Genomic DNA, 44,274 nt, shown 5'->3' with positions numbered 1-44,274 from the left:
CACTCGCGCGTCTTGCCCATCTCGGCGACGCCGATCTCCTCGATCCAGCTGCGCGGGCCGGCGACCTGCGCCGTCCAATCCCCGCCGTCGCCGGAGTACTGCGAACCCTCGATACGGCCAGACCAGACGTCCGGCACGCCGAGCGCCGTGGCGTCGACCTCGATGAACACGCCCGTGCCGCCTGGCGCGCTGCGGGAGCGATGGACGAAGGCGGCCGTGCGCGGCACAACCACGCGGGCGGTCTCAGGGCCGTACCCCTCGAACGCGATCTCGACCGTCTCGGCCTCATCCCACGTCTCCAGGAACTCGGCCGACTCGCCGTGATAGGCGCGCACGATGACCTCGCCCTGGCCGTTGGGCGCGAGGCTGGCGGGCGGGCCCGGCAGAGCCGGGAACCACACCCCCTGCAGGCCGAGGACGTCAAAGCCGCCGGCCATCAGGCGGTGTCCAGCGCGGTGACGTTCTCGGCCGTCGGGTCGGTTGTCATCGCCTGCTGCCCGGCCACGGTCGTGTCGTCCTCCTCGTAGATCGTGAGGACGCCGACGATGGTCGCCAGCTTGTTCACCAGCTTGCGCATCGCCCCCAGCGGCGAGCGGAACGTCACCGCGTCCCCATCGCTGCTGGCCGCGATGTTGGCCAGCGTGCGGCGCCACACGTGGTCGGCCTGCTTGTTCGCCGCCGCGCTTGTCATGCCGGCCCAGATGTCGGCGATCAGCGTGCCATAGCTGGTCAGCGTGCGCGTCCCGACCGCCCACACGTCGGCGGCGGCCAGCGTGGCGCGACTCGACACGGCGGCGTCCAGGTTGGCCAGCCGCGCGTCGCCGATCGCGGTCAGGCCGGCGCCGTCCACACCGATCTGCAGCTGGAGGTCTTGGGTGTCGGCCTCGACCGCGGCGACCTGCGCCCCTGTGGCCGCGCCGTAGGCAGCCAGGGCAGCAGCGGCGGCAGCCTGAGCGCCGCCACTGGACAGGTTGTTGAGAGCCGCGATGGCGGCCAGGACCGACGACTCGTCGGCCGGGTCAGACGGCAGGTTGTCCGTCTTCGCCTTGATGGCCGCAAGCTCGTCGGCCACCAGGTCGCCGCCGGCTCCGGCGCCGACCGCCTGAATGCCGTCACCGCTCGTCGTCGCCTCAGCGTGCAGCCCGTCGCCGCTGGTCGCGCCGCCGACGACGTGCAGGCCGTGACCGGTGGCGCCGCCCGTTGCCTTGAACCCGGCGTTCGCCCCGCCGCCCTCGGCCTCGATGCCGGGCGCCGCCGTCGCGTTGGCGCGCAAGCCCGCGTTGCCGGTCCCAACCGCAACGACGTGCAGGCCGTTTCCATCCGACTGCGCCTCGGCGTGCATGCCATCGCCGCTCGTTCCACCGCCGGTCCCCCGGATGCCGTCGCCCGTCGTGCCGCCCGTGAAGTGCGCGCCGTGCCCGGAGCCGTGGCCCGTCACGGCCGCACCGTGCCCGTTGCTCCCGGTCGACTGCGCCACCAGCGCGTCGCCCGCGTTGTTCACGATGTTCAGCTTCTTCAGGTTCAACGTTGCGTTGTTGCCGCTCGTCGCCTGCCCGTCGATCTGCGTCAGGTCCACCTGCAAGGTGTCGCTCCCAGCCACCAGCGCGTCATAGACGACGGCCGGCACCACCAGGAACTCGCGCCACACCGGCAGGAACGTGGCCGAGTCGTCGGACTTGACGACCATCGGCCCCAGCGTGTTCGTGTCAGTCGTGTCCAGCGGCACGCTGAACCAGCCGTTGCTGTCGTGTGTGATGGCCGACGCGCTGTTGCGCGCCGCGAACGCGCCGTGATTTTTCGACACCTCGACGCTCGGAGACGCGCCCGTCTCCTCGGTCACGCCGTCCGCCTTGTCCAGGAACGGCCCCAGCCGGATCGTCACGGCTGTCGACTGCTTCAACCACATGGTCGGCCTCCTACGCTACTCGGCGCCGTCGATAGGTCGCCATGAACACGGGGATCGGCGTCGCTGGCGCCGCTTCGATCAGCGCCACAAAGACGTTGGCGTGGTCGGCGCTGAACAGCGTGGGGTCGCTGGTGCTGCTCGATGACGTGAGGATCCGGAACTCGCCGCGCGCCCCGATGCTCGTGCTGCTCGTGCCCGTGTTAGCGACCGTCCGGCCCAGCGACGTGTACGACCCGCTCGTCGTGATAGTGGCCGTGTTGTTCGACTCAGAGGCGATCCCTCGGACGAACAAGTACTCGACGACCGGCAGGCTGCTCAGGGTCATAGAGCCGGGGTCGGCCGCGTCGTTCGACAGCGAGGTGCTGCCAGCGACTTGGATAACGTTGCCAGCGCCGATCGTGAACTCGTGGACGATCATGGCGCTGGCCGTTGGCGAGCCGCTGAAGTTGGCCGTCACCGTCCCGACCGTGCTCGTCAGCTGGTTCGTCAGGATGCTGTACCACAGCGATACCGTCGCGCCCGCGCCGGCCGACCCGTTGGCGTTCGTCCACTCGGCCAGCTTTGTGTACACGTTGACACCGCTGCTGTCGACGACGCTCGTCACCTCGGAGTTGTCGCCGTCCGAGCTGCCCAGGTTGTCGAGCGCCACGACCACCAGCGCGACGTTCCCGGCCTCGATCGTGGCCGTGACCGTGCCCGTGATCGACGTCCCGGCGGACGTGTCTTGGAACAACCCGGCGCCGCCAACGGCCCCAAATGCCATCGCCTGCGCCCCTAGTTCCAGCAGTCGCGGTGGCTGACCGCGATCTGCACGCCGGTGGCGCCGGGCTCGTTGTAGGTGAGGGCGGTCGGCCCGGCCGTCGGGTAGATGTCGGTGCGCGGCGGCAGGGATGGGAACCGCCCGCCAACAAGGTGGGTGGCAGGCTCTCCGGCCACCGTCACCTCTCGTCCCTCCACGTCGATCACCAGGTCGGCGTCGAGCGGGCACACGATGCCGTACAGGTACAGCGTGTCGCCGTCGGCGTTCTGGATGCTGGCCGGCGCCGTCGGGCGGCCGAACTGGTAGACGTCCTCTTGTCCGCCGCGGATCGAGACGACCTGCTGCTCGGTGATGAACTCGACCACCATCGACGACACGGTGAAGCCGAGGCCGTCGGCCGGCTCAAGCGCGATGATGTTGGCCGCGCCGTCCGTCTTGGGGTCGTACGGCTCGATGCGGAACGAGACTCCCAGCGCGGGCGCCGTCAGCGCGATCGTCTCGGCCGCATGCGTCCCCACGTCGTACCGCCCGGCCACGATCTCGTTGCCGTCCTCGTCGTACACGTACACGACGACGCGGGCCTCCAGGTCCGCCGTGTGGCTGACCGTCACCTCCAGGTCGAACGTGAACGAGTCGAACGCCACGCCGCTGATCCAGTCCCAGCGGTCCATGAGCGGCCGGCCCGCCACGGGTCCGTCCTCGTTGTAGACCAGCCCCATCGTCGTCGCCGGGTCGCCACCGTCGAGCGGCACGTAGCGCAGGTACTGGTCGCCGTCGCCGGTCTTCTTCTCGCGGTCGCACTTGGCGAGCGCACGGCTGAACCACGTCGCCGTGCGGGCCTTGCGCCGCTGGGTGTCCCCAGCGATGCCCGTCTCGTAGAACTCGGCCCACACCCACTTGGAGTTGGAGCTCGAACCGTCCGCGTCGAGGATGCACGGCTTCTCGTCGTCGGACTGGCTTGGCGTAGGCGCGCCCAGCCAGCCGCCGATCAGGTCGACGCACCCCTCCCGCGGCACCCAGTACAGCAGGTCGCCCGCGGACCATGCCGCGCCGGTCGTGCCGCGCTGGTCGCGCACGATCGTGAGCACGCCCGTGAGCGGATCGACCGCGGTCACCAGCGCCACGTCCTGAGCGGCGACCGTCACGCGCGCCACGAGGAACGGCAGCGGCGCAGGCAGGTTGGCCAGGTCGCGCAGCTCCCGCACCCGCACCTCGGTGTCACTGCCGAGGATGGCCTCGGCGACCGTCCACCGGCGCCGCGGCGGGAGGGTCAGGTTGACCACGACGCCGGTGTCCACCTCGTCCCACGTGCGGTCCGTCGGGAACGCCCACCGCGGGATCTGCCGCTTGTTCGACAGCGCCTCGATGTCGTCGCCAGACGCCAGCGAGTCGCCGCCCGTTACCAGCCCGCCGTGGTCCAGCCCGGTCGAGAGCGCCGCCCCCAGCAGCTGGTCAGTCACCTCCACCGGATGTGCCACCAGCGGGCGCGGCGTCGTGTTGACGACCGTGTAGGGGATGCGCCACTGCTGCCCGTCAGCCGTGTCCTTGAGGGCGGTGGGCGTCAGCGTGATGGTGACGCGCTCGGTGTGAACGGTGCCGGCCACTTCGACGGCCACAACGGTCGTGTCGCCCGCCGTCTCCACAGCCTCAGTGTCCGTGGCGTCGGCCGCGTGGTAGTGCTGATCGTAGAGCACCCACGTGCCCGTGTAGATGCCCAGGTCGGCGCACGCACCCGCCCTGTTGTCGCCGTGCGCCTCAAGGTCGCGCGGCGTCACGAAGGCGGTCTTGTCGATGCCCTCTTCCTCGAACGTGAGCAGCAGCGCCCCGTAGCGCTGGCTGTAGACGAGCCCCTCCAGCAGCTGGAGGTTCGCCTCCAGCGCCGATGCGGCGACCGTGTGCGTGACCGTGAACTCGCGCTCGGCGCGCGTGGAACCGCTGAACACCGGCCAGCGGCCAGCGCGTCCCAGGCTGACCGGGTTCTTGCCGGACACGCGCCCGCGCAGCGTGTTCAGCTCGGCCGTCGTCGTGAACTCGCCGCCGGCCGGGTTGAGGTCGATGTCGACCACGCCGTCTTCGGATCGAAGCGTCTTCAGGGTGATCATATGACGATCCTCGCAGCATCAAGCAGGCCGATCTCGGCGGCCAGGTCGCGGTCGATGTAGACGGGTCCGTTGAACGTGACGCCGCGGTCGATCGTCACCGGCCCGCCCCCGGCGCCGACGCCGCCGGTGATGGCCGCGATGTCGGACAGCGTGTCGCGCAGCATCTCGGCATTCCCGATCAGGCGCACCATGCCGGCGTCGAGCGGCGAGAAGAAGTGGTCATCGACCGTGGCGCCAACCTTGGGGGCCTCTACCGCCAGCTGGCGCATACCCGCCAGGAACGGCTCCAGCGGCCCGCCGCCTGGATCGCGCCGCACGTTGCCGCCGATGGGCATGCCGCCGGTCAGGCCAGCGCCGAGCGCCCCGCCGCCCAGCGACTCGCGCGTGAAGCTCGTGTCCGAGCCAACGAGCATGTCACGCGCCGCTTCCTCGGCCTGGCGCCGCAGGTACCGCTGGCGCGCGCCGAAGTGATGGCGGATGTCCCCGTACTTGTTGTCGCCCCAGAACGCCTCGTCGTCAGCGCCGTGGGGAGCCGGCTTCTTCTTCGGACCGGCCGCCTTGTCAACAGCATCGGCGAACAGGTTGAGGCCAGCGGTGAAGGCCCGCCCCGTCGGCGACGTGATCGCCGCCACCAAGGCGGTCGCGCCGGTGGCGAACAGCTCGCCCGCCGTGACGATGCGGCCGTCGAGCGCCGGGCTCGGCTGCCCCGTCGAAACGCGCAAGCCCGCGCCACCCTGGCCGCCCGTGCCGACGCGAAGGCCGGGGCGGTCCAGCAGGCTGCCGCCAGCCGGCGGGCCGGACGAACCGATCAGCCGATCGAGGATCTGGGTGTAGATGTCAGCGATCGCCTTGGCGCGCTGGAACGCCACCTCCGGATCCTCGCCCAGGTTCTCGACCAGCCCCTGCGCCAGCAGCGTCGCGCGCAGCTCGTTCTCGATCTGCCGCAGCTTGCCCGCGTGCCGCTCGTCCTCGGCCCGCTTGGCCTGATCGACGCGCCGCTGGTAGGCATCCCATGCATCCTGCTCAGCCTCGCGCCGCATCGAGAGGTTGTCCATCTCCAGCTCGTGCCGGGCGTTCTCGCCGTCGACCTCGCTCTTGAGCCGCTTCTCGACTCCCTCCAGCCGCCGCTTCTCCAGCGCGATGAGGTATTCCTGCTGGCCGATCTGCTTCTTGATGGCGTCGACCTCATCGACCCGCGTGTCGGCCGTGTGCTCCAGCGCCGCTTCCATCTCGACCAGAAGCTCGCGCAGCTGCGACAGGCCGAGCGACGCGCCGCCCTGCAGCAGCAGCAGCCGGCGCCGCGCCGAGGCCGACAGCTTGTCGGTGGCCAGCGCCGCGGCGATGGAGTCCTTCGACAGCCCGATGCCGGCGGCGGTCATGCTGTCGACGTCGCCGGGGCGCGTGCGCTTGTCGTCCTTGGGCAGGCGGCTGATGGCCTTCTGCAGATCGGCCAGCACGCGCTTCGCCTCGTCCAGCCCGCCCTGCGCCAGCTCGACGGCCTGGGCGCGCAGCTTCATGTCGGACAGCTGGTCCTCCAGCAGTCCGAGGTTCTCGCGCTCGCGCTTGCCCCGCTCCTCAATGTCGCGCAGGGCGGCGTCGTGGCGGTCGTCCTCGGCGTCCTTCAGCTCGTCGAGGGCATCGAGTCGTGCGTCGTGGCGGTCCTTCTCGGCGTCCTTCTGCTCGGCCAGGTGGTCGAGGATGAGCTTGTGGGCGGCCTTCTCGTCCGACTCCCGGCTCTTGGCCTGGTCCTTCAACTCTTTTTCGAGCGCCTTCTCGGCGGCGATCCGCGCCTTTTCAAGCTCGGCAGTGCGCTTGGCGACGAGGTCGGCTAGCTCCTTGTTGGCACGGATCTGTTCAGCGTTGTGCGTCTTCCAGTTGTCGAACTGGCGCGCGGTCATGTTGCCGATCTGCTCAAGGGCAGCGACGGCTTCCTCGTGTCGCGCGCGCTCCAGTTCGGCAGCCTCAGACGACAGCCGCTTGGTCTCCTCCTGGAGGTACTTCAGGGCCTCGGCCAGCTCCTCGCTCGACTTGATCCCATCGCGAGCGCCAAGCGTGAACGCCTCGTAGAAGTCCTCCAGGGCCGTGCTGCCGACAAAGCCGAGCGCATCCAGTAGATCCTTAGTGGCCAGCGTTGCCGCGTCGATCTCGGGGTCAAGGGCAATCTCCTTCGCCTGATTGCCACTCTTCTTGGCCTTTTCCTCTTCCTTCTGGCGCAGCTCTTCGATGCGGCGAATGCGGGCCTGGATGAGGCTCTCGTCCTCTTCATCCTCTTTCTTGCGATCTGTCATCCATGCGTCGTGTCGCCCGGCCTCTGCCGCCTTCATGTCATCGAACATGCGCTTCCACAGGTCCATCTGCTCGTCAGGCTTCAGGGACTGGAAGTGCGCAATCAACTCCTCTAGCGTGTCGATGCCTTCCGGCAGCGCCAGCCCGGCAATGAACGCGGGCAGTTCGTCCTGATTGATCAGGCGTAGCTGCGCGATCACGGCCTGCCACGAGCCGGATAGCTGCTGCGCCCAGTAGTCAGCAAGCGCGGTTACCTCATTCAGCCTGGCCTGAGTGTCGGCAATGTCACTGTCGAACTGCGCTTTGATCCGCTCGTACTCCGACATGTCGATTTCGGCGCTGATCGTGACGACGTAGTCCTTGGCCGTCAGCTCGTCGAGTGCCGTCTTCCACGACAGCCCCCCGTCGCTGTCGGTGTCCGTGAGCAGCCCGTTGGACTGATCGCTCACCTGGCTGTTCACGGCCACATCGCCCGAGTCGGCAGCGGCGTACAGGTCGTACAGCCAGTGCTCCATCGCAAAGCTGCCGCCCTCGCTGGTGGCGCGGTCCTGCGGATTATGTCGCGTCGTCACCGCGATGCTGACGGACTTCAGCTTCTGCAGGTCGGCCAGCAGACGGCCGATGGTGCGGATGCTCTCCTCCGCGCCCGGCACCGACACCTCGACCTTGACCTCGTCGGGCAGGTTGTCCAGCGCTGTGGCCGCCTCGTCGGTCCGCTCGGCCACGTGGTCCATCGACGAGCCGACGTCCTGCATCGAGTCGTCGATGGCCGAGGCGGCGTCGCGCCCGGCATCCTGGCCAGCGATGAGGGCCTCGACCTGGCCAGCCGACATGCGGTTGGCCTCTTGGGCGGTCTCGGCCATCTTGCCCTTGACGTCGTCGAGAGCCCTCCCGACGCCCTGGACGCCCGAGGCAGCCTTGTCGCCCATGCCCGAGAGGCTCCGGTCGACCTCTGTGCCGACGTTGCGGGCCGCACCGGCGGTAGCCGACAGCTCGCCGCGCACCTGCCCCAGCTTGTCGCTGGTGCCGCTCGCAGCCGCGCCCGCGGCCTTGACCTGCTTCTGCCCCGACGCCTCGGCATCCTCGGCCAGCTGCGCATGGCTGCGCGCGGTCTCCAGGTGGGCCGCCGTCATCTGCTCAGACCGCGAGGTCGTCTCGTCTGCAGCAGCGCCCGTCGCGGCCACGACAGCAGCGCTGCCGGAGGCCGCCTGGTCGCCGATTCCCTCCCACGTCTGCTGGGCGATGCCCAGCGACTCGCGGTTCTTGTTGTCAGCGTCCACCATCGTCTGCTCGACGGTGTTGATCGCCGTGACGATGGCAGACGGGTCGCCCCCCTGCATGGCCTCGCCGACGGCAGCGCTGAAGTTCAGCGTGGCCTCGGTGACGGGGTTGATGGCCTCGACGCCGGGGTATGCCTCAGACAGCGCGCCATAGATGCCGCGCGCCGTCTCTGCCGAGACATCGCCCATCATGACCATGGCGTTCAGGTGGTCGATGACCGTCTGCGCCAGCGACTCGCGGATGGTGGCCCGCTCGGTGTCGTACTGCTCCTGCACCTTAGCGGTGTTGGCCTGCACGCCGCCGGACGCCACGGCCAGGATGCCGCTCCAGCGCTTCTGCTCCTCGGCAATGGCCGCCTGAGCCTTCGCGCCCGCCTCGCCGCCCTGGGCGGCCTTGGCCTGCAGCTCAGCCATCTTGGCGTTGTGCTCGGCCTCGCCCTGCTGCACCTGCTGGCGGGCAGCTGCCTGCGCCTGGGCATCTTGCGCACGCGCCTCTGCGAACTTCTCCTCGAACGACTTCCGCGTATCCCACAGCTGCTGCAGGCTCTGGCTCACGCCCTGGTGCAGGTTGTCGTTGATCTCGACGAGCTTTTCGGCGCGCTCCTGCTCGCCCAGCAGCAGCCCGTCGCCCGCCTTCAGGATCAGGGCGGTGTTGGCCCCAAACTCCTCAGCGTAGTTGGACATGACGGCCGCGGCCTGATCTTCCGGCCCGCCGCCTGCCATCGCCTGCGAGGCCGTCGACAGGCTGGTCGCGTACTCGGTGATCCGCCGCTTGGCCTCTTCGGCCGTGATGTTCCCCTTGGCGAACTCAGCCGAGATGCCGGCGAGCTGCTCCTGGAAGGGGGCGGCCTGCTGCGCGGCCAGGTCGATGCCGCCTGCGTACGCCGCCGTCTGGGCGAGCACCTTGGCAAAGCCATCGGCCTGTTCCTGCTGGGCCGCCGTCAGGACGTGCCCTTCGCCCGCCGCACGGCTGGCCGTGTCCGCGGCCTCCAGCAGTCCGAGCTGGTACTGATCGATGGTGATCTTGCCGTCGTGGTACTGCCGGTTGAGGCGGTTCAGCGCCTCCTTCATCGAGTCGCTGGCCAGGACCGCGTCCGACACCCCGGCGTTGTGCTTGAGGTACGCCTCGGCGTTGCGCGTCACGCTCGCCGTGGCGGGCTCCAGCGCGTCGCGTGCCGACGCCACCAGGCCGGCGAGCAGGCCGCTCTTCTTGGCGCCGTTGTCGACGGCCTCGCCGTACTGCTGCATGCTGAGGTTCAGCGGCCCCAGCAGTTCCTGGTGCTCAGCGGTCTCGCGGCGCAGCGCGCCAATGCCCAGCGTCAGGCCGGCGACGGCGCCGACGACCAGCGTCACGGGCGCGGCCAGAGCCGCGAAGGTGCCGCCCACGGTGCCGGCGATGATGGCCACGTTCTGCCAGCCGTCGACCAGCTGCGCGCCCGCGTTCACCAAATCCCACAGACCCGCGACAGCTGCACCCGCGATGCTGATGATCGACCCGACGCCCGACGCCATGTCGCCCAGCAGCGGCCCAGCCTGCGACACCACGCCCAGCAGGCCGTTGAGCCCGGCGTGCATCCCGGTCAGCACGGGGTGCAGAGCCTTCGCCCCGGCCGTCAGGGCGGGCAGCAGGGCCAGTCCGAGGTCACGCAGCATGCCCGACAGCTCGCCGGCCAGCAGCTGCTTCTGGCGGCTGAAGCCCTCGTTGACCTCGGCCAGAGCGCGCTCGGTGCTGCCCGACGAGTCGGCCACGGCAGCGAGCTTTTCGGTGAAGCCCTGGGCGTTCGCGCCCGTCAGGTCGAGCGCGGCGGCGCCAGCCTCGACCGAGCCGAACATCGTGTTGATGGCCTGCCCGTTCTTGGACGCCTCAGCCTCCAGGGCATTGAGCGTCCCCTGCAGGCCGAGGGCCTCGACAGCCGCGGCGCCGCTCGCGTACCCCAGCTCATTCAGGACCAGCGCCGAGCGCGACGTCGGGGTCATCAGCTCGGAGATGATCCCCTTGAGCTGTGTGCTGGCGACCGAGGTGGTCTTACCCTTGGTGGTGATCTGCGCCAGGGCGGCCGACGTCTCATCGAAGGTCACGTTGGCAGCAGCAGCGATGCCGGCCACGTTACCCATGTTGGCCGCGAGTTCTGGCATGGTGGTCACGCCGACGTTCACCGCGGCGAACAGCTTGTCGGTGATGTCGGTGGCGCCGCCGGCCGCATCGCCCCAGCTGTTCATGACCACCGTCATGGCCGAGCCGACGTCCGACAGATTGGCGGCGCCGGCCACAGCGGCCTTGCCGGCGGCCTCCAGGAACGCGATCGAGTTCTCCGGCGGCACGCCCGATGACACGGCGTCGTAGAGGGCGTTGGCCGCGTCCACGCCGTCAACGCCGAGCGTGGTCGCCAGCGACGACACGTCGGCCTGCACCTGCTCGATCGGCTTGCCGAAGTCGGCGCCCAGGGTGGCGACCTGGCGGAAGGTCGCCTCGAACCCTTCTGCGGCGCTGACGGCCGCGGCCCCGACGCCCAGCAGCGCCGTTGCCGCCAGCCCCACGCCGGCCGCCATGGCAAGCGTCGCTGGGTTGAGGGCGGTGACCTTGGACAGCATGCCGCCGAGGGCGCCGCCAGCCCCCGTGGCCCCTTCGCCGGCCAGCCCGAGCTTACCGGCCAGGTCGCCAGCGTTGACGCCGAACACCTTGGTGTCGGAGGCGTTCTCTTGGACCCGCTTGCCGAACAGCCCCAGCACGTCGTTGAGGGCAGACGTCTTCCCGCGAGCGCCATCGACTCCGGCCCCCGCTTCAGCGCCAGCGTCACCAACGCCGGCCAGCCCCTTGGCCGCGTCGTCGGCCGCAGAGGCGATGTCCAGCAGTCCTGCGCTCGTCTCGGCCCCGGTCTCACCGGCGGCCTGCAGGGCGGTGTTGACCTCGGTGGCGCTGGCGGCGACCTTGGCCAACCCTGCGCCAGCGCTGGCCGTAGCGGCGCCGACGCCGGCCAAGCCCGATGTAGCACCGCCCGTCCCCTGCGCGATGCTGGAGACGCCGGTGTTGAGCTTGCGGATGTCGCTCTCGGCGGCCTTCAGGCCCGCGCCGTCGTAGTCGACGCCTACGCCGATGCGGATGTCGTCGTTACTCGCCATCAGGTCGCTTCCAAATCAAACGCCCGTCCGCCCCAAATCGCCTGACCAACTGCCCGTTCTCATCGAACACGGACCGCTCGCCCTTGTAAGGCGAACCGTCGACCATCGCGTCGCCCGTGAAGGGCTTCTCGACGCGCCACCTCACCCGCTTGACTGGCGCTCCCGGTGCAACCGCGGCTGCCTCCCGCCGAGCACTCGTCGCGGCCCTCTTGCGGGACGACTTCCCCCGCGGGCCAAGCGCGTCGCGTACAGCGGCCAGAGGGTCAGGTCCACCATCAACGAAGAGCACCACCTTGCCGAACACGATCCGGCCGAGCGTGGTCTGCCACAGTTCGTCCGACTCCTCATCGGTGATCTTTTCATGGCGGCGGTGACTGCCCCGCTTGCCGCTCGTTGCCACCTCCGGATTCTTCCGCTTGCCCAGGTCCTCCAGCGCCTTGCGGTACGCCCCCTGCACGTGATGGCCCAGGTAGCTCACCGCGTTGTCGAGGTCGAGCGCAACCCACTGGTAGCCGATCCTAAGCTGCTTCGACGGCGGCACCGGCGGGTTGGACGTCTGCCACGTTGTCCAGAGCTTCCACAGCGTTGGCAGCCTTGCGAAACGTCGCGCCCAGCGCGCCCGGCCCCAGCCGGTGGGCCTCGGCGAAGATGTGCGCCAGGTCCTTGGGGTGCATCCGCCCGTGCGCCAGCTCGGCCGCCTCGTCGTACCCCTCGGCCTCCTGCTCGGCCGGCGTGATCCAGTCGAGCACAACCTGGTCCTCGTCGGGCTCTTCGCCCGGCGCCACGAAGAGCGGCTTGCAGGTGCGCGGGTCGATGTCGCCCGCGGCAATCTCGCCGCTCAGGTACTCGGCTGGCGGCACCACGATGCAGGCCATCGCCACCGCGGCGCTGGCATCGAGCGTGCCCATGATGTGCTCAGCGTCCAGGGCGTTGTACAGCACGTTGCCGGCGCGGTCCGTCAGCGACAGCCCGCCATGCTGGATGATCCCGATGACGGCCGCGGTGATCGGCTCGCTGTAGCGCCCGGTGCGGGTCAGCTGCAGCAGGTCGACACGCTTCATGAGGACCGGGCAGTCCCACACCGGCAGGTGGATCTCCACCACCTTCGGCCCCTGGCTGCGCAGGAAGACGTCGCGCGAGAGCGTGCCCTTGCGGGCCTCTACCTTCGCGGCCCGCTCCTTCGCGGCAGCTGCCGCCACCTTGGACGTTCGACTGGTTGCCATCTGTGATTCTCCTCCGAATCAGATGCGCGGTGCGCTGAGTCAGTCGCCTCGCCGCCGTGAGGGGAATCGGCCAGCCGCAGCCGACGATCCCCCTCACGCGCGACGCGATTAGTAGTCGTCCGTGCCAGGGAACACGGTCGGGATGTCGACGAGGGCGTCGTGCTCCAGGATGTCGAACCAGTCGCAGCATCCCTCGTACAGCGACCGGTCCGCCTTGCCCTCGAACGTCGACTCGTAGAACGCCTCGTTGGCCAGCGAGCCGCCCGGCCCGTTGAGCACCTCGGCGTTCCAGATGACGATGTGCATGTCCTCGGTCATGTCGTGGTTGATCGACTGCGCGATGATCGCGCCGCGCGGGCGCGGATCGGTGCACGTCACCTTGGTGCGCGTGCCGTTCACGTCGCCCACGGTGAAGTCGGTCTGCGTGGCCCCCTGCAGGGTGGCGATCAGCGCCGGGTCGAGACCGCCATGCTTGATCGAGAACGTGATCGCCTTGGGCCGGCTCACGCGCGCGCACGTGCCGTCGTCGCCGTTCAGCTCGGCCTCGACCAGCTCGCGGTCCCAGGTGAGCTCCTGCACACAGCCGATGTCGACGCCATCGTCGTACACCGGATCCTCGACGCCACCGGCGCACCGGTCGCCCGCGCTGATGAGCGGATAGAACTTCGCATCCGCGATGCCAAACACCTTCATGCCCAACCTCCAAATCCAAATGGCTTACGTTCAGGATGGCGCCGGGTCAACCCCTACGCCGCGGACGACATGACACCATGCGGCGAGTTCATCCTATCCGTCGCGCCCTCCCCTCCCGCCGTGGCCGAACTGCGGGCGGTCCCCGCCGGCCGGGCGCTCACGGCTCGACTGGCCGCCCTGCTCGGTCTTGCCCCCGCCCGCCGCGGCGCCGCCAGTGGCAGCGGCCGGCTGCTCGGCCGCGGGCGGCTTGCCCGCCGACGCCTCGTCGGCCGCCTCGCCCGCGGCGCCCGCCGGCTTCTGGCCAGCGCTCGCGCCCGCCGCAGCGCCGCCAGTGGCGGCAGGCGGAAGGGCGCGGAACACGCCGTGCGCCGGCTTCATGGCCACCAGCAGCGCGCCGTCGGCGTCCGGCACCTCGGCGGCCTCCAGCGGCTGGAACCGGTAGGTCCGCGACAGCCCGCCGCCAGACACGCTGATGGCGCGCGGCGGCGTGCGGCCAACGGCCTTCCCTTCGTAAACGACTCGCATCTTGTCACCCTCCTCCACAACAGCTCGTGCGAACGGTGACCACGATCTGCGCCGTCACCGTGGTGGCTGGCCCGTCCTCGTTGAACCGCGCCAGCCCGTAGCCGACGGCGGGATCGACACGTTCGACCACGCCGAGGGTCTCCCCTTCCCACTCCAACTTCACACCGCGCCAGCGCTGGCCGTAAATGTCGCCCAGCCTGCCGGCTATGGACTCCTCTCCACACGGCCCGATCAGCCGGTCGAGGATGTCGTACGCGGTCGTGAGGCGACTCGCGTCCGTGCAGATGTCGATGTACGGGGCGACGACGAACTGGGCCCGGCACACGCAGTCGCCGTCGGGCGTCGTCAGCCCCTGCCGCGGCTTGATCGTGATCGTGTCGCGGCACTCCAGCCCCGTCTCGACCGCATCCACGCCGAGACCGTCGTGCAGGTTGGCGAGCCGCGCGCCGATCGCACGGCGCGTCTTGCCAATCCACCCCAGCTCCACGGCCTCAGCCACGCAGTCCCTCCACCAAGTCCTGCCGCAGGCGCTGCCCCAGCGGCACGAGCCGCGTCTGCCAGCGGGCGAGAGCGCGCTCCCGCCAGCCCTTCGTCTCCGATCCGGCGCGGCTCGTGCCGACGTACTTGAAGCTGCGCTTCTGGCCGTCACGGGCGATCGAGCGCGCGATCATGAAGGCGAACTGCCGCCGCGACGGCGCGCGCTTCTGGTTGCCCCGCTTGTCCGCCTGGATGCCCTTGCGGGCCAGCCACCGCTCGATCGCCTTGACCGGCGGCACGCCGCCCGCCCCGCGCCGCTTGTCGGCGTTGAGCGCGCCGAGGTACGGCACGCCGCCGCGGTTGGCCGCCGTCCCCACGATGATCCGGCGCGGGATGCGGTCGCCCTCGACGCGGGTCGTGCCAGCTCCCGGCTGGGCCAGGTTGGCGGCCATGCCGGTGTCGCGCGGCATCTCGTCCACGAACGCCGTCACGCCCTCCACCATCGCCGCCTGGGCGAAGCGCTGGAGAGCCGGCGCCATGCGCGCGTCGTCCAGCCGCGGCAGACGGCGTGTCATGGTCACATGCACCTTCAGCACGGATGCACCCCGATCGAGGCGAGGGCGGAGCGCGCCGCGCGGGGCCGGAGGAGACAGACCCCCAGCGCGCTCCGCCCTACGACCTCCCATGCTCGGCTGCCCATCAGATGCCGCCCCCGCGGTAGCGAAAGACGGAGTGCGGCAGGAAGGACAGCTCGGCGAAGTCGAACTCAGGAACGTCGATCTGCGTCTCGCCCGTCTCGCGGTTGGAGACCACCACCCCGCGAGCGCGCGCGCCCTCGATCGTCTTGGCGACCAGCAGGATCGTCGCCAGCTTCACGCCAGCGGGAATCGGCCAGACGTCGCCCCAGATTCCCCACACCCGCACCCGGCCGCCGCACCACGCGCCGGGCGTGCAGCTACGCAGCGTCGTCCACGGCGGGTCGTGGCGAGGGCCCACCATGAGGTCGCACACGTCCAGGGCTCGCCACTCGGCGTCGCACCGGTGGCACGCGCACGAGTCGGCCACCTCGACGCGGTCGAGGCGCAGCAGGCCGTCGAGGTTGACGGTGTCGCAGTGGACGTCGAACACCCGCGGCCCGTAGCACGGCGCGAGAGCGTCGAGCCCGTAGTGGTCCGCGATCTTGCCGGCCACCGCCGCCACGGTCGCCGCCACGAACGCCGGGTCGGCGTCCGCCACGGCGCAGCTCGCCTTGGGGTGTGTGGCCAGATCGGCGTCCGTAACCAGGGGCAGCGTGCAGCTGACCCCATACCCGCAGGCCGCAGCGTCGAGCGCGGCGAACGGCGACTCGGCCCGCAGGCCGTAGGCCGTCATGGGCGCGTCGCACGGCGGGCACGCTGCTGGGCCAACGGCCGGCAGGCCCTGCCCGCTTGCGCCGTCGTCAACGGGCGTGGGGCGGGCGACCGTCAGCGTGCCGAACTCGTCGGCCATCAGGCCACCGTCCGGACGTGCGGATCGGTGAAGGTCACGCCGGCCTTGTAGCGGAAGATGTAGTACGTGCCGGGGTCGAGCATGAACGAGACGTTGCCGTCCTCGTCCGTCACACCCACGGCCACGCGGTCGACGCGCTCGGCGTCGGTGTACACCTCGACCGTGACGCCTTCGAGCGGCGCTCCGGTGACCGGCGTCTTGAGGCAGTAGTCGACGCTGAGCGAGCCGGTGCCAAGCACGCACGGCGAGTTCTCGGCGCAGCACGGATCGTCGGTCGCGTTGATCGGCTGCACGTCGAGCGTCGTGGGCGCGTCGTTGTTGTCGTAGATGCGGACGGCGCCCTGGTGAAGGTTGGGGATGTCCGCCACCACCACGATGAAGTAGCCGTCGCCCAGGTCCACGAAGTCCCCGACGTCGGCCACCACCTCGTCACCCGCAGCGTCCAGCAAGATGGCGCGAAGATCCGCGGCGTCGGGCGCCGGCTCTGCGGAGCTGTGGAACCTCACCACCCTGCTGTACGACACGTCACACTCCTACCAACTGACCCTTCGCGCCGGAGGCACCGCACCGCGCCCGTCGGCGCGAAGGGCCACTCAAACCAAACCCGTCACCGGGGGTGCGCCCGGTCGGCCGCTACTCCTGCCCGCCGTCGTCCTGCCGCCGACGCGACCGCCCGCGGCGCCGCACGGGCGGCGGGTCCTCCCCCTCGTCGGCGGGCGGCTCGTCCGCCACGTCGGCCACGTCGGCCTGAGCGGCCGACGGCGGCTCATCGGCCGGCGGCTCGTCGGCGACCTGCACGGCCTCCGCGGCCGGCGCCTCGATGACCGCCTCCGACGCTGGGGCCGGAGGCGCGCCGTAGCCCGCGGGCCGCCGCCCCTCCTCGATCACGCCCTGACGCGCCAGCATGTCCACCCACGCGGCCGGCACGTCGACGATGTCGCCGGCCCAGCAGCGCAGCACGGCGTCGTCCACGTTCTTCAGCGCGATGTATCCGTTCCTCACCACATGCGGCTTGGCCGCCATGCTCCCCTCCTGTGGAGGCACACCGTAGGGGGCGGGGCAGGTTGTCCCCGCCCCCTACCGCGCCCTGCCCAGCTGAGTGTCAGTCGATCAGCCCCTTGCCCTACGCCTCGGGCTCGGCGAAGCTGATGCCGTAGATCGAGGCCACGGCCTCGATGCCACCGGCGTTGCCCGTCGAGCTGTGGCGCGCGAACAAGAGGCGCCAGCTGAAGTTGATCTCGATGAGGTCACAGTCGTCGTTGACCGTCGTCGTCATCTTCAGCTCGCGCGCCCAGCCGACCTTGAACCCCTGCTTGTTCACCAGGTGCAGCTGGCCGTGGACGTTGTTCTCCGGCGCGTCCATGTCGATGTTGCCATCCTCGTCGGTCAGCGCGAGCGCCGCCGTCGGGATGATCGGGATGCCCCAGATGCTGGCCAGCTGGCCGGTCTGGAGCGTCGGGCTGTCGCAGTTCTTGTCGCAGAACTTCACGTCGTCGAGCTGCGTCAGCGCCGCGTAGGTGGCGTAGTCGCAGACGATGACCAGGTCGCTCGAATCGGCGCAGAACCCCCAGTGGGTCTTCAGCGCCGCGTCCTCCATGAGGAGCCGGAGCTTCTGGATGTGGTTCGCCGTGATCTGCGAGCCCGGCGTCCACCAGTCGGTGTTGGCCGCGTTGTTGTTCACGTTGTCGACGAGCGTCGCGTGGGCCAGGCCGTCGAACGCCGTGAAGTCCGGCGCGAAGCCGCTGGCCGGAATGGTCAGCACCTCGCCCAGGCTGTTGATGTTCGCCTCGCCGGCCAGCGTCGCATCGCCGCGCAGGATCGCCGTCTCGTTGGCCAGGCGGATCGCGCGCTCGGCGACGGCGGTGTACTCCGACACCACGTCGAGGAACGCGTCCTCCTCCAGCTCGGTCGGCATGCACAGCTTGAGCTTGATCTTGCTCGCCTCGACCTCGATGAGCTGCGTGCCCACGGCCGTCGACGGCGTGCACTTCAGCCCCTCGCAGTCGGTCGCCTTCTGCGCCGCGTAGGCGGTCGGCAGCGCGCTGACGGTGACAATCTTCGCCCGACCGCCCTTCACCGGCGTGGTCGGGAACAGGCCGAGGATGTCGCTGTCGCACGTCGCCGCGTTCCACAGCTGGTCGAGCGGACACGTCTCGACCAGCTCGGCACCAGCGCCCTCCTCGTCGGGCGTGTTGAACCGCACGTGCCGGCCGGCCACGGCCGACGCCGCGCGCTTGAGCGGCTCGCTCGCGCCGCCGAACACGCGCCCGTTCTTCTTGCCGACGTCGCGCTTGAGGCTGTCGAGCACCGCCGCCGCCAGCTGCAGCGTCGCCGGGCGGTAGCCCGCGAGACGATCCTCCACGTCGGGCGAAGCGGCAACGCCCGGCGTGAAGTAGCGGCGCAGGCGGTCGCCGTCCCCGGCCGCGCGGCTGGCGGCCTTGAGGGCGGCCAGCTCGGCGCGCAGCGTGTCGTGCTCCTGGCGCAGCTCGGCGTTGGTGTCGGCGAGCGCCACGATCTTGTTCATCTGGTCCGCGGTCAGCGCCACCGGCGCCGGAGCCGTCGCAGTCGTCATCTCCAAACCTCCAAGTTCAAACTCAAGTGCGGTCAAACCAAATGCGAACCGCTCGGCCTAGACGGGCAGTGCCGCCAGCCGAGTCGTGAGAGCGTCGAACGCCTGTGCGAACTCCGGATCCTCGGGCGACCCGGCCCCCGGATCGGCCACCGGCGTGGTGCCTGCCTCCGGCTCCTCGTCGTACGTGCAGCCGTCAGCCGTCGCCGCGTCGATGAGCAGCTGAGCGTCGGCCCCCCACGTGTCGGCCAGCGCCTGCAGCACCTCGTGCTCAGGGCACTCGCCCTCACCGTTCAGCCACGCCAGCACCAGGTCGGGCTCGATGCCGAGCGCACCGCTGGCATCCACCACTGCCTGGTTCTGGGCGAGCTCGTCGGGGCCGGCCACCATCTCCAGCACGCTGTAGAGCGCATCCGCCAGCGCCGCCCCCCGCTGCCCGCGCTCGCCCGCGGTGGCTGGCGCGTCGCCCGCGTCCTCGCCCGTCACCAGCTGCACCCGCACGCCCTCCGGCAGTAGCGCGGCGATGGCGTCGAGCGTCGCCGTATCGAGCGCCGCAGCCCGCGCCTTGCCGCCGGTCGGCCGCGGTCCGCTCGACGGGCGCGGCTTGCTCGTGGGCTTGGGCCGCCCGCCGCCGCACCCGCAGCCGCGCGCGCTGCCGCCGTCGCCCGGCTGGTCGTCGATGGCCTCGTCGCCGTCGGCGGCGCTGTCGGCCACTTCGTAGCCCAGCGCCTGCAGCAGCGACGCCACGACCTCGGCACCCGGCTGAGTGCGGTCCAGCACGATCGAGCGCGTGCCCGCGGTGGCTGCTGCGCCCGTCGCCGAGCGCTCCTCCCCACCGGCATCCAGCTCGTCGAGCATGGCGCCCAGGTCGTCGGCGTGCTTGGCGATGTCCTTCACTGCCGCCTTGATCCCGTCGGCCGCGCCGCGGATCCGCTGGCGCCGCGCCGCGCTGATCGGCGTGCCCTTGCGGGCATGCGCGCCCGCCACCGTACCCACGATCTGCATGTCGGCCTCTCCCTCCAGAAGCAGGCTGCGGCGCGCCTCGATCGAGAGCGGCCGAAGCCAGGCCGCCGGAACGAACTTCGGCGGCACCTTGCCCGCGCGCCGGTAGTCCGGCAGCAGGCTCGTGTAGACGGTCTTGCGCTCGCGGTCGTCGGCCTCGTCGGGCACGTCCACGAACAGCGCGCGCATCACTTGCGCGGCCGCCCGCCAACGGTCCTCGGCACTCGTGTCGTCGGCGCCGTCGGCCGTGCGGCCGTACAGCACCTCGACGGCTCCCGCATCGGCAGCCGGTTGTCCCATCCCCATCTCGCCCGCGGTCCCGACCGGCATGTCGGGCCACGGCGCGTCGGCCGCCGGCTCGGCGACGAGTCCGGCCGTCGCGTCGGCAACCGCCGCCTGGGCAAGCTGCTGCACGACCGCCGGCGGCAACGCCACGGTCAGCGTCACCTCGGCGGCCTGCATGCCGGGCACCTGCCCGCTCTTGGCCTTGCTCTTGTTCACGCTGATCGCCGTCCCGCCGGCCGGCGCCGCCAGCCCGGCGGTCACGGACTCGACGATCGCCTGCATCACCTCCGGCGGCAGCTGCGCAACGCCTGCGGCGCTGCCCTCCTCGGCCGGGCTGCCAACCGTCTGGGTGACGGCGACGCCTGTCACGTCCCGCTTTCCGTCCATGATCCCTCCAGCCATGACGGCGCACGCCGCGCCATCGCACAGTTGCAGCCGGCGCAGCACCGCGGCGACGCGCTCGCGGCGGTCGCCTCCAGGCAGCGCCGCCGCCACGTCCGCAAGGAAGTCCCGCCACGCCTCGCGGTCGTCGGTCGTCACGCCCTGGCGGGCGAGCCACCGGCGGTACCGCGACTCGATGCTCAGCCGCTGCCCGCGCCGGCTGACGCCACGCTCGGCGAGCGCGCTCCAGTCGCCCGGCACCGCGACGATCGAGAACTCGATGACGTCGTGCGCGGCGACCTGCTGGCGCGTCGAGCGCACCGGCACGCCGCTGTGGTCGATGTCCTGCCACGACAGGCTGACGGCATGCATGAACAGCTGGCGGTACTTACGGTCGGCGATCGCCCCGACCGGATCCTCCAGGTCGAACCACGCCACGCTGCGCAGCACTTCGGCGCCCCGGCCGACAGCCGTCGCCGTGATCTCGCCGCGCCCGCACGGGAAGCTGTGGTCGTCGTGGAACGGCAGCACCACCGGGTTGTCGCGGTAGCGGTCGAGATAGAACGGCCGCCCGGCCAGGTCGAGCCCGTCGCGCTTGACGCCTGGCGTGGCGAGCACGAACGGGATCGGCGACCCCGCCGGCTCGGACGCGATGTCACGACGCGCAGCCGCCAGCCCTCGCGCGTCGAGTCGGGCGCGGCCGTAGGTGGGCAGCAACACGCCGCCGGCCGTGAAGCCCGCGTCGTCTGGTAGCCCGCCCATGTCGCCCCCTGCCGACATATCGCCCCCGCGTTCCCGTCGCCGTGAACAGCGAACGCCCGCCCCTGGACGATGGCCGAGGGCGGGCGTCTGATCTGCGGCGGCAGGGGCGCCACTCTTGTGCTTGGCGTCCCCTGCCGAACCTTATGTGGCTGGCCGTTCCAGCCCTGTTGCCGCCCGGCGAAGGCGGCCGCGGTGAGAGTATAGGCGGCTTCGTTGCTGCTGTCAAGTCCTACGCGCCGCATCCGCTCGCACCTACGGCGGGGCGGTGGAGCTGAGCCCACCGCCCCGCCGAGCGCATGCCGCCTACGCGGCGCCCTTGACCCGCTCGCGCTGGCCGTCGAGCCGCCGCGCGATGACCGCCAGCGCGTGCTTGCAGCCAACGCCAGGCCGACCGCTCGGCCCTTGCGGCCGGCCCCACGGGCAGTTGCAGATGTAGCGGGCGACGTCGAGCCGATCGACGGGCGCGGACGCCGGCCCGGTGACGATGTAGCCGTGGCCGGGGTTCGCCCCCGACGGCACGGCCCACGTCGGCGCGTCGCCCGCCGACAGTTGCACGGCCCGCGGCGCCAGCACGTCGGCCGCGTCGAGCAACGGCGCCCAGTTGACCGGCCAGCGCGGCGACAGCTCGCCGACCCGCCCCACGCCGAGCGCCGCCACAAGCTCGCGCGCGGGCGCCCAGTCGGCGCCGTCGAGGTCGCCGTCGCTGTCCAGCGCCGAAGCGTCGGGCGCGATCGTCGCCGCGGCCAAGTAGACCGCCGTGACCGCCAGGTCGTAGGGGCGCACCTGGCAGAACCCGGTCTTGGTCCACCCCGGACCGGTCGCCATGCGCGTCACGACGCACGACTCGTAAGCCCCATCGACGGCCGAGCTGCCGTTGAACGCGATCTCGAAGGGTCCGACGATCGGCTCCCCGTCGCCGTCCGGCCCGGCGATACTGATCCCGCGCGCCTCGCAGGCGGCGAGGATGCCGACGGCCGCCGCCTGCAGCGCGATCCACTGTTCGTCGGTCAGGTCAACGCGGCGGTCCAGGTAGTGGCTGTAGCCCATTGCAGTCGTCCTCTCGTGTTCACCCGACGGATCGGGCATGGCGTGATTGCTTGCCAGTATTATACCGCTCTCGCCCGCCAAGTCAAGAGGCGCGCCGATTCTCTCATCTTCGCGCCGCGCCTCATGGACTGTGGATAACTCGACCCCATAGGGACCGCAAGGCACTTGCAATCTGTGCCGATATAGGTATAATGGTCATCAGCAATCGCGACCGCCGCCCGCAAAGGCACACACGAAAGGGCAACGATCAGATGACTTTCCTCCGCACCGAGTTCGACCTGCTGAGCAAGACCGCTCGCGCTCTGCAGATCCGCTGCCAGGACAAGACGGTCTGGCTCCCGCTCTCGCAGGTCACGCTGGGCGAGGCGACGGGCTCGCTGTTCATCCCCGACTGGCTCTGCCGGGCCCGCGGGCTGTACGCCCCCTACGTCACCCGCCCCACGGCTCGCCAGCGGCACGCCGCGGAGGCCGCGGCGGATGCGAAGCGGTGGGCCGAGTGGAGCGGCATGGGCGACGCCGCGGCGAACGCCTACGCCGGCCGGGTGTACGCGGGCGAGCTCGACTGACAGCCGAAGGGGGCCGGGAGACCGGCCCCCTCACCCCTTGGAGGTGACGAACGATGAGCACGAAGACCTACCCCTTCCGCGCCGCACCTGGCCATTGGACCAGCCTGGTCCACCGCGTCGGCTGGGACGCCGGCGACCGCTCGTGCCGCGACGCTGGGCGCACGAAGTGGGCGCAGGAGGACTACGACGCGGCGGTCGAGCAGATGAACCGGCTGATGGACGCGTGGGCGGCGGGCGAGGATCCCGAGATCGAGGAGGTGGCGGCATGAACGGTTCGCCCGCGACGACGGCCCGCGTCCATGTGGACGCAGACGCGCTGAGCGACCTGATCCAGTACGTCACGCGCATCGGCGACGAGCACGACCGGCCCGGCCGTGCCCGTGTGCGGATGATGCTGCGGGCGCTGGATCAGACGCCGCTCCCGCAGCCCGACAGCCGCTCCGATGCCGAACGGCGCGGCCTGGCGGCGACCATGGTGGCGGTGGACGCGCGGGCGCTCGCCGAGCTGGACGCGGCCCGGATGAGCGCCGCGGACCACCGCGTCCGCATGGCTGCCGCCGCGGTGGTGGCAACCGCGCGCCCGCTCCCGGCGGTGCTACCGCGCAAGGGCGACGAGGTGGCGGCATGAAGCCGCCCGCCCCGCTGCCCGTCGCCGACTGGCCCGCCGTCCGCGCCGCCCTCGTCGCGCGGATCGACCGCATCGAGGGCCGCATGACCGCGGCCAGCGAGCGCGCCTCGGCCGTCGCGTACGCGGCCAACCCCGAGCTGGACGTCGGCGGCATTCGCTCCCGCTCGGCCCGGCAGCGGGCGCGCGAGACGGCCACGTACGACCGCGCCGGCCGCATCGTCGTTGAGGGGGTGCGCGAGGTGCGCGAGCTGCGCTCGCTCGTGAAGGCGCTCGACGAGGCGGTGCGGCTTGGCGACGCGATGGTGGCCAAGCTGGCGTCGGGCGAGATGCACGGCCGGCCCATGACGGCCGAGGAGCGCAGCGCGGCGCGCAGCCTCGTCATCAGCTACGGGCGGACGATGCGGCGTGCGAAGCGCGAGGCGCGGCGATGAGCGCGGTGCAGCTACCGCTCGCCGCGGCGCCGGCGGCGCCGACTGCGGACGCCGCAGACCTGGCGACCGCCGCCAGGCGGTGGGGCGCCGCCGTGTGCGCCCGCATGGCCGCGGAGGGCTACGGCGACAACCCGGCGGCGTGGTCCGACGCAGCGATCGACGCCGGCCTCAGCGGGTGCGTCGGCGGCCGGTGGCTCCCGGTGCTGGCTCGCGGCATGCGCGACGCGGCGATCGAACGTCTGGCCGCCGCCTAACCCCCACACGCGAACGAGGGCGGGTAGCCTTTCGGCGCCCGCCCTCGGCCACAGCAATCACGACCACCTCGAAAGGGGTCACGACGGAAGGATGGTAGCATGACCGCGGCGACGTGCAAGACGATCGGACGAGGCATGACGATGGCCGACTTGATGACGGTGGCCGAGGCTGCCCAGGCGCTAGGTGTCATTCCCCGCCGCGTGCGAGCGATGATTGCGGCGGGGCAGCTACGAGCGGAGCGATCCGGCCCGCGGCTGTGGCTCATTGAGCGCGCGACCGTCGAGGCGCTGGCGGCGACCGAGGGTCGGTCTCGCGGCGGACGGCCGCGGAAGGCGACGCGCGCCGAGGCGCCGGCCGTCGAGATCGTGCTCGATCGTGACGCCGTCGAGCGCGCCGCGGCCGGCGCGATGCGAGGGCTGCCACTCGTCGATAGCGCCAGTGGCTCGATCGTCTCTCCGCAGCTCGTCGCGTTCACCGCCGGGCTCGCGGCAGCCAAGGCGCGGCGCGGCATCTACCGGGCGAGCGAGGGCGCGGACATCAGCGTGGACGGCGGAGTGTACCGCGTTCGGCTGTACGCCGAGGTCGGCCGACAGCAGCCGACGATCGACTTCTAGGCCAGCGGCGACACGACCACCCGCGCTGCGGCGGTGGCGGCCACGCCCTCTGCATCCGGCGCCGCGGCGCACACCCGCTGCAGCTGGATCAGCACGCCGTGAGCCTGGGCGCTACGGCCATGCTCCAGATGCCCCAGCGCCCGGCGCAACATGCGGGCGACGTCGGCGCGCCCGCAGCCGCACGGCTCGCGCTGCAGCCTAATCGGCATCATTGACCCCGATCGCCGCGTTCAGCGCCGCGATGGCATGGTTGACGATGATCGTCTGCGCGACGCTCTCGGGAAGCGGATGGACGCCGTGCGTCATGCCGTAGTAGAGCGTGCGGAACGCCGCCGCCGCATCCAGCAGGGCGGCCTCGTCATGCTCCGACAGCTCGCCGCCGCGGGCCAGCGCCACGTCCACCATCGCCTGGCTGTCGGGCCGTCCCGTCCGTCGCTTACCCATCATGCCTCCATGCCGTAGACCGCCTGACAGCGGCACGCGATGTCCAGCTCGGCCACGCCGAACATGCCGGGCGCCGGTGCGCGTGCGCCGGCCACCTCGAACATGCCGTCGATCGGCACGACGCGCCCGTGCAGCTGGGCATGGTCCGGCCGCACGAGGCCGTCGAGCGCCGTCAGCCAGCGCTTCGATCTGGCACCCGCCCGCGTGGCCGACACGTACCCGACGTTCTGCGCCGCGCCGTGAACCTCGGTGCGGGCGATGGTCTCGGCGCGCGTCGGGCCAACGTCGGCCAGCCGCCCCGACACCGCGTAGGCGAGACTGCCCACCTTCCGCACGTCGCCGTACAGCGCGGCCAGGTCGCCGCCCGACTCGGCCAGGCTGCGAGCGATCAGCTTCGCCACGTCCTTCCAGGTCGTGTCGACGGTCAGCTCCGCGAACACCCGCCCGCGGATGAGCAGCGCCGCGCCGATGTCCGGTGCCGCCGCCGCGGCGAGCTCGGCCGCCGCCGCCACGCCGAGCCCCTCGATCGTGTCGCGCGCCACCGCCGCCGCCAGCGGCTCCAGCGCCGCCAGCAGTGCGCCGGACGACTGCCCCACGAAGCGGGCGCGCGGCAGGATCCGCTCGACGATCGCACGCGCCGCGTCGTCGGCATCGGCAGCGTCGGCCACGATGCCGGCCAGCTCGTCGGGAGTCAGCTGCTCCAGGGCCCGCACCAGCGTGTCGCGCTGCACGTCGAACATGCGCAGGATAGCCGCCTCGACTTCGCGGCGGTGCTCGTCCTCCAGCGCCTCCGTCTTGCGCACATGCGCGCGGTGCCGCTCCCCGCCATACGCCCACGGGTCGCCCGCCGGCAGCGCGCCCAGCGCCACCAGCTCGGCCTCGCTCAGGTGCCGCGGCGCCTTGCCCTCGACGATCACTGGCTCGCCCACCCGCCGCCGCACCCGCACGCTGCGCGCCGGGGGCGGCAGGCGAGGCGGACTAGGCGGCGAGAGCGGCAGCGGCGCCGCGGGCCGCGGCTGGGCAGCGCCGGCCACTCCGGGGGTCGTCAACGCGTGCGCCACGTCCGGCGGCACGCCGAACAGGTTGACCAGCATGGCTTGCGCCTGAGGCGGCTGGATGAGGCCAGCGTTCATCTGCACGATGATGCTGGTGGCCTGCTGCTGCGAGCCGACCGCCATGACCTTGTCGCTCTTCACCCCGGCAGCGGGCGGCGGAAGCATCGCGCGGGCCTCGTCGAGCGTCACACCGGCGAAGGCGTGCGCCATGGCGACGGCGCCGTCGTAGTTCACCACGCCGCCCGCCAGGTGGCCGGCGACGGTGGACAGCATCTCCAGCCGCGCCCGGTCACGCTCCGCCTTGGCGTTGGCGCTCTCCTGCAGCTCAGGCACGCCGCTCGTGTCAAACTCGAAGCCGTCCGCCTCCTCCGGGAAGTGGACGGCGATCAGCTGCTCGCGGATCGTGGCGGCGTAGCGGATGGCAAGCGGGATCAGAGTGTTCGTCCACAGGATCCCGCGCGCGCCGTCGGTATTGGCAAACGTCGAGTCGGTCGGCTCGACGAGCGGCTTGGGGATGCCCGCCGCGATGCAGATCTGGCGGTCCGTCAGCTCCAGCAGCTCGGCGAACTGCGCGTCGCGCGGACTGAAGTTCATCGGCTGGTAGCGCAGCGCCTTGTTGAGCACCAGCACCTTGTGGTAGTTCGCCCGCCCCTTGAGGACTTCACGCAGCAGCTGCTGGATGTCCGTGCTCTGCTGCGGGGTCAGCGCCTGCCCAACGTCGTCGGGCGTGATGATGCCGGCGCCGGTCAGGCCGTTCTGGAAGATCAGCGCGTTGGCCGACAGCGCGAACATCGCCAGCCGCGCCGACTCGCTCATGGCCACGAACGGCGTGAGGTTGCCGAACTCGTTGGCGGGGTCCGGCACGCGGAACCAAACCACCTGCCGCCGCTCCAGCCGCAGGCCCTGCCGCGACCCATCGTCGTACACGAAGTGGCTGATGTAGCGATCGGCCCCAGTAGCGCCCTTCACCGACGAGCCCGGCACCACGCGCATCTTGTCGGGCGCCGCCCACCAGATCTCGGTCGGCTTGTCGTCCTCGTCCCAGGCGTCCAGCACCCAGAACGCCCCTCGCCGGCTCGTGGCCACCGTCCAGTCGGTCATGGCCATGAGCGTCGGGAAGTCCCAGTGGGCGTTCACGCGGTCCAGCAGGTCGACCAGCCGGCCGGTTGTGACTGGCCGCTTGAACTCGCCGCGTCCGCGGGTCGGCATCGGCGGCAGGCTCATGATGCCGTCCGCCCTGATCTGCAGGCACCGGTACGCCACCCAGCAGCGCGCCAGCAGCCCGCGGTCCTCCAGGTCGCTCGCCGCCGCATCGTCGCCCAGCCCGCCGCCAAGGGCGGCGCTCGGCGCGGCGCCCTGACGCTGGCTGCCCAGCTGGTACTCCCGCTGGCCGTCAGGCGCCACGACGCTCGCGTGCGTCACGTCGTCCGCCCCCAGCCGCGTGCTGTCCCACGCGAAGGTGGGCCGCTCGATGCCGGCGGCCCGCTCCGCGGCTCGGGCCAGCCGGTGCCGCCTTGCCTGATCCGGATCCACTCGCACAGCGCTCAAGTCCAAATCCCCAATCTCTCCCCCAACCGCCGCCCGTCTCGCGTGGCCGCCCGTCAGTCGTCGGCCTTCCTGTCCTTCAGCCCCGCCGCCACCGCCTCGGCAACGGCCACGTGCCCGATGCTCGCTACCGTCGGCGGCACGGTCAGCTCGTCCATCCGCAGCCCCCAGGCTACTGCCTCATCGAGAATGCGGCCCGCCTGCTCCACCGTGGGCGCCCCGCCCATCAGCTCGGCGACGCGCCGCAGCGCCTCGATGGCCTCGTCGCGCTGCCGGTCACGGCCCATGCCGCCTAGCTCGCCGCGATCAGCTCGGCGCGCGCGGTACGGCGCCCGTCGTCCGCCCCGCCCCGCAGCCTGCGCACACGGATGCGCCGCGTCCCCTCCACGCGGCAGGCGGGCGAGCGGCGGGCGTGCGCCTCGTGCACCTGGTGCGCGCCGTCCACCGCCCCGCTGGCCGGGTCGATGTGGATGCCGTCCTCGACGCCGCACGCCTCGCAGTACCACACGGCGGTTGGCCGCTGCATGGTGGCCGGGTACCACGAGCCGAAATGCACTACAGACTCGCTCGGTGCGAACGAGTCGACCTGCACGGGCATGACGAAGTAGTCGGCGTCCATGCACGCCGCGACGGCCAGCTCCTCGCTGCTGAACGCGCCGACCAGCTCCCACACCGTGCCGTCGTACGGTGGGCGCGTCTGCCCCACGACGAACACGACGGGCGGCACGGGCGCGGCCAGGCCCTGGGTCTGCGGCTCACCCTTCACCCGCCCCTCCTTCTACTTGTGCAGCACGCACGTCACGGCTGCCATCGCCGGCCATGCCGCCGCCACCAGCGCGGGCGACGCGCCTGTCAGCGCGCCCCACGCCAGCGCCGCGGGCAGCGCCAGCCACCACGCCAAGCACCACGGGCAGTGGACGCCCTCCGACAGCCAGTCGCCGTACTCGCCCACCTGTGCGTCCCATCCACCGCCACCGCGACGGCGCTCCACCCACGCCCGCCACCGCTCGGCCAGCGCCCACGGGCCCGCCTCGACGGCCAGCAGCAGGGCAACGCGGTAGACCGCCAGCGCCAGCACGGCGAAGGCGAGGGCCGCTGCGCCCGGCGTCACGGCCAGCATCACAGCCCACCCGCCTGCTGGCCCGCGCCGCGCTGGCGCACGGTGTCACGCCAGTCCGATGTGGCCGCCTGCAGCGCGGGCCGCGGCTCGGGCTGCGCCCGCGGCGGCACGTTCAGCGTGCCCAGCCGCATGCGAGCAAGGCTGACCAACACGACCTCGTCGGCCGCGAGCGTGTCGTCGAGCACGACCGGCAGGCCGAACAGGTGCGTCACCTGGCCGCCGTCGGCCCGCGTCGGCAGCTCGCACTCGCCGCTTGCCAGCGCCCCGGCCACCCCGCTGCCGACGCGGAGGGCGGAGCCGTGGCCCCCCAGGTTCATGATCATCTGGCTCAGCAGTGCCGCCTGCGCTTCCGTCATCGCCATCACCTCCGGTCCCAAGGCAGCGCGCCCATCGACGACGAGCGCCGCCGCGGTGCACTCGCCCTTCCGCCCGCCTCGGCCTCTCCGCTGCCCTCCGCCTTCCGCGCCGCCCACGGCAGGGCGCCCATCGTGCCGCCCGTTGGCTGCCCCCAGAACGCCATGACGACCGCGTCGGCGCGGTCAGGCGAGCGGCCGAGCTTCTGGCGCACGTCGTCCTTCGACTGCAGCTGCAGCCGCCCGCCCGAGCTCATGCGGTACTGCGGCACCGTCAGCTCGGCGGTCAGCATCGGGTCGTCTGGCAGCATGGCGTCCAGCCCGCTCTCGGGGTCCAGGATCTCGCGCAGGTTCCAGTAGGCCGCGGCGCGCTTGTTGAGGAAGCCGAAGCTGCCCGACATGTCGCGCAGCTTGGTGCTCTCGCTGGCGTTGAACGGTTCGACCGCCACCTCCAGCTCGCCCAGCCGCGACACCACGCCCGCCCCCACGCCGATGCTGTCGACCACCGCCAGCAGATGCCCGCCGCGCTCCTCCACCCCGTCGGCCAGCCCCTTCACGCGGCCCGCGATCGTCATGGTCTCGCCGCGCGCCTTGGGGGTCACGTCGATGAGCGACATGGCCGCGTGCCCTCTCCGCGGCACGATGTACGTCTTGTCGTCTCCCCCATCGCTCACGTCCACGCCGACGACCTCGGGCAGCTCGTCGAGCTGGCCCGCGTCGCGCGCAGCCCGCCAGCGTGCCTGCGCCGCCTCCACCCACGCGAGCGGGATGATCCCGCCGTCGTCGCCGGCCGCGAACTCGCCCAGCACGCGGTTCTGGTAGAGCGCGCTGTCCTCGCCCCACTGGCGCTTGCGCTGCGCAGCCCACTGCCGACTGATGCGCCCGGCATCAACCGCCTCGTCGAGCGTAACGTGCCTCGTCTTCCAGTCCTCGTAGCCGGGCGCATGCTGGTGGATGTCGTAGAAGCGGCCAGCCGTGTCGCCTGGCGTCGAGGTGGCGAAGGCGTGCGCATGCTGCGGAGTGTCACTGCCCGCGGCGCTGAAGGCGCCCTCGGCCGCGTCCCACGTCGGAGACACGATCGCCTTGGCCTCGTCGAACAGGTACAGCAGGTGGTCCGCGTGCGCGCCCTCGATCGCCGTTGGCTTGTCGCTCGCCGCCGCGAATGCCTCGCCCGTGGACAGCTTGAGCGCGAGGTCCAACAGCTCGTGCCCCTCACGGAAGGGCTCGCGCCCGACCCGCTGCCAATCGACCCGGCGCACCCACTTGTGCACCTCTGGCCACAGAAACTTGGTGAGCTGGCGCCACACCGACGCCGTCGTCACCGCCTTCCAGTCCAGCCCGTCGCGGGTGAGCGCGAACCACAGGATGACCAGCGCGCCCATCGTGCTCTTGCCCAGGCCGTGCGGCCCCCGCACCGACACGCGGTCATGATCGGCCAGCGAGCCGATCACCTCGATCTGGTAGGGCGTCAGCCCCTCGCCTGGCTTCCACACGATGCAGTCGCGCGCGAAGCCCGCCGGATCGTGGAAGTACCGCTCGCGAAACGCCCGGTACTCCGCCCCCTGCTGCTCCTCGGCGCGGCGCGCGATGGCCCGCCGGATCGCCAGCGGCAGCACGTCCGACGCCACGCGTCCCGCGCGGGCTGCCGGCGGGCCGAACCACGGCGCCCGTACGCCCCGCTGGACCTCGCGCACGGCCGGCGGCGCCGCGGTCGTCATCACTCGCCACCTGCCAGGATGCGCTCGACCTCGGCCATGATGTCCTGCTCGGTCACCCCGGCCTCGGCCGCGCGCTTGCGCAGCTCGTCGAGCGCCTCGCCCTCCACCGCCAGACGGCGGTACTTGTCCGTCGCCGTGGCCGCCACGCTCGACAGCGCCGCCAGCAGCTTTGGGTTGTTGGCCACCGCTTCGGGCGTCAGCCCGTCGAGCGTGTCGTCCAGCAGCTCGGTGGCCTTCTCGGCCACGCTCTTGTAAACGTCCCTCAGCTCCCCGCGCGCACGGGAGCGCTTCTCTGCCGGCGCCGCCCGCTCGGGCGCGTCACGCCACAGCCGCAAGGTCGCGCTCGGCACGCCGGTCTCGCGGGCCGTGGCCGACACGTTGCCGCCGTTCGCCTCCAGCGCTGCCAAGGCGACAGCCTTGTCGTGCTCGGTGTAGTGCCGACGCGCCATCCTACTGCCCCCCGGCTGGCGGCCAGCCAGCCGTCGCAAGGATCTCTTCGATCTCGCCCACGTAGGCCGGCGTAGCCGACGGACGGGCCGGCCCGTTGCCTGCCCCCTTCCATTGCGGCCGCGATTCCCGCTGTCGGGAAGGGTCCGCCTGTCGCCGCTGCAGCTCGGCCGCGTCGCGGTCGGCGAGGCGCCGCAGGCCGCGCGCTACCTCGGCGAGGTCCACGCTGTCGAACTGCAGGAACTCGTCACCGCTGGCGCGGCGCAGACGGCACGTCAGGCCGCCGCCGCTGGGCGTGCGCCACAGCTCGATGCAGACGATGGCCTGGTCGGCATCGCCTGCCTGCTCGTCGTGGTCTGGCCGGTCGTCGGCGTTCACGCTGTGCATGATACCACATGAAGGGCATGTTGCACACCCCGCATCCTATGACTTCACGGAACCAGAAGAGGCGCACTCGGGGTCGGCGTCACAGGGGCGAGCGCGGTCTGGGCGGCCGCTACGCGAGCGGCGCACTCCCAGGCCGACGCGAGCGCCGCCTCATGGTGGGCCTCCACGGTGGCCAGGCGCGCCGAGACGGTGGCCAGGCGGATGGCCGACATCGTGGCGGCGGCCGGCGGGTCGACGGGCTGCTGGTCGGGTCCGGCGCTCACGCCGCGGTGAAGGATCGGCAGAACGATCACGGCGAGGCTGAGCGCCACGCGGGCGGTGCGGGTGTGCATGTCGGGCTCCTGAATGCGTGCGAGTGCGGCGGGCAGTTCATGCCGCACGCGCTCAGCCTACGCGGTGGGCGGGCTAGGGGTTGCGAGGGCGAGACTAAGGATTGAAGGTGGTCGTTGGGGGCAGCGCGGCCAGGAGCTCGTCGAACGTCATCAGCGTCACGCCCTCGGTCGGCTCAAGAGGCTCCCACCGCTCGCGCATGTCGTCCACCTTGTAGGGCGGGACACCGTGAACGCTTGCCCACGTGCCGGTAGCCTCGATCACGACGACACCCGAGAGCATGCTCAGGTAGGCGTCCATCTCCCACAACCGCGTGAACGTGTTGGCGACGACGACCGAGCGGCCGGCTTCGAGCGCCGCCTCGACGCGGTACTCGCACCAGGCGTGCGCCTCGCGCAGAAGGTGCTGGTGGAATCGGTAGCGCCCTCCGCGCTCGAAGAACTGGTCCGTCTCGAAGTGGACGTAGCCGCGCTCGGCGAGCTGTGCCGCCATCGTGGACTTGCCGCTGCCGGGCAGGCCGCGAATGAGGACCAAGCGGTAGGGGTGCGTCACGGAGCTGCCTCCGCGCTGGGCTGAGCGTCGTCCGACGCGCGACCGTTCAGCGGGGCGAACGCCCACCGCATCGACGTGTGCCCCTTGTGATTTGTGATCAATAGCGCCATCTCCCCGAAACACCCCTCGCAGTAGAACGCCACTGCCACGTCTTCGCCCCACCGCGATACGCGGCGCGGGCGCGTGTGATCAAAACCACATGCAGGGCACAGCAGGACTTTCCCGTACCACCTCCCCTCGTCCCTAAACTCCAATGGGGACGACTCCGGGAGGCGAAATGGCCGCGGGGCGGGCCGGCCTGGTGCCGTGCGATTCTGAGGCTCGCCGGGAGAATCAAGAACCCAACTAGGCAGGTCGTCGTCATCGTTCATCCTGTCGCCATCCTCCTCCCCGAGCGGTGGCCGAAGTGCCATCCGCCGCAGTACGCACACCGATAAGCGAACAGCTGGCCACCACCCTCCTGCCGCTCAATCCTCCGCGCCGCCCCCCAAGCCTCGTCCTCGGTCGCATAGCTGACCTTGTGACCGCACGAACGACGACGATCACGTGACATCCACCGCCCCATGCGCTTGGCGCTCCGTGAGTGCGTCACGCTCACCGAGCCACCCGCCCGCCCGCCGCCAGCCACGCCGCGAACGTCTGCGACTCGTCGTCGTGCCGCTCGCTCCACATGCCGCTCACCCACCGCCCCAGCGCCACGCTCTCGGCTGCCGGGGCGGAGAGGCCGCCGGGGCCGCCGTTGTAGCACCTGGCCGCCAGGTCGACAGCCCTGCCCGCCTCGACGCCCGGCTCGACCATCCGCACGAGCTGCAGGCAGGCCACCAGCATCATCGCACCGAAGTCGAGGTTCACCTCCGGCATCGACAGCTGCGCCGCCGTGACGCCCTCCAGTCCGCGCTGGCGGGCGAAGCCGTTGGCCGTCGTCAGCATCACCTGCATGAGCCCTGACGCGCCGGCCGGGCTCAGCGCCTGCGGATCGCCGCCCGACTCCACGAGGATGACGATGCCGATCAGCACCGGGTCGACGCCGTGCCGCTCGCCCGCCTCCTCCGCCAGCGGCGCCCACCGCGTGACGGCAGCCGGCATCCAGCTGGGCCAGGCTGCCCGCATGGCTGCGTACGCGGCGCGCTCCGCCGCCTCGCGCTCGGCCTCCGCCACGTCCGCGGCGCGCTCCGCACCGGCCGTGGCCAGCGCCAACGGCGCACTGCCGACCGCCGCGCGACGCGCAGCCGCCTCGGCGTGCGGCGTGGCCGCCGCGCGCCAGAGGGCAGCAACCGTCGCGCCAATGACAAGGCATGCGGCCAGGGCAAGCGCAGCGAGGCGCGCGCGGCTGGGCGGGTCATAGTACAGACCGGCCGTCATGGGGGCGTGCCCCGAGCGACATCGTTCAACGCTCACCTCCTAGCGCCGGTCCCGCGGCTCGATCCAGTCGAGTCCCAGGACGGCGAACAGATCGGACTCCTCCGGCGTCTGCAGCGGCGCGCCGCCCGCCCTTTCCACCACCCGCCAGTCGCGGAAGTGGAGATGCGGCGGGCAGTAGCCGCCGGCCGGGCGCGCGGTGACCAGCTGCCGGCTGAAGTCCGCCGGCCCGGTACGGATCGCTAGCGTTGCGCCCCACTGGGCCGCGTCGCAGGCGTAGATGTCGATGGCGATGCGGCCATCCTCAGGCGCTGTCGGGTAGAGGTAGCCCCACTTCAGCTTCCGTCCCCACGACTCGTGGCCAAGCTTGTTCAGCCGGGGCGCCAGCCGACCTTCGGCCCGCAAGCGGTTGCACAGGTCGTGGAGGTAGTCGGGCGCCTCGCCGACAGCATTGCCGAACAGGTCGACGGCCTGAGCGCCGCGGCGCGGGACGGCCACCACCTCGATGTCTCCCACGTCCGGCGCCTCCCGGCGGATGCTCCCCGCCACCTCGATCCGCTCGCAGGCGGGCCCCAGCAACACCAAGGCGATGTCCGCCGCCATGCGCGCTTCGACGAGCGGGATGCGCACGCCCTCGCTCACGCGCCAGCGTCCTCTCGGCGGGGCAGCGTGACCAGCGGGCCGAGGGCTACCACCTGGCGCCACGCACCGCGGGCCCGGCGTCGGCGGCACGCGCGCCAGCTTCGCCACGCCGCCAGGCAAGCCAGCGCCAGGCAGCCCGGCGCGAGAGCGGCAACGGCGTAGGCGGCCAGGACGGACACTTCGGCGGCCGTCACGCCGGCACCGCCGATCGCGTGAGCACAACTGCGCCGAGCCCGCTGTTGACAAGCGCCCAAGCGTTCGGCACGCCGTAGGCGACAAGGGCTATCGCCGCCCCGCAGTTGTGCGCCGCGCGCTCGCCGTCGAGACGGTGAAAGTGCGGTCGGCCGCGGACGAAGGCCACTGCATCGGCCACACCCCAGACGTACTTGAACCACGGCCCCGTCTCGGTGCGCGCCGGCAGCAGGGCGATGCCGTTGCCATGCGCGGCGAGCTTGGCCAGCCAGCGATCCACGCCGCGCCCGAACGGCGGATTCATCCACACCCGACCGCTCCACGGCTGCGCGAGCCCGTCATCGACCACCGTCAGCATCGTCTCAGCCGTCTTCCACGGCGAGTTCACTGGCGCACACGGGTCGAGGTCGAACGCGCCGAGAGCACGCAAGAGAGCCGGAGGCGTCAGCCACTCGGCTGATCCGCAGCAGGGGTCAAAGTGAGGAGCGGGGATACTCACGCCGCCACACCGAACAACGGCAGCGCGGCGAGTGGAGCGGCCTTCGCCGTCTGACCGCCCACCTTCAGCGGCGGCAGCTTGGCCCAGTCGACGTCGTCGCCCTTCCAGCCCAACGCGCGCTCGATCTCCATTATCGCCGGCCAGTCAAGGCCAAACTGCTCGCCGATCTCGCGGCGCAGGTCGTCTGCCTCCACCTCCAAGTCGTCTGCTTCGTCTCGCAGGCCCTCTGCCTCGCTAGCTAGGTCACGCGACTTGCAGAGGGCCGCCGCTACCGCGCGCCGCGCTTCGTCCAACCCGTCCGGCTCGCGCAAGGGGCGGATGCCCATGTGGCACTCCCAGCACACCGGAGTCGCCGGCGGGCCGTACTCGTCGGCCACGGTCGCCAGGGCACACTCGCAATTCGTGCATGTCTTCATCGATCGTCTCCGGTGGGCGCGCGGCCCCGCGGCGAGCTCACCGCCAGCCGCAGGGCCGCGCGCACGACTCGTCGCTAGTGCTCGTCCGCCACCGGCACGAGCGGCACGTAGCCGCCCTCCGCGGTCCACATGCCCGGCGGCTGCTCGCGGGCGTACGCCACGCCGCCCAGGCACACCGAGATGTCCCGCGCGAGCAACTGCGCCGACGTCTCGTCCGGCCCCTTCACCACCGCCACGTTGTTCTCGCCGATCGTCGCCTCGTACTTCTGGCCGGCCACGGTCACGGTGAACGTCGCCGCGTCGACCACCTCCACCTCGACGCCCCACTCCCCGGCGCCCAGCGGCGCGAAGAACACGGCCAGCGTGTTCGCGTCCAACAGCGGCGCGTCGGCGCACGGCGCGCCCGCGCTCGCCTCCACGCTCAGCGCGTGGACCGTCTGCGGCCCGCCGTCCGCCGCCCACGTGAGCGCCGTCACGGCGACCAGCGCCGTCACCGCCATCGCCCACCCCGCCGCCCAACCCTTCAGCCCGAACATCGGCTCCTCCTTCTCGTGTCGATCGACTAGCTCGCCCCTCGGCTCACCTCAGCCGGCGGGACGTCGATCACTCAGCTGGGCACTGCCTCGAACAGGCGCGCCATCACCGCGGCCCCGGCTCGCGCCCGCGCCGCCTTGATCACTACTCGCTCGCGCTGAGGCGGAACCCGTCGCGTCGGGCGGCATGCCACGGTGGCCGGCACCCCAAGGGCGGCGAGCGCCGGAATGCCGTCCTGCACGATCTGCCCGAACGCCGGCCGCGTCAGCCCCGCGGGCGCCGCAGGACGCGCGGGACGGCTCCGCGGGCTCGCGCTGAAGTCGCCCGCGAAGATCGCCGCCATGACCCTGGCGGTCGCTTCGTCCGGGCACGGCCACAGCAGCGGGTAGCTCCGCAGGCAGTCCTCACGCGCCGTCACCCGGTAGCGGTAGGCTTGCGTGCCGTCGTCGTTCACGATGGGCACCCAGACACGCCCGCCCTTGTGGATGAACTCCGGCATGGCTCTCCTCCTCGCCGTTCACCGCATCGGGAATCGCGCCGATCTGGCCCTAGTGCTGGCCACCGACGTGGAAGTGCTCCCCGTAGAGGCACCGGTAGGTCTTGAACTTGCGACCCGGCAGCGTCGCCGCCAGGCGGTCACGCTCCCGCACCGCGGCGGAGCGCGTGGGCCACGGGACCTTGCCCTCGCACATGCGGGCCCGCAGATCGAGGTCGGCCTCCGGATCGGTCGGCCGTCCGCTCTTGCGGCGCGCTGGCTTCGAGCTGACCTCCGGCGGCGCTTCCGCCAGCTCGAAGCCGCACAGCGCCATCGACTCTTCCCAGAGCATTCGCAGCACCGCCTTGCCCACGATGCGCAGCGCCCGGCCGTGCTGGTGCGAGGCGGACAAGGGCGAGCCCGCGGGCGCCGGGCTGCCAGCAGGCCCGCAGCGCTCGCACGGCGCCGAATGGACGGCCGCGGCGTACTTCGCGCGCGCGTCGTCGTAGGCGCGGCGCAGCACGTAGCCTTCGCCCTCGCACGTGCAGTCCGGCGGCGGCGGTGTCCAGCCGGCTACGTCGGCTTCCGTCGCCGCCCGGCTGGCCGCCGTGCACGCCTTGCAGCGCAGCTTTAGCCCCTGCGCTGCGATCAACCACACCCGCTTGCGGGCCGACTCGCTCCAGTTCGACCGCTGCCCGCGCCGACGACGCGGCGCGACGCCGGGGACGGCGCAGTCTGATCGGGCATCGGACCCACTATGGCCATCCCCGGCGCCACCGGCCTGCACAACGTGCATGCCGCAGTACGCCCGCAGCTCGCCCAGGCGGCGCGGCCGTTGGTGGACCGCGTGCCACGCCGGGTTGCCGATGAGCGACAAGAGCCGCGCCGCCTGGCGCAGGCCCAGCCCCTTCGTCCGCTCGACCAACGCCCCCAGCGGGTGCGCCTTCATGGCCTTCGCGAGCCCGGCCGCCACGCGGTCCTCGACGGCCTGCGTCTCCTCGACCAGCAGGCGCATCGCCACCACCTCGGGCTGCTCCGGGTCGACGCCCAGCGTCGCCGTGAACGCCCGCAGGCGGTTGCTGGCGGCGATGCGGGCCGACTCCAGATCGTCCAGCACGCTGGCCAGCAGCAGCAGCCTGGCATCGGCGACGCGCCAGGCGTGGGCGGGGACGAGCGGCGCCGCCAATTTGGGATCCGCTTGCCCGTCGGCCCCCCGCCCCCGCCTCTCACCGCTCCCGCCCGGCGCATAACACAGAGGCCCATCGGCCGAGTGACCCGTAGCCGGTTCGGAAGACGGCAAAGCCGCGCGGCGCAGCGTTCTACTGCCGGGCGCCGAGACGCGCATGGCCGCGCCGCGCAGCCGAGGAGTCAGGGCGGGCGCCACACCAACATTGGGCATGTCGGCCGACAGTTGAATGGGCGCCTCGCCCAGACCCGCCCCGGCAGCCGACGCGTGTAGCTCGGGCTGACCGCCGGAAGTAGAACGGTCGGCCGCCAGGGCGGGCGAGCGGCGAGCGCGCGCGCGACCAACGGCAGGCAGTCCTCTATTGGCGCGCTCGCCGCTCGCCCCGCCAGGCGCTACTGGGATGGAGGCCGCAACAGCCATGGCCGGCGGGACGCGATGCGCTTGGGCGGCGCCGGTAGTAGGGCCGCGCCGGCTCATGACCACACCTCGGAGAACTTCTGAGGCGCCACACGCTCCAGGTCAGCCACCGTCTCGGCCTCGTACAAGGCCATGAGGTCGGCCAGCGCCGCGCACGCGCCCGAGCGCCGGAGCGCCTCATCGGCGCTGGCGGCGTAGTAGGTCGACGCCTGCCGCAAGTCGGACGGCGTGCAAAGGGCCAGCACCTTTGATCGGCCGGCGCCCGTCGAGACGACCACGCGCTGACTCGACAGCACGTCGGAGAGGTTCTCCCACCGTGACGGCTTCGGGCTCGACGCGCCCGCACTGCTCTTCGCGCGGTCCGCGGCCGACGGCATCGCCGCCCCCACGCTGCCGCTGGCGCGTGCACTCAGCAGCTCGGCGAGCGCCGCCCGCAAGGCGGGCCGCAGCTCGTCATCCGTCGTCAGCAGCACGGCGGTGCGCGCCACGTCTGCACTGGCGGCGCTGCCACCGGCCACGCCGCGCGCGGCTGCGAGGCGCGCAGCGAGGTCAAACGCCCCCGGCCCCGCCAGCTCGGCCGCCGCCGATGCCCCTCTGGCCGTGAGGCGGTACGCGCCCCGCTTGTCGGCCTCCGCCAGGCGCAGCGTCACGAGCGCGGCCATCTCGCCCTCGGTCAACCCGCTGACCGTGAGCGGCATGTAGGTCATGTGCTCGGCGTCGGCTCGCGCAGCGAACCGGCCCAGCACCTCGACGGGGTCGACGCGCGCCGCGGTCACCGGCATGCCGCACCGCCACTGCGGACGCGGTCCGCGCACGCGACGCAGCTCAGACCCGCCGGCACGCGCGGCTTGGAAAGGCCGCCCGTCTCCGCGCGCAGCTCGCCGCCGGGCGGCACCTCGATGACCATCACCACCTGGTCGTCGGCGCCGATCGGCGCCCCGCACAGGTAGCAGCAGGACAGGTCTGGTGGGGCGATCGTGCCCACGTCTCGCCTACCTTCCGCGTGTGCGCCGCAGCGCATCGAGCGCCTGAGCCGCTTGCTCCGGCGACTGAGCCACCACCGACGGGCCGCGCCACTGCCACAGCCATTCCTGCTGCGCAGGGGTCAGCACGCCGCCCTCGCTCTTGACCTCCAGCGGGCAGCACCAGCCCGCCCCCAACACGCCCCGCACCTTGGGGCTCGGCGCGAACGGCAGGCCGCCACCGATGCCCACCAGGAGGTCCGGCAGTCCGGGCACGACCGCCCCAGCCGCCGACAGGTCCACCACGGACCAGCCGAACGCGCGCAAGCCCTCCACCACGTCGGTGTGCGCGCTGTCGACACGCGCGGCGCGGCGCGCCACTAGAGCGTCCCCGCCATGTCTTCACCGCGCCAGTCCGTTGCGCCCACCTGGTCACTCCGCTTCGCGTCTGAGCACAGGATACAGAACACATGTCCGGGTGGCAAGTCCTGCGGGTGGCAGGCGGTGACATCATGCGCCACGCGATGACGCGCCGTCGTCGCCGCGATGGCGCTCGACCACCTCCAGCAGGCGCGAGACGGTGAGGGCGTACCACCCCTCGGAGAGCAGCACGACGCCGCGCTCCTCCAGCTCGGCCCGGAGTGTCGCGATCAGGTCGTCGGTCAGGCTGGCAGCGTCAGGGTCGGCAGGTGGGGCCGGCACCTCGTCGCCGCGCATGGCGCGCTGCAGCTCGCGCACCGTCCAGCCGTTGTCGGCGGCGCGATCGAGCCACTCGTCGGCCTCATCCGGCGCCCGCCCGCGAAGCGCGTTCACGGCCGTCAGGTGCGAGCGGTCCAGGCCGCGACGGTGCCACGCATCCCGCTCGGCTCGATCGGGCCAGCGTTCGCCCGTCGTGCGCAGGTTGCGCCACGTGCCTGGCGCCAGCATCGGCTCACCACCTGGCCGAGTGGGCAGGTGCTCGATCCAGTCGTCGCCATGGATCTGACTCACCAGGACCGCCAGGTCGCACAGGCGCCAGTCCGCCGCATCGCCGCCGAGCACGACGGCGCGCGCATGGGCCGCCAGGTCCGGCTCCAGATCGGCCAGCTGACCGTCGAAGTCCTCGACGGGGCGAAGGCCCAGGTCGTCGCCGACCATCCGCGCCGAGTGCGCGTGCCCCGTCTCGCCGTCCACGGCGACGATCACTGCCTCGGCAGGCTGCTGCGGATGCGTCACGCCGCACGCTCCTCACGGGCCAGCAGCCGCAGCACAGCGTCGTTGTACCGCTGCTCCAGCGCGGTCGTGTCGTGGCCGCCAGCGCGCGCAGCCTCGACGCGGCGCGGGTCCAGGTTGTCCCGCAGGTCGGCCAGCTTCACGGCGCGCGCGATGGCGTTCGTGGCCAGGCGGTCGATGTAGTCGCGGTACGACTCGCCGTCACGCCGGGTAAGCGCGTCGACCGCCGCCAGGGTCGCGGTGCAGAAGCCGCCAGCGGCGAGCCCGTCCAGCGTGACGTGCGTGTCCTCGACAAGGTCGTGCAGGCACGCTGCCGGCGCGGCGTCCAGCCCGACCGCGGCGGTCACGCGCTCGACGTGCTCGATGTACGGCCGCCCGGCCTTGTCGACCTGGCCGTAGTGCAACACCTGCGCGAGCACGCGGGCGGCCAGCAGCTCGGAAACGGTCGACATGCTCACTGGTCGCCATCCTCGCTGTCGCCGCCGGCCGCCTGCGGCTCGTCGGACGGCACGTCGGACGGCTCAACCGGCTCGGCCTCGGGCGCCTCCAGCCAGTAGGCCCCGTACTGAGCCCACCAGCGGCGCGTCGCCTCGACCATCAGGTCGCCGCGGCGGGCCAGCTCGCGCTTGTAGGCGGCGCGCTGCTTGGGGGTCATCGTGCTGCCGTCCGGCGCGGCGTCCACCATGCGCAGGAGCTCGCCCCAGCGGCGGTCCGCCGAGCGCTCGTAGGTGCGCAGCAGCGTCGCCGCGAGGAACAGGACCAGCGTCGGGCACGGGTGCTCCGTCGGCGCCGGCTCGACGGCCCAGCGCTCGGGCAGGGCCGTGTCGGGAGCCGCGTCTGCGGGCACGGCAACCGGCCGTGGTGCGGCAGTGCGGCGCGCGCGGCGCTCGGCGGATCGGGAGCGGGCCGCCAACAAGGGCATCGAGTCACCTGACATCACCATCACCTCCATCTTCGAATCGGCCAGAGAGCTATGCAGCGCGACGCGCCGCGTCGAGGTACGACCGGACGAGCGCGTAGTCACCCTTCGTCGCGGCCAGCATGTCGTCGACCTTCAGCGGCAGGCTCGCCACCACACCACCGCGGATCGCCGTCGAGATTGCCCGTGCCTCCGAGTAGGCGTCGGGATCCAGCGCAACCACGACGCGCCGGAAGTGATCGAACCGCTGTGCCCACTCCGGTCGCCAAGCACTTTTGGAGGCCAGCGCGACGACCATGCCCTCGCCGACGTTGAACAGGGACATCGCCTTCTTGGCGCCCTCGACGACGATGCAGTAGTCGCGCCCCATGCTTGGCTGCAGCGCGACGTCGTTGAACAGCTGGGGCCGCGAGCCGTGGATGAACTCGTAGCGCCGGTCCCGCCCGTCGGGCCCAGGGAACGAACCGTCCAGTGCGCGCAGCTGGACGGCATCCAGTCGCCAATCGCCGTCGCCGTCACTCCCTGCCTGCCAGCCGCGCCATGGGATGACGAGCGCGCGCACGCCCCGGTAGGTCACCACGCCGAGGTCGAAGTAGTCGCGGGCGATCCAGCCGACGCCCTCGGCAGCCAGCCGTGCTTGCAGCGCCTCGTCGGCATCCATCGCGGCGCGGCAGGCAGGAAGGCGTGCGCCCCAGTCGGCCGCCATGCTCTCGCGCGCTGTCTCGCGACGCATGTGCTCGCGGGCCGCGGCGGCTGTCACTTCGATGCGGATCGCCTCGATGCGCTCAGGCTGCAAGTCGGCGAACCCGTGATCACGAGCCAAGGTGTCAACCGCTTCGCGGAACGTCAGGCCATCACGGGCGATGAGGTAGTCGATGACCGTGCCGCCCTTTGGTCGGCAGCCGCGGCACATCCAGCCCGGTGGCAGGCCCTCCGACGGCCGGCCCTGAGGTCGGCAGGTAAAGCGGTCCGTCCCGCCACAGAAGGGGCACGGACCCGCCCAGCTGCCGCCGTCGCTCGCACTCTCCCGCCGGAGGGTGGTGTCGCGCATGACGATTTCCAGCAGCGGCGCCGTCTGCTTGAGCACGTCCAGGTCGATGTCGGTCACGTCGGGGGTGCGCTTGACGATCATGAGTGCCACCCCTGCGCCGGAACGGGCACCGAGTGGTAGCTCTTCTCTCTCACGTCAGCCTCGATGGCCCAGCGTCCGAAGCCGTGAAAGCCGCGCTGCTTGAAGAGCGAGAGCACCGTGAACCCCGGCGTAATGGCCTCAGGCGGGTATGTCAGTCCGTCCACTTCGAGCCCGTCAACCCAGCGCCCGGCGCCCTGCCGCGCCGGCATCCAGACGGACATCAGCACGTCGGCGTCCTGCCGCGGCTGGTTCGAGCCCAGGATGTCGGAGTCGGTCGGGATCGGAATCGACCGCGTGTCGACGGTCTGCTTCGCCTGCGCCGCGCAGACGACTGGGATGCCCAGCGTGCGGGCGATGCGCTTCAGCTGCTTGGAGACGTTGGCGATGCGGATCCGCTCTTCAGACTCGGTTCGCTCGCGAAGCTCCGACGCGAACAGCTGCAGGTAGTCCACGAACCATGCGGTCGGGAGCATCCCGTGGTCAGCCTCCAGCTGGCGAATCTCGCGGTATGCCTGCTCGACTGTCAGATTGGGCAAGTCCTCCAACATGCCGGCCGACACTTCGGCCTCGTCGTAGCCCTGGTAGTAGATCGGCCACCCCAGCGCGCTGTAGAGCAGATGGCGGCGGTACGCCTCCCGGTCGTGCCGGCGCTCCATCACCTCGATCTGCGTTGCCGGGGCGCCGGTGATACTCGCGTGGACCTCGTGCTCGGGATCCTCCAGCGACGTAAAGAGCACGTACGCCTTGGACGCCGCGCCGTCCACAACTCCGCCGCGCTTCTCCTCGTCGCGCATCGCCTGTACGCGCCAGCACTCGCGGCGCGCAAGGTGCACCAGAGACATGCTCTTGCCGTGCGACGGCAGCCCGACGAGGTAGATCAGCTTGCCGGCCCACATGGTCCGCACCGTGGCGTCGACCACGGGGATCCCCCACGTCAGCGCGGGCAGCGATCCGCTGGCCACCTGCTCCTCGAAAGCCAGCGCGCGAGTCGCCACCTCTGCGGCAGACTTGGTGTACACCCGGTTCCGCGGCGTCTCCGGGTGCACCGCGACAATGTCGGCGCGCGGCGGCGTTCCCATCAGTTGCCACCTTCCCGCTGGACGAGGCGACGGTAGTGCGGGTTGCGCACCATCTCGTCGTACTCGGTGTACGGCTGGTCGAGATTCAGCGGACCGCGCCGCGGCGGCAGTCTGCGGAGGATGTCATCCATGGGACCGTTGGGCTGGTCCAGGTTCAGCGGCCGGCGAACCTTGGGCTTGGCAAGCGGGCTGTCCTTCAGCCATCGCCGCGCGGTCCGAACCACGTTGTTCTCCGTCACGCCGGACCACAGCGGCTCTCCGGACTCGGCGAAAGTCGCTGCTCGCTTGTCCGCCACGAAGCACTTCCAGGTCTCGATCGCAGCGGCGATGTCATCGTTGCAGTGCTGACCGAACACGCCAGCCAGCGTGCCGTAGGTCGCTCGCACCGCGCCCAGCTTGCCGGCCTGGCGGCTCTTCCAGGCGTTCGGATCGCCGGCAACGTCATCGGCAGCTAGCGCAAGGAACTCCGCCCAGCTTGGAAGGCCGCGGCTGCTCGCGGTTTGCCCATCGACCGACGGGTCGGAGTCTGAACTGACGGCCACGGGGTCAGCAGTCCCGCCATCGCTCGGCAAGCGGCCAGGCTCGTCGGCCAGGGTGCCAACGGCGGTCGCGGCGGAGGCGGCTGGCTCGCGCTGGCCGGTGCCCGCGCGAGTGCTCGCGTGCTCTCGGTCGGGAGGAACAGCTTCAGCTGTTCCCTGGTTGGATGGTTGGAATGGAGGGGGGGAGAAATCTGAACGCGCGTGGGGGGAACCAGCGACAGAGGTGGCGGAAACCCCGGAAAAGGCGGAAAGGTCGGACGCCGAGACACCTTTTCCGCCTTTTCCGCCTTTCTTTGGATCGCCTTCGGAAACCCCGGAAAAGGCGGAAAGGTCGGACGCCGAGACACCTTTTCCGCCTTT

Annotated in this window: 51 protein-coding genes; 6 read left to right on the top strand and 45 right to left on the bottom strand. The window is 71.5% G+C overall.

Translation table 11 applies throughout. The features are described 5' to 3' along the window. The 17 genes from Q0599_RS06880 to Q0599_RS06800 all read right to left on the bottom strand — a co-directional run. A partial coding sequence (locus Q0599_RS06880) for a hypothetical protein (protein WP_298827560.1) occupies positions 1 to 437 on the bottom strand: 437 nt, incomplete at its 3' end. Further along, on the bottom strand, positions 437 to 1,906 hold the full coding sequence (locus Q0599_RS06875; protein WP_298827557.1) for a hypothetical protein: 1,470 nt from the start codon (positions 1,904 to 1,906) through the stop codon (positions 437 to 439). The genes Q0599_RS06880 and Q0599_RS06875, both read right to left, overlap by 1 nt. Before the next feature lie 10 nt (positions 1,907 to 1,916). Next, positions 1,917 to 2,639 (bottom strand): hypothetical protein, encoded by a 723-nt coding sequence (locus tag Q0599_RS06870; protein ID WP_298827555.1) that lies wholly within the window; start codon positions 2,637 to 2,639, stop codon positions 1,917 to 1,919. A gap of 41 nt (positions 2,640 to 2,680) precedes the next feature. Beyond that, positions 2,681 to 4,768 (bottom strand): hypothetical protein, encoded by a 2,088-nt coding sequence (locus Q0599_RS06865; RefSeq protein ID WP_298827552.1) that lies wholly within the window; start codon positions 4,766 to 4,768, stop codon positions 2,681 to 2,683. Further along, positions 4,765 to 11,454, bottom strand: a complete 6,690-nt coding sequence (locus Q0599_RS06860) for a phage tail tape measure protein (protein ID WP_298827549.1) — start codon at positions 11,452 to 11,454, stop codon at positions 4,765 to 4,767. Before Q0599_RS06860 ends, Q0599_RS06865 begins: the two co-directional genes overlap by 4 nt. Then, positions 11,444 to 11,995, bottom strand: coding sequence for a hypothetical protein (locus Q0599_RS06855; RefSeq protein WP_298827547.1), 552 nt, complete (start codon positions 11,993 to 11,995; stop codon positions 11,444 to 11,446). Before Q0599_RS06855 ends, Q0599_RS06860 begins: the two co-directional genes overlap by 11 nt. After that, the gene (locus Q0599_RS06850) at positions 11,973 to 12,677 is read right to left on the bottom strand and encodes a hypothetical protein (RefSeq protein ID WP_298827545.1); all 705 of its coding nucleotides are present in this window, start codon (positions 12,675 to 12,677) and stop codon (positions 11,973 to 11,975) included. The genes Q0599_RS06855 and Q0599_RS06850 overlap by 23 nt, the downstream gene beginning before the upstream one ends. 108 nt (positions 12,678 to 12,785) lie before the next feature. Then, positions 12,786 to 13,370, bottom strand: coding sequence for a hypothetical protein (locus Q0599_RS06845; RefSeq protein ID WP_298827543.1), 585 nt, complete (start codon positions 13,368 to 13,370; stop codon positions 12,786 to 12,788). 93 nt (positions 13,371 to 13,463) lie between these two features. Then, the gene (locus Q0599_RS06840; protein WP_298827539.1) at positions 13,464 to 13,895 is read right to left on the bottom strand and encodes a hypothetical protein; all 432 of its coding nucleotides are present in this window, start codon (positions 13,893 to 13,895) and stop codon (positions 13,464 to 13,466) included. Between the two features lie 4 nt (positions 13,896 to 13,899). Beyond that, positions 13,900 to 14,394, bottom strand: coding sequence for a hypothetical protein (locus tag Q0599_RS06835; RefSeq protein WP_298827536.1), 495 nt, complete (start codon positions 14,392 to 14,394; stop codon positions 13,900 to 13,902). Continuing rightward, the gene (locus tag Q0599_RS06830; protein WP_298827533.1) at positions 14,387 to 14,947 is read right to left on the bottom strand and encodes a hypothetical protein; all 561 of its coding nucleotides are present in this window, start codon (positions 14,945 to 14,947) and stop codon (positions 14,387 to 14,389) included. The genes Q0599_RS06835 and Q0599_RS06830 overlap by 8 nt, the downstream gene beginning before the upstream one ends. Positions 14,948 to 15,071: 124 nt before the next feature. After that, positions 15,072 to 15,860, bottom strand: a complete 789-nt coding sequence (locus Q0599_RS06825; protein WP_298827529.1) for a hypothetical protein — start codon at positions 15,858 to 15,860, stop codon at positions 15,072 to 15,074. Further along, on the bottom strand, positions 15,860 to 16,384 hold the full coding sequence (locus Q0599_RS06820) for a prealbumin-like fold domain-containing protein (RefSeq protein WP_298827526.1): 525 nt from the start codon (positions 16,382 to 16,384) through the stop codon (positions 15,860 to 15,862). Before Q0599_RS06820 ends, Q0599_RS06825 begins: the two co-directional genes overlap by 1 nt. 109 nt (positions 16,385 to 16,493) lie before the next feature. After that, a complete protein-coding gene (locus tag Q0599_RS06815; RefSeq protein WP_298827523.1) occupies positions 16,494 to 16,883 on the bottom strand; it encodes a hypothetical protein in 390 nt (129 codons plus the stop codon). 100 nt (positions 16,884 to 16,983) lie between these two features. Further along, positions 16,984 to 18,432, bottom strand: a complete 1,449-nt coding sequence (locus tag Q0599_RS06810; RefSeq protein WP_298827520.1) for a hypothetical protein — start codon at positions 18,430 to 18,432, stop codon at positions 16,984 to 16,986. A 57-nt stretch (positions 18,433 to 18,489) separates the two neighbouring features. Next, positions 18,490 to 20,859 (bottom strand): hypothetical protein, encoded by a 2,370-nt coding sequence (locus Q0599_RS06805; protein WP_298827517.1) that lies wholly within the window; start codon positions 20,857 to 20,859, stop codon positions 18,490 to 18,492. Positions 20,860 to 21,162: 303 nt separating this feature from the next. Beyond that, positions 21,163 to 21,906: a hypothetical protein gene (locus Q0599_RS06800; protein ID WP_298827514.1), complete on the bottom strand. Its 744-nt coding sequence runs from the start codon at positions 21,904 to 21,906 to the stop codon at positions 21,163 to 21,165. Positions 21,907 to 22,157: 251 nt separating this feature from the next. Between Q0599_RS06800 and Q0599_RS06795 the strand changes: the two genes are divergently transcribed. The 6 genes from Q0599_RS06795 (at position 22,158) to Q0599_RS06770 (ending at position 24,400) form a co-directional block, all read left to right on the top strand. Next, on the top strand, positions 22,158 to 22,472 hold the full coding sequence (locus tag Q0599_RS06795) for a hypothetical protein (RefSeq protein ID WP_298827511.1): 315 nt from the start codon (positions 22,158 to 22,160) through the stop codon (positions 22,470 to 22,472). Positions 22,473 to 22,525: 53 nt separating this feature from the next. Continuing rightward, positions 22,526 to 22,741: a hypothetical protein gene (locus tag Q0599_RS06790; RefSeq protein WP_298827508.1), complete on the top strand. Its 216-nt coding sequence runs from the start codon at positions 22,526 to 22,528 to the stop codon at positions 22,739 to 22,741. After that, on the top strand, positions 22,738 to 23,100 hold the full coding sequence (locus Q0599_RS06785; protein ID WP_298827505.1) for a hypothetical protein: 363 nt from the start codon (positions 22,738 to 22,740) through the stop codon (positions 23,098 to 23,100). The genes Q0599_RS06790 and Q0599_RS06785 overlap by 4 nt, the downstream gene beginning before the upstream one ends. Further along, positions 23,097 to 23,531: a hypothetical protein gene (locus tag Q0599_RS06780; protein ID WP_298827502.1), complete on the top strand. Its 435-nt coding sequence runs from the start codon at positions 23,097 to 23,099 to the stop codon at positions 23,529 to 23,531. Before Q0599_RS06785 ends, Q0599_RS06780 begins: the two co-directional genes overlap by 4 nt. Next, positions 23,528 to 23,785: a hypothetical protein gene (locus tag Q0599_RS06775; protein ID WP_298827499.1), complete on the top strand. Its 258-nt coding sequence runs from the start codon at positions 23,528 to 23,530 to the stop codon at positions 23,783 to 23,785. Before Q0599_RS06780 ends, Q0599_RS06775 begins: the two co-directional genes overlap by 4 nt. Positions 23,786 to 23,884: 99 nt before the next feature. Then, positions 23,885 to 24,400, top strand: coding sequence for a helix-turn-helix domain-containing protein (locus Q0599_RS06770; RefSeq protein WP_298827497.1), 516 nt, complete (start codon positions 23,885 to 23,887; stop codon positions 24,398 to 24,400). Here the strand turns inward: Q0599_RS06770 and Q0599_RS06765 are convergent. From Q0599_RS06765 to Q0599_RS06630, 28 genes are all read right to left on the bottom strand, one after another. Next, on the bottom strand, positions 24,397 to 24,612 hold the full coding sequence (locus Q0599_RS06765; RefSeq protein WP_298827494.1) for a hypothetical protein: 216 nt from the start codon (positions 24,610 to 24,612) through the stop codon (positions 24,397 to 24,399). The two genes, Q0599_RS06770 and Q0599_RS06765, sit on opposite strands and share 4 nt — an antisense overlap. Then, positions 24,599 to 24,796, bottom strand: a complete 198-nt coding sequence (locus Q0599_RS06760) for a hypothetical protein (RefSeq protein WP_298827492.1) — start codon at positions 24,794 to 24,796, stop codon at positions 24,599 to 24,601. Before Q0599_RS06760 ends, Q0599_RS06765 begins: the two co-directional genes overlap by 14 nt. Before the next feature lie 47 nt (positions 24,797 to 24,843). Beyond that, positions 24,844 to 27,438, bottom strand: a complete 2,595-nt coding sequence (locus tag Q0599_RS06755; RefSeq protein ID WP_298827563.1) for a phage portal protein — start codon at positions 27,436 to 27,438, stop codon at positions 24,844 to 24,846. Positions 27,439 to 27,500: 62 nt separating this feature from the next. Beyond that, positions 27,501 to 27,731, bottom strand: a complete 231-nt coding sequence (locus Q0599_RS06750; protein WP_298827491.1) for a hypothetical protein — start codon at positions 27,729 to 27,731, stop codon at positions 27,501 to 27,503. 5 nt (positions 27,732 to 27,736) lie between these two features. Then, positions 27,737 to 28,210, bottom strand: coding sequence for a hypothetical protein (locus Q0599_RS06745; protein ID WP_298827488.1), 474 nt, complete (start codon positions 28,208 to 28,210; stop codon positions 27,737 to 27,739). Between the two features lie 12 nt (positions 28,211 to 28,222). Continuing rightward, a complete protein-coding gene (locus tag Q0599_RS06740) occupies positions 28,223 to 28,564 on the bottom strand; it encodes a hypothetical protein (RefSeq protein WP_298827485.1) in 342 nt (113 codons plus the stop codon). Further along, the gene (locus Q0599_RS06735; RefSeq protein ID WP_298827483.1) at positions 28,564 to 28,920 is read right to left on the bottom strand and encodes a hypothetical protein; all 357 of its coding nucleotides are present in this window, start codon (positions 28,918 to 28,920) and stop codon (positions 28,564 to 28,566) included. Before Q0599_RS06735 ends, Q0599_RS06740 begins: the two co-directional genes overlap by 1 nt. A gap of 5 nt (positions 28,921 to 28,925) precedes the next feature. After that, complete coding sequence (locus Q0599_RS06730) at positions 28,926 to 30,635, bottom strand: hypothetical protein (RefSeq protein WP_298827480.1); 1,710 nt, start codon at positions 30,633 to 30,635, stop codon at positions 28,926 to 28,928. Continuing rightward, complete coding sequence (locus Q0599_RS06725) at positions 30,635 to 31,084, bottom strand: transposase (protein ID WP_298827478.1); 450 nt, start codon at positions 31,082 to 31,084, stop codon at positions 30,635 to 30,637. Before Q0599_RS06725 ends, Q0599_RS06730 begins: the two co-directional genes overlap by 1 nt. A gap of 1 nt (position 31,085) precedes the next feature. Then, positions 31,086 to 31,460 (bottom strand): hypothetical protein, encoded by a 375-nt coding sequence (locus tag Q0599_RS06720; protein WP_298827476.1) that lies wholly within the window; start codon positions 31,458 to 31,460, stop codon positions 31,086 to 31,088. Positions 31,461 to 31,513: 53 nt separating this feature from the next. After that, entirely contained in the window at positions 31,514 to 31,801 is a 288-nt protein-coding gene (locus tag Q0599_RS06715; protein ID WP_298827473.1) for a hypothetical protein, read from the bottom strand. Between the two features lie 94 nt (positions 31,802 to 31,895). After that, complete coding sequence (locus Q0599_RS06710) at positions 31,896 to 32,351, bottom strand: AAA family ATPase (protein ID WP_298827471.1); 456 nt, start codon at positions 32,349 to 32,351, stop codon at positions 31,896 to 31,898. A gap of 594 nt (positions 32,352 to 32,945) precedes the next feature. After that, positions 32,946 to 33,713: a transglycosylase SLT domain-containing protein gene (locus Q0599_RS06705; protein WP_298827468.1), complete on the bottom strand. Its 768-nt coding sequence runs from the start codon at positions 33,711 to 33,713 to the stop codon at positions 32,946 to 32,948. A 39-nt stretch (positions 33,714 to 33,752) separates the two neighbouring features. Continuing rightward, positions 33,753 to 34,352, bottom strand: a complete 600-nt coding sequence (locus tag Q0599_RS06700) for a hypothetical protein (protein ID WP_298827466.1) — start codon at positions 34,350 to 34,352, stop codon at positions 33,753 to 33,755. A 190-nt stretch (positions 34,353 to 34,542) separates the two neighbouring features. Next, a complete protein-coding gene (locus Q0599_RS06695; RefSeq protein ID WP_298827465.1) occupies positions 34,543 to 35,043 on the bottom strand; it encodes a DNA N-6-adenine-methyltransferase in 501 nt (166 codons plus the stop codon). After that, entirely contained in the window at positions 35,040 to 35,369 is a 330-nt protein-coding gene (locus Q0599_RS06690) for a hypothetical protein (RefSeq protein ID WP_298827463.1), read from the bottom strand. Before Q0599_RS06690 ends, Q0599_RS06695 begins: the two co-directional genes overlap by 4 nt. Positions 35,370 to 35,533: 164 nt before the next feature. Beyond that, positions 35,534 to 35,995, bottom strand: a complete 462-nt coding sequence (locus Q0599_RS06685; RefSeq protein WP_298827461.1) for a hypothetical protein — start codon at positions 35,993 to 35,995, stop codon at positions 35,534 to 35,536. Positions 35,996 to 36,066: 71 nt separating this feature from the next. Beyond that, positions 36,067 to 36,492: a hypothetical protein gene (locus Q0599_RS06680; protein ID WP_298827459.1), complete on the bottom strand. Its 426-nt coding sequence runs from the start codon at positions 36,490 to 36,492 to the stop codon at positions 36,067 to 36,069. A gap of 49 nt (positions 36,493 to 36,541) precedes the next feature. After that, positions 36,542 to 37,654 carry a hypothetical protein gene (locus tag Q0599_RS06675; protein WP_298827457.1) on the bottom strand — a complete coding sequence of 371 codons (1,113 nt, stop codon included), beginning with the start codon at positions 37,652 to 37,654 and terminating at the stop codon, positions 36,542 to 36,544. Between the two features lie 473 nt (positions 37,655 to 38,127). Next, positions 38,128 to 38,853 carry a hypothetical protein gene (locus Q0599_RS06670; protein WP_298827455.1) on the bottom strand — a complete coding sequence of 242 codons (726 nt, stop codon included), beginning with the start codon at positions 38,851 to 38,853 and terminating at the stop codon, positions 38,128 to 38,130. Further along, entirely contained in the window at positions 38,844 to 39,056 is a 213-nt protein-coding gene (locus Q0599_RS06665) for a hypothetical protein (protein WP_298827453.1), read from the bottom strand. Before Q0599_RS06665 ends, Q0599_RS06670 begins: the two co-directional genes overlap by 10 nt. Positions 39,057 to 39,063: 7 nt before the next feature. Beyond that, positions 39,064 to 39,414, bottom strand: a complete 351-nt coding sequence (locus Q0599_RS06660) for a hypothetical protein (protein ID WP_298827451.1) — start codon at positions 39,412 to 39,414, stop codon at positions 39,064 to 39,066. 129 nt (positions 39,415 to 39,543) lie between these two features. Further along, positions 39,544 to 40,218, bottom strand: coding sequence for a hypothetical protein (locus Q0599_RS06655; protein WP_298827448.1), 675 nt, complete (start codon positions 40,216 to 40,218; stop codon positions 39,544 to 39,546). A gap of 26 nt (positions 40,219 to 40,244) precedes the next feature. Beyond that, positions 40,245 to 40,697, bottom strand: coding sequence for a hypothetical protein (locus Q0599_RS06650; RefSeq protein WP_298827445.1), 453 nt, complete (start codon positions 40,695 to 40,697; stop codon positions 40,245 to 40,247). A 2-nt stretch (positions 40,698 to 40,699) separates the two neighbouring features. Further along, entirely contained in the window at positions 40,700 to 41,092 is a 393-nt protein-coding gene (locus Q0599_RS06645) for a hypothetical protein (protein ID WP_298827442.1), read from the bottom strand. Between the two features lie 124 nt (positions 41,093 to 41,216). Continuing rightward, complete coding sequence (locus Q0599_RS06640; RefSeq protein WP_298827440.1) at positions 41,217 to 42,296, bottom strand: primase-helicase zinc-binding domain-containing protein; 1,080 nt, start codon at positions 42,294 to 42,296, stop codon at positions 41,217 to 41,219. Beyond that, positions 42,293 to 43,375: a DnaB-like helicase C-terminal domain-containing protein gene (locus Q0599_RS06635; RefSeq protein ID WP_298827438.1), complete on the bottom strand. Its 1,083-nt coding sequence runs from the start codon at positions 43,373 to 43,375 to the stop codon at positions 42,293 to 42,295. Before Q0599_RS06635 ends, Q0599_RS06640 begins: the two co-directional genes overlap by 4 nt. Further along, the coding region (locus Q0599_RS06630) for a hypothetical protein (protein ID WP_298827435.1) at positions 43,375 to 44,274 on the bottom strand (900 nt) is incomplete at its 5' end. The genes Q0599_RS06635 and Q0599_RS06630, both read right to left, overlap by 1 nt.

Source organism: uncultured Piscinibacter sp., from assembly GCF_937952055.1.
Classification (GTDB): Bacteria; Pseudomonadota; Gammaproteobacteria; order Burkholderiales; family Burkholderiaceae_C; genus Piscinibacter.
This window is presented reverse-complemented; position numbering and strand designations above follow the sequence as displayed.

What these genes read in the sequence shown, in the direction of transcription:
- Q0599_RS06875 (WP_298827557.1), bottom strand. Translation starts at nt 1,906, where the DNA reads ATGTGGTTGAAGCAGTCGACAGCCGTGACGATCCGGCTGGGGCCGTTC.
- Q0599_RS06865 (WP_298827552.1), bottom strand. Translation starts at nt 4,768, where the DNA reads ATGATCACCCTGAAGACGCTTCGATCCGAAGACGGCGTGGTCGACATC.
- Q0599_RS06860 (WP_298827549.1), bottom strand. Translation starts at nt 11,454, where the DNA reads ATGGCGAGTAACGACGACATCCGCATCGGCGTAGGCGTCGACTACGAC.
- Q0599_RS06850 (WP_298827545.1), bottom strand. Translation starts at nt 12,677, where the DNA reads ATGGCAACCAGTCGAACGTCCAAGGTGGCGGCAGCTGCCGCGAAGGAG.
- Q0599_RS06845 (WP_298827543.1), bottom strand. Translation starts at nt 13,370, where the DNA reads ATGAAGGTGTTTGGCATCGCGGATGCGAAGTTCTATCCGCTCATCAGC.
- Q0599_RS06840 (WP_298827539.1), bottom strand. Translation starts at nt 13,895, where the DNA reads ATGCGAGTCGTTTACGAAGGGAAGGCCGTTGGCCGCACGCCGCCGCGC.
- Q0599_RS06830 (WP_298827533.1), bottom strand. Translation starts at nt 14,947, where the DNA reads ATGACACGCCGTCTGCCGCGGCTGGACGACGCGCGCATGGCGCCGGCT.
- Q0599_RS06825 (WP_298827529.1), bottom strand. Translation starts at nt 15,860, where the DNA reads ATGGCCGACGAGTTCGGCACGCTGACGGTCGCCCGCCCCACGCCCGTT.
- Q0599_RS06815 (WP_298827523.1), bottom strand. Translation starts at nt 16,883, where the DNA reads ATGGCGGCCAAGCCGCATGTGGTGAGGAACGGATACATCGCGCTGAAG.
- Q0599_RS06810 (WP_298827520.1), bottom strand. Translation starts at nt 18,432, where the DNA reads ATGACGACTGCGACGGCTCCGGCGCCGGTGGCGCTGACCGCGGACCAG.
- Q0599_RS06805 (WP_298827517.1), bottom strand. Translation starts at nt 20,859, where the DNA reads ATGGGCGGGCTACCAGACGACGCGGGCTTCACGGCCGGCGGCGTGTTG.
- Q0599_RS06800 (WP_298827514.1), bottom strand. Translation starts at nt 21,906, where the DNA reads ATGGGCTACAGCCACTACCTGGACCGCCGCGTTGACCTGACCGACGAA.
- Q0599_RS06795 (WP_298827511.1), top strand. Translation starts at nt 22,158, where the DNA reads ATGACTTTCCTCCGCACCGAGTTCGACCTGCTGAGCAAGACCGCTCGC.
- Q0599_RS06790 (WP_298827508.1), top strand. Translation starts at nt 22,526, where the DNA reads ATGAGCACGAAGACCTACCCCTTCCGCGCCGCACCTGGCCATTGGACC.
- Q0599_RS06785 (WP_298827505.1), top strand. Translation starts at nt 22,738, where the DNA reads ATGAACGGTTCGCCCGCGACGACGGCCCGCGTCCATGTGGACGCAGAC.
- Q0599_RS06780 (WP_298827502.1), top strand. Translation starts at nt 23,097, where the DNA reads ATGAAGCCGCCCGCCCCGCTGCCCGTCGCCGACTGGCCCGCCGTCCGC.
- Q0599_RS06775 (WP_298827499.1), top strand. Translation starts at nt 23,528, where the DNA reads ATGAGCGCGGTGCAGCTACCGCTCGCCGCGGCGCCGGCGGCGCCGACT.
- Q0599_RS06770 (WP_298827497.1), top strand. Translation starts at nt 23,885, where the DNA reads ATGACCGCGGCGACGTGCAAGACGATCGGACGAGGCATGACGATGGCC.
- Q0599_RS06765 (WP_298827494.1), bottom strand. Translation starts at nt 24,612, where the DNA reads ATGATGCCGATTAGGCTGCAGCGCGAGCCGTGCGGCTGCGGGCGCGCC.
- Q0599_RS06750 (WP_298827491.1), bottom strand. Translation starts at nt 27,731, where the DNA reads ATGGGCCGTGACCGGCAGCGCGACGAGGCCATCGAGGCGCTGCGGCGC.
- Q0599_RS06740 (WP_298827485.1), bottom strand. Translation starts at nt 28,564, where the DNA reads ATGCTGGCCGTGACGCCGGGCGCAGCGGCCCTCGCCTTCGCCGTGCTG.
- Q0599_RS06735 (WP_298827483.1), bottom strand. Translation starts at nt 28,920, where the DNA reads ATGACGGAAGCGCAGGCGGCACTGCTGAGCCAGATGATCATGAACCTG.
- Q0599_RS06730 (WP_298827480.1), bottom strand. Translation starts at nt 30,635, where the DNA reads ATGACGACCGCGGCGCCGCCGGCCGTGCGCGAGGTCCAGCGGGGCGTA.
- Q0599_RS06725 (WP_298827478.1), bottom strand. Translation starts at nt 31,084, where the DNA reads ATGGCGCGTCGGCACTACACCGAGCACGACAAGGCTGTCGCCTTGGCA.
- Q0599_RS06715 (WP_298827473.1), bottom strand. Translation starts at nt 31,801, where the DNA reads ATGCACACCCGCACCGCCCGCGTGGCGCTCAGCCTCGCCGTGATCGTT.
- Q0599_RS06705 (WP_298827468.1), bottom strand. Translation starts at nt 33,713, where the DNA reads ATGACGGCCGGTCTGTACTATGACCCGCCCAGCCGCGCGCGCCTCGCT.
- Q0599_RS06690 (WP_298827463.1), bottom strand. Translation starts at nt 35,369, where the DNA reads ATGGGCATCCGCCCCTTGCGCGAGCCGGACGGGTTGGACGAAGCGCGG.
- Q0599_RS06685 (WP_298827461.1), bottom strand. Translation starts at nt 35,995, where the DNA reads ATGTTCGGGCTGAAGGGTTGGGCGGCGGGGTGGGCGATGGCGGTGACG.
- Q0599_RS06680 (WP_298827459.1), bottom strand. Translation starts at nt 36,492, where the DNA reads ATGCCGGAGTTCATCCACAAGGGCGGGCGTGTCTGGGTGCCCATCGTG.
- Q0599_RS06670 (WP_298827455.1), bottom strand. Translation starts at nt 38,853, where the DNA reads ATGCCGGTGACCGCGGCGCGCGTCGACCCCGTCGAGGTGCTGGGCCGG.
- Q0599_RS06650 (WP_298827445.1), bottom strand. Translation starts at nt 40,697, where the DNA reads ATGTCGACCGTTTCCGAGCTGCTGGCCGCCCGCGTGCTCGCGCAGGTG.
- Q0599_RS06640 (WP_298827440.1), bottom strand. Translation starts at nt 42,296, where the DNA reads ATGATCGTCAAGCGCACCCCCGACGTGACCGACATCGACCTGGACGTG.
- Q0599_RS06635 (WP_298827438.1), bottom strand. Translation starts at nt 43,375, where the DNA reads ATGGGAACGCCGCCGCGCGCCGACATTGTCGCGGTGCACCCGGAGACG.